This is a genomic window from Prevotella sp. LCP21S3_D2 (assembly GCF_052118345.1).
Taxonomy (GTDB): domain Bacteria; phylum Bacteroidota; class Bacteroidia; order Bacteroidales; family Bacteroidaceae; genus Prevotella.
Genome location: NZ_JBQKHJ010000014.1, coordinates 1 through 57671, shown reverse-complemented (window position 1 = coordinate 57671; position 57671 = coordinate 1). Strand labels below are relative to the sequence as shown.

The 57671-nt window shown below is 46.5% G+C and carries 46 protein-coding genes (1 of these 46 running past the window's edge); 28 read left to right on the top strand and 18 right to left on the bottom strand.

The window, feature by feature from the left end:
- From ACTQ16_RS10185 to pyrH, 3 genes are all read left to right on the top strand, one after another.
- Window positions 1-264, top strand: the 3' portion of a protein-coding gene (locus tag ACTQ16_RS10185; RefSeq protein WP_295346761.1) for a YraN family protein. 114 nt of this gene lie to the left of the window's left edge; 264 of the gene's 378 nt are visible here — the last part of the coding sequence; the start codon falls outside the window, past its left edge; it ends in the stop codon at window positions 262-264.
- A 71-nt stretch (window positions 265-335) separates the two neighbouring features.
- Window positions 336-1073 (top strand): biotin--[acetyl-CoA-carboxylase] ligase, encoded by a 738-nt coding sequence (locus ACTQ16_RS10180; protein ID WP_441937303.1) that lies wholly within the window; start codon window positions 336-338, stop codon window positions 1071-1073.
- Window positions 1074-1117: 44 nt separating this feature from the next.
- Window positions 1118-1828, top strand: a complete 711-nt coding sequence (pyrH, locus tag ACTQ16_RS10175; RefSeq protein ID WP_153124519.1) for a UMP kinase — start codon at window positions 1118-1120, stop codon at window positions 1826-1828.
- Between the two features lie 79 nt (window positions 1829-1907).
- Here the strand turns inward: pyrH and pssA are convergent, their stop codons facing one another.
- A complete protein-coding gene (gene pssA, locus ACTQ16_RS10170) occupies window positions 1908-2636 on the bottom strand; it encodes a CDP-diacylglycerol--serine O-phosphatidyltransferase (protein WP_295346763.1) in 729 nt (242 codons plus the stop codon).
- A gap of 3 nt (window positions 2637-2639) precedes the next feature.
- Window positions 2640-3332 (bottom strand): phosphatidylserine decarboxylase family protein, encoded by a 693-nt coding sequence (locus tag ACTQ16_RS10165; protein ID WP_153124515.1) that lies wholly within the window; start codon window positions 3330-3332, stop codon window positions 2640-2642.
- Window positions 3333-3497: 165 nt separating this feature from the next.
- On the opposite strand from ACTQ16_RS10165, the gene dnaE reads away from it, so the two are divergent.
- Window positions 3498-7208, top strand: coding sequence for a DNA polymerase III subunit alpha (gene dnaE / locus ACTQ16_RS10160; protein ID WP_295346764.1), 3711 nt, complete (start codon window positions 3498-3500; stop codon window positions 7206-7208).
- A gap of 50 nt (window positions 7209-7258) precedes the next feature.
- Entirely contained in the window at window positions 7259-7573 is a 315-nt protein-coding gene (gene trxA, locus ACTQ16_RS10155; protein ID WP_294967877.1) for a thioredoxin, read from the top strand.
- A 271-nt stretch (window positions 7574-7844) separates the two neighbouring features.
- Here trxA and tsaE read toward each other — a convergent pair whose 3' ends face one another.
- Together tsaE and ACTQ16_RS10145 are read right to left on the bottom strand one after the other, a co-directional pair.
- Entirely contained in the window at window positions 7845-8255 is a 411-nt protein-coding gene (gene tsaE / locus ACTQ16_RS10150) for a tRNA (adenosine(37)-N6)-threonylcarbamoyltransferase complex ATPase subunit type 1 TsaE (RefSeq protein ID WP_293629680.1), read from the bottom strand.
- Window positions 8256-8324: 69 nt separating this feature from the next.
- Window positions 8325-9893, bottom strand: coding sequence for a PglZ domain-containing protein (locus ACTQ16_RS10145; protein WP_218417755.1), 1569 nt, complete (start codon window positions 9891-9893; stop codon window positions 8325-8327).
- A 189-nt stretch (window positions 9894-10082) separates the two neighbouring features.
- On the opposite strand from ACTQ16_RS10145, the gene ACTQ16_RS10140 reads away from it, so the two are divergent.
- Both ACTQ16_RS10140 and ACTQ16_RS10135 read left to right on the top strand, forming a co-directional pair.
- A complete protein-coding gene (locus ACTQ16_RS10140; protein WP_217760773.1) occupies window positions 10083-10358 on the top strand; it encodes a LysO family transporter in 276 nt (91 codons plus the stop codon).
- Entirely contained in the window at window positions 10355-10957 is a 603-nt protein-coding gene (locus ACTQ16_RS10135) for a lysine exporter LysO family protein (RefSeq protein ID WP_294967874.1), read from the top strand. Before ACTQ16_RS10140 ends, ACTQ16_RS10135 begins: the two co-directional genes overlap by 4 nt.
- A 58-nt stretch (window positions 10958-11015) precedes the next feature.
- On the opposite strand, the gene porW is transcribed toward ACTQ16_RS10135, so the two are convergent.
- The 5 genes from porW to ACTQ16_RS10110 all read right to left on the bottom strand — a co-directional run bounded on the left by porW (window position 11016) and on the right by ACTQ16_RS10110 (window position 18050).
- The gene (gene porW / locus ACTQ16_RS10130) at window positions 11016-14195 is read right to left on the bottom strand and encodes a type IX secretion system periplasmic lipoprotein PorW/SprE (protein ID WP_441937301.1); all 3180 of its coding nucleotides are present in this window, start codon (window positions 14193-14195) and stop codon (window positions 11016-11018) included.
- A 15-nt stretch (window positions 14196-14210) separates the two neighbouring features.
- Window positions 14211-15014 carry a metal ABC transporter permease gene (locus ACTQ16_RS10125; protein WP_441937299.1) on the bottom strand — a complete coding sequence of 268 codons (804 nt, stop codon included), beginning with the start codon at window positions 15012-15014 and terminating at the stop codon, window positions 14211-14213.
- Window positions 15015-15086: 72 nt separating this feature from the next.
- Window positions 15087-15470 carry a hypothetical protein gene (locus tag ACTQ16_RS10120; protein WP_264950773.1) on the bottom strand — a complete coding sequence of 128 codons (384 nt, stop codon included), beginning with the start codon at window positions 15468-15470 and terminating at the stop codon, window positions 15087-15089.
- 75 nt (window positions 15471-15545) lie between these two features.
- A complete protein-coding gene (locus tag ACTQ16_RS10115) occupies window positions 15546-16787 on the bottom strand; it encodes a 3-phosphoshikimate 1-carboxyvinyltransferase (RefSeq protein WP_441937297.1) in 1242 nt (413 codons plus the stop codon).
- A 36-nt stretch (window positions 16788-16823) separates the two neighbouring features.
- Complete coding sequence (locus tag ACTQ16_RS10110; protein ID WP_294967866.1) at window positions 16824-18050, bottom strand: zinc-dependent metalloproteinase lipoprotein; 1227 nt, start codon at window positions 18048-18050, stop codon at window positions 16824-16826.
- A 395-nt stretch (window positions 18051-18445) separates the two neighbouring features.
- Between ACTQ16_RS10110 and ACTQ16_RS10105 the strand changes: the two genes are divergently transcribed.
- Window positions 18446-18952, top strand: a complete 507-nt coding sequence (locus ACTQ16_RS10105; protein ID WP_441931750.1) for a VCBS domain-containing protein — start codon at window positions 18446-18448, stop codon at window positions 18950-18952.
- A 231-nt stretch (window positions 18953-19183) separates the two neighbouring features.
- Here the strand turns inward: ACTQ16_RS10105 and ACTQ16_RS10100 are convergent, their stop codons facing one another.
- From ACTQ16_RS10100 to ACTQ16_RS10080, 5 genes are all read right to left on the bottom strand, one after another.
- Complete coding sequence (locus ACTQ16_RS10100; RefSeq protein ID WP_295346767.1) at window positions 19184-19939, bottom strand: exodeoxyribonuclease III; 756 nt, start codon at window positions 19937-19939, stop codon at window positions 19184-19186.
- Window positions 19940-20028: 89 nt separating this feature from the next.
- Window positions 20029-20622 carry a GTP cyclohydrolase I FolE gene (gene folE / locus ACTQ16_RS10095; protein ID WP_294967861.1) on the bottom strand — a complete coding sequence of 198 codons (594 nt, stop codon included), beginning with the start codon at window positions 20620-20622 and terminating at the stop codon, window positions 20029-20031.
- Window positions 20623-20710: 88 nt separating this feature from the next.
- Window positions 20711-21385 (bottom strand): SPOR domain-containing protein, encoded by a 675-nt coding sequence (locus tag ACTQ16_RS10090; RefSeq protein ID WP_217761832.1) that lies wholly within the window; start codon window positions 21383-21385, stop codon window positions 20711-20713.
- 104 nt (window positions 21386-21489) lie between these two features.
- Window positions 21490-23580 (bottom strand): BT_3928 family protein, encoded by a 2091-nt coding sequence (locus tag ACTQ16_RS10085; RefSeq protein ID WP_294967858.1) that lies wholly within the window; start codon window positions 23578-23580, stop codon window positions 21490-21492.
- Between the two features lie 19 nt (window positions 23581-23599).
- A complete protein-coding gene (locus ACTQ16_RS10080; protein WP_228117710.1) occupies window positions 23600-24145 on the bottom strand; it encodes a DUF1599 domain-containing protein in 546 nt (181 codons plus the stop codon).
- A 269-nt stretch (window positions 24146-24414) separates the two neighbouring features.
- Here ACTQ16_RS10080 and ACTQ16_RS10075 point away from each other — a divergent pair, with 269 nt between their 5' ends.
- The 12 genes from ACTQ16_RS10075 (at window position 24415) to ACTQ16_RS10020 (ending at window position 38320) form a co-directional block, all read left to right on the top strand.
- The gene (locus ACTQ16_RS10075) at window positions 24415-25857 is read left to right on the top strand and encodes a CCA tRNA nucleotidyltransferase (RefSeq protein WP_441937295.1); all 1443 of its coding nucleotides are present in this window, start codon (window positions 24415-24417) and stop codon (window positions 25855-25857) included.
- A gap of 174 nt (window positions 25858-26031) precedes the next feature.
- The gene (locus ACTQ16_RS10070; protein WP_294971896.1) at window positions 26032-27243 is read left to right on the top strand and encodes an efflux RND transporter periplasmic adaptor subunit; all 1212 of its coding nucleotides are present in this window, start codon (window positions 26032-26034) and stop codon (window positions 27241-27243) included.
- 93 nt (window positions 27244-27336) lie between these two features.
- Window positions 27337-30603: an efflux RND transporter permease subunit gene (locus tag ACTQ16_RS10065; protein WP_441931747.1), complete on the top strand. Its 3267-nt coding sequence runs from the start codon at window positions 27337-27339 to the stop codon at window positions 30601-30603.
- A gap of 27 nt (window positions 30604-30630) precedes the next feature.
- Window positions 30631-32025 carry an efflux transporter outer membrane subunit gene (locus tag ACTQ16_RS10060; protein ID WP_441937293.1) on the top strand — a complete coding sequence of 465 codons (1395 nt, stop codon included), beginning with the start codon at window positions 30631-30633 and terminating at the stop codon, window positions 32023-32025.
- Window positions 32026-32061: 36 nt separating this feature from the next.
- Entirely contained in the window at window positions 32062-32844 is a 783-nt protein-coding gene (gene lpxA, locus ACTQ16_RS10055; RefSeq protein WP_294971904.1) for an acyl-ACP--UDP-N-acetylglucosamine O-acyltransferase, read from the top strand.
- A gap of 260 nt (window positions 32845-33104) precedes the next feature.
- A complete protein-coding gene (locus tag ACTQ16_RS10050; RefSeq protein WP_294971907.1) occupies window positions 33105-33983 on the top strand; it encodes a permease-like cell division protein FtsX in 879 nt (292 codons plus the stop codon).
- Between the two features lie 78 nt (window positions 33984-34061).
- Window positions 34062-34289 (top strand): DUF3098 domain-containing protein, encoded by a 228-nt coding sequence (locus ACTQ16_RS10045; RefSeq protein WP_153124468.1) that lies wholly within the window; start codon window positions 34062-34064, stop codon window positions 34287-34289.
- Window positions 34290-34328: 39 nt separating this feature from the next.
- On the top strand, window positions 34329-35174 hold the full coding sequence (locus ACTQ16_RS10040; RefSeq protein WP_294971909.1) for an undecaprenyl-diphosphate phosphatase: 846 nt from the start codon (window positions 34329-34331) through the stop codon (window positions 35172-35174).
- Between the two features lie 10 nt (window positions 35175-35184).
- Window positions 35185-35901 carry a tRNA pseudouridine(55) synthase TruB gene (gene truB, locus ACTQ16_RS10035; RefSeq protein WP_153124465.1) on the top strand — a complete coding sequence of 239 codons (717 nt, stop codon included), beginning with the start codon at window positions 35185-35187 and terminating at the stop codon, window positions 35899-35901.
- A gap of 66 nt (window positions 35902-35967) precedes the next feature.
- Entirely contained in the window at window positions 35968-37152 is a 1185-nt protein-coding gene (queA, locus tag ACTQ16_RS10030; RefSeq protein ID WP_295346772.1) for a tRNA preQ1(34) S-adenosylmethionine ribosyltransferase-isomerase QueA, read from the top strand.
- A 93-nt stretch (window positions 37153-37245) separates the two neighbouring features.
- Window positions 37246-37653 carry a 2-amino-4-hydroxy-6-hydroxymethyldihydropteridine diphosphokinase gene (gene folK, locus ACTQ16_RS10025; RefSeq protein WP_441937290.1) on the top strand — a complete coding sequence of 136 codons (408 nt, stop codon included), beginning with the start codon at window positions 37246-37248 and terminating at the stop codon, window positions 37651-37653.
- A gap of 19 nt (window positions 37654-37672) precedes the next feature.
- Entirely contained in the window at window positions 37673-38320 is a 648-nt protein-coding gene (locus ACTQ16_RS10020) for a helix-turn-helix domain-containing protein (RefSeq protein ID WP_441199568.1), read from the top strand.
- Here ACTQ16_RS10020 and ACTQ16_RS10015 read toward each other — a convergent pair.
- Together ACTQ16_RS10015 and ACTQ16_RS10010 are read right to left on the bottom strand one after the other, a co-directional pair.
- The gene (locus tag ACTQ16_RS10015; RefSeq protein ID WP_441937287.1) at window positions 38230-39417 is read right to left on the bottom strand and encodes a helix-turn-helix domain-containing protein; all 1188 of its coding nucleotides are present in this window, start codon (window positions 39415-39417) and stop codon (window positions 38230-38232) included. The two genes, ACTQ16_RS10020 and ACTQ16_RS10015, sit on opposite strands and share 91 nt — an antisense overlap.
- Before the next feature lie 93 nt (window positions 39418-39510).
- Window positions 39511-39651 (bottom strand): hypothetical protein, encoded by a 141-nt coding sequence (locus ACTQ16_RS10010; protein ID WP_441937285.1) that lies wholly within the window; start codon window positions 39649-39651, stop codon window positions 39511-39513.
- A gap of 222 nt (window positions 39652-39873) precedes the next feature.
- Between ACTQ16_RS10010 and ACTQ16_RS10005 the strand changes: the two genes are divergently transcribed.
- From ACTQ16_RS10005 to ACTQ16_RS09980, 6 genes are all read left to right on the top strand, one after another.
- Window positions 39874-41361, top strand: coding sequence for a DUF3575 domain-containing protein (locus tag ACTQ16_RS10005; protein ID WP_441937283.1), 1488 nt, complete (start codon window positions 39874-39876; stop codon window positions 41359-41361).
- A gap of 118 nt (window positions 41362-41479) precedes the next feature.
- Window positions 41480-43273, top strand: a complete 1794-nt coding sequence (locus ACTQ16_RS10000; protein ID WP_441937281.1) for an Mfa1 family fimbria major subunit — start codon at window positions 41480-41482, stop codon at window positions 43271-43273.
- 69 nt (window positions 43274-43342) lie between these two features.
- Window positions 43343-44392, top strand: coding sequence for a FimB/Mfa2 family fimbrial subunit (locus tag ACTQ16_RS09995; RefSeq protein WP_441937279.1), 1050 nt, complete (start codon window positions 43343-43345; stop codon window positions 44390-44392).
- A gap of 34 nt (window positions 44393-44426) precedes the next feature.
- Window positions 44427-45557, top strand: coding sequence for a FimB/Mfa2 family fimbrial subunit (locus ACTQ16_RS09990; protein ID WP_441937277.1), 1131 nt, complete (start codon window positions 44427-44429; stop codon window positions 45555-45557).
- A 64-nt stretch (window positions 45558-45621) separates the two neighbouring features.
- Complete coding sequence (locus ACTQ16_RS09985; protein ID WP_441937276.1) at window positions 45622-47136, top strand: hypothetical protein; 1515 nt, start codon at window positions 45622-45624, stop codon at window positions 47134-47136.
- Window positions 47123-52459 (top strand): T9SS type A sorting domain-containing protein, encoded by a 5337-nt coding sequence (locus tag ACTQ16_RS09980; RefSeq protein ID WP_441937274.1) that lies wholly within the window; start codon window positions 47123-47125, stop codon window positions 52457-52459. Before ACTQ16_RS09985 ends, ACTQ16_RS09980 begins: the two co-directional genes overlap by 14 nt.
- A gap of 104 nt (window positions 52460-52563) precedes the next feature.
- Here the strand turns inward: ACTQ16_RS09980 and rpsO are convergent, their stop codons facing one another.
- The gene (gene rpsO, locus ACTQ16_RS09975; protein WP_022122065.1) at window positions 52564-52833 is read right to left on the bottom strand and encodes a 30S ribosomal protein S15; all 270 of its coding nucleotides are present in this window, start codon (window positions 52831-52833) and stop codon (window positions 52564-52566) included.
- 180 nt (window positions 52834-53013) lie between these two features.
- Between rpsO and typA the strand changes: the two genes are divergently transcribed.
- Window positions 53014-54816, top strand: a complete 1803-nt coding sequence (gene typA, locus ACTQ16_RS09970) for a translational GTPase TypA (protein ID WP_294970838.1) — start codon at window positions 53014-53016, stop codon at window positions 54814-54816.
- 96 nt (window positions 54817-54912) lie between these two features.
- Complete coding sequence (locus ACTQ16_RS09965) at window positions 54913-55875, top strand: bile acid:sodium symporter (RefSeq protein ID WP_441937273.1); 963 nt, start codon at window positions 54913-54915, stop codon at window positions 55873-55875.
- 764 nt (window positions 55876-56639) lie between these two features.
- Here ACTQ16_RS09965 and ACTQ16_RS09960 read toward each other — a convergent pair.
- The gene (locus tag ACTQ16_RS09960; RefSeq protein WP_441937272.1) at window positions 56640-57548 is read right to left on the bottom strand and encodes a hypothetical protein; all 909 of its coding nucleotides are present in this window, start codon (window positions 57546-57548) and stop codon (window positions 56640-56642) included.
- Between the last annotated feature and the right edge of the window lie 123 nt (window positions 57549-57671).

Genomic DNA, 57671 nt, shown 5'->3' with positions numbered 1-57671 from the left:
GATATCCTGGCTCTTTCGCCAGATGGAAAGACCTTGGTGGTGGTAGAGGTGAAGACCCGTTCCGGTGATGATTACCAGCGGCCGGAGGAAGCCGTTGATGGCAGAAAGATGCGCAATCTGGCGATAGCTGCCAATGCTTATGTCAAGGAGCATCAGGTGGAGAAGGAACTGCGCTTCGATATCATCTCTGTGGTAGGTGTAGGCCATCAGGTGAAGTGCCTCGAACATCTCAAGGATGCCTTCAATCCGATGCTGATACTGTAATCATGTCATGAGGGGTGTACCTATGTATATAAGTACGGTCTATACATTATCTATATTAGGAAAAAGATAAAATGGAAAAGAAGATAATAAGATTGAAGGAAGTGGATTCTACCAATCACTTCCTGAAGGAATTAAGTTCATACGATGAGACTGCACTCACCATTGCCGTGGCTGATTTCCAGACAGCCGGCAGGGGACAGGGCACGCATACCTGGGAGAGCGAGGAGGGCAAGAACCTCCTGTTCAGTATGTTGGCTTGCCCTGTGTGGGTGCCGGTTCGTCAGCAGTTCCTGCTTTCCGAGGTGGGAGCCCTTGCCATCAAGGATGCTCTGGATTCCTATGCTGACGGGTTTACGCTGAAATGGCCTAACGATGTGTATTGGAACGACAGGAAAATCAGTGGTACGCTGATAGAGACGTCTATCGATTCCAGGGGCATCAAGCGCTGCATCTTCGGCATCGGCATCAATATCAATCAGATGGAGTTCAGGAGCGACGCGCCTAACCCTGTATCTCTGGCTCAGATCCTGGGGCATGAGGTGGATAGGGAAGAGGTGCTGCAGAAGGTGATTGAGGCTTTCTGCAGATACTACGAACCCCTGCGCCGTGCCGACTATATGGATGTGTCGGGCATCTACCATCTTTCGCTCTACCGTCGCAAGGGCTATCATTGGTATGAGGACAAGGATGGCAAGTTCGAGGGAGCCTTCGTTGAGGTTGAGGACGATGGTCATCTTATCCTTCACGACAAGAAGGGAGTGATCCGTTCGTATGCATTCGGCGAAATCAAGTTTCTGATAAATTCTTAATCCCTGAAGTAAACATTAAACAATAAACATTTAACAAAATATTTATGGCAAAGTTTAAAAGAATTCTTTTGAAGTTGAGCGGTGAGAGCCTGATGGGCAAACAGAGCTTCGGTATCGACCCTGAGCGCTTGAGTGATTATGCTAAGCAGATCAAGGAAGTTCACGAGATGGGTGTGCAGATTGGCATCGTTATCGGCGGTGGCAATATCTTCCGTGGATTGAGTGGCAGCCAGAAGGGATTCGACCGTGTGAAGGGCGACCAGATGGGCATGTGTGCTACAGTTATCAATTCTCTTGCTTTGAGTAGTGCGCTCGGAGCTTTGGGCGTCAAGAATAAGGTGCTCACAGCCATCCGCATGGAACCAATCGGTGAGTTCTATACCAAGTGGAAGGCTATCGAGGCAATGGAGGATGGCTATATCTGCATCTTCTCTGCCGGTACAGGCAGTCCTTACTTCACTACTGATACCGGCTCTTCTCTCCGTGGTATCGAGATTGAGGCTGATGTCATGTTGAAGGGTACCCGTGTGGACGGTATCTATACTGCCGACCCGGAGAAGGATCCTACCGCAACCAAGTTTAGCGACATTACATACGATGAGATTTATACAAAGGGCTTGAAGGTTATGGACCTGACAGCTACTACCATGTGTAAGGAGAACAACCTTCCTATCTACGTATTCAATATGGATGTTGTAGGTAACCTGAAGAAGGTGATGGACGGTGAGGAGATTGGTACACTTGTGCACAATTAATCTGCCAGTCCCGGCAAACGATAAAAGGCTTACTTCCTTGTCTGGGGAGTAAGCCTTTTGTTTTATCTGATTAAATCCTTTATTTCTTTCTCATGAATAGGATGGCAGAGAGGAGAACATACATCAGGATGATGATCCACCAGCCCTGCAGGAATCCTCTTGCGCCCTCGTCTGCTACCGAGAGGGCAAGAATTGCCACGGCAAAGCCTGAGAAACCATATTTCACCTCATTGCCCTTGAACGACCACTGCTTGAATTTCAGGGCAAACAATGGCATCTCGCATACCAGCAGGTAGCTGGTGATGAGGATGAGAGCCAGGACGAGATATACCGACCAGCTCAGGTTTGTAAGCCAGGCAGGATTGAATACTACCAGCGACCCCCAGAACAGGGCGTTGGCTGGAGTAGGAATCCCGATGAAAGAGGTGGTCTGGCGCTCATCAAGATTGAACTTTGCCAGTCGCAATGCCGAGAAGGCTGCGATGATGAAGGCTGCATAAGGCAGCCATGGGCGCATCGGCTCCAGAAACTCAGGGTATTCCATCACCTGTAGATGAGAGAATACGATGGTGGCAGGCGCCACGCCGAAGGTTACGTCGTCAGCCAGCGAATCCAGCTCCTTGCCGATAGGTGATGAAACGTGCAGCAGGCGTGCGCTCATACCGTCGAAGAAGTCGAAGGTGGCTCCAATGATTATCCACAACAAAGCCATCTCTGGATTTCCACCGAAGGCAAACGATGTAGCAATGCAGCCTGATATCAGGTTGCAGCATGTTATCGTGTTAGGGATATGTTTCTTCATGCTCATTTATTATTTCAATTTTGCAATGATGGTTTGGTCACCCGTGGTAGACTGTCCCATCTTCACACATACTTCTGTTCCGAGAGGCAAGTAAACATCCACACGTGAACCTAGTTTGATAAAGCCAAGGTGCTCGTCGATATAGCACTCTTCGCCTTCCTTTGCATAAGTTACGATACGGCGCGCTACGGCACCGGCAATCTGACGGCACAATACATCTACGCCCTCAGGGGTAGTGATCATGACGTCTGCATGCTCGTTTTCCTCGCTTGCCTTAGGCAGCCAAGCCTTGTGGTAGTTGCCATCCACATGCTTTACGAATTTCACCTTTCCGTCTACCGGGAACCAGTTGGCATGTACGTTCCAAAGGCTCATGAAGATGGAAATCATCAATCGCTTGTCATTAAAATATGGCGCATTATCTACTTCTTCTATTACCACAATCTTGCCATCGGCAGGAGCTACGACGAGCTTCTCTGTATCCTCTACGTTCAGGTAGCGGATAGGGCAGCGATAGAAATTGAGCACGATGCAGTAAACCACACCGAAGACAACCAAGAAAATCCAGAATGGAATTTTGGTGTCAAAAGCTCCCCATAATATCGCCGCAATGGCTACTAACGCTATCGCTCCGCCCACCAGCTGATCAGTGCCTTCGCGATGCAGTCTTATCTTTTTCAGTTTCTTTATTTTTTGTCCCATAAGGTAGGATTAAGTTTTTATTGGTGCAAAGGTACTGTATTTTTGTCGTTTTAGCAAATTTTTTGGGCGTTTCTTTTATGTTTTTCAATTTTTTCTCTTTTTTCTTTTGGAATATCAACTTTTAGCCGTAACTTTGGACTCAAATTTTGAAATTTAGAACGTATAATGGAAGATTTTGTTCATTTACATGTGCATACGCAGTATTCCATCCTCGACGGTCAGTCTAAGATTCCGCATCTCGTTGACAAGGCCATCAAGGACGGCATGAAGGGTATGGCTGTTACCGACCATGGTGTGATGTTCGGTATTAAGGAACTCACGGATTATTGCGCCAAGGTGAACAAGGATCGCAAGAAAGAGGGACTGGAGCCCTTCAAGCCTATCATTGGCTGTGAGATGTACGTGGCCCGCCGAAGAAAGGAAGACCGTGAGAAGGACAAGGGCGATATGAGTGGTTACCACCTCATCGTGCTTGCCAAAAACTATAATGGATACAAGAACCTCATCCAGCTGGTCAGTAATGCCTGGGTGGATGGATACTATATGCGTCCGCGAACCGACCGTGCCGACCTGGAGAAATACCACGAGGATCTGATAGTCTGTTCGGCATGTATTGCCGGTGAGGTTCCGTCTAAGATATTGCATGGCGACATCGAGGGAGCCCGCGAGGCTTGCGAGTGGTATCATAATCTCTTTGGCGACGACTACTATCTGGAGCTTCAGCGCCACGAGGTGAAGGAACCGCTTCCTTTCCTGGCCAACCGCGAGGCTTTCCAGCTGCAGCAGAAGGCCAACAAGGTGCTTATAGAGATGGCTAGGGAATACGGCATCAAGCTCGTATGCACCAACGACTGCCACTTCGAGGACAAGGAGACGGCTGAGGCCCACGACCACCTGCTCTGTATAGCTACCGGCAAGGACCTGGACGATCCTAACCGTATGCGATATTCCAAGCAGGAGTGGTTCAAGACCCGTCAGGAGATGAATGATGTCTTCTCGGATATTCCCGAGGCACTGTCTAACACGCTGGAGGTGCTTGACAAGGTGGAAATCTATAGCATCGACCACGGACCAATCATGCCTTTCTTCCCCATTCCGGAGAGTTTCGGTACCGAGGAGCAACTGCGCCAGAAGGTATCAGAGGAAGACCTCTACAAGGAATTCACCAGCGATGAGAACGGCGAGAATCAGCTGCCGCCGGAGGAAGGACAGAAGGTGATCGACCGTCTGGGCGGCTACGACAAGATATACCGCATCAAGTTTGAGGCCGAGTATCTGCGCCATCTTGCCTACGAGGGAGCCAGGCAGCTCTATGGAGATCCGCTGCCGGCGAACGTGGACGAGCATGTGAACTTCGAGCTCCACGTGATGAAGACCATGGGTTTCCCTGGCTACTTCCTCATCGTGAGCGACTTCATCAGGGCGGCTCGCGAGGAGCTGGGCGTGATGGTGGGTCCGGGCCGTGGTTCTGCGGCTGGTTCCGTGGTGGCCTATTGCCTGGGCATTACCAAGATTGACCCTTTGAAGTACGACCTCCTGTTTGAGCGTTTCCTGAACCCTGACCGTGTCAACCTGCCTGATATCGATACCGACTTTGATGATGATGGACGAGGCAAGGTCTTGCGCTGGGTAATGGATAAGTACGGTCATGAGAACTGTGCCCACATTATTACATACGGTTCGATGGCAACGAAGAACTCCATCAAGGACGTGGCCCGAGTAGAGAAGCTGCCGCTCGACAAGGCGAATGCGCTCTGCAAGGCGATTCCAGACCGACTGCCTGACGGCGCGAAGATGAATCTTCCCAATGCCATCAAGTATACGCCGGAGCTGAGAGAGGCAGAATACTCCACCGACCCCCGCGAGAGCAATACCATCAAATATGCCAAGATGCTGGAGGGCACCATCCGTGGCACGGGTATCCATGCCTGCGGATTCATCATCTGCCGAGACCCTATCAGCAACTGGGTGCCTGTATCTACTGCCGATGACCCTGATTTTCCGGGACTGAAGACGGCAGTAACCCAATACGACGGTCACGTCATCGAGACCACCGGACTCATCAAGATGGACTTCCTGGGCTTGAAGACCCTCTCCGAGATGAAGGAGGCATGCAAGGTCATCAAGCAGACCACGGGCGACGTGGTAGACCTCGATGCCATCCCTATCGATGATGAGCTGACCTATCAGCTCTACCAGCGCGGACAGACCATCGGAACCTTCCAGTTTGAGTCGCCTGGCATGCAGAAGTATCTCCGCGAGCTGAAGCCTACGGTGTTTGAGGACCTCATCGCCATGAATGCCCTCTACCGTCCGGGTCCTATGGACTATATCCCTGACTTCATCGCCCGCAAAAACGGTAAGCAGGCGATTACCTACGATATCCCGTGCATGGAGAAGTATCTGAAGGATACCTACGGCATCACGGTCTATCAGGAGCAGGTGATGCTCCTTTCCCGTCAGCTTGCCAGCTTCACCCGAGGTGAGTCTGATGCCCTCCGTAAGGCGATGGGTAAGAAGAAGAAGGCAATCGTAGATGCAATGAAGCCTAAATTCATCAAGCAGGGACAGGAGAACGGACACGATCCGAAGGTGTTGGAGAAGATATGGAGCGACTGGGAGAAGTTTGCTTCCTACGCCTTCAACAAGTCGCATGCCACCTGCTATTCGTGGGTAGCCTATCAGACGGCTTATCTCAAGGCTCACTATCCTGCCGAATACATGGCAGCGCTGATGACCCGCCGCTTTGCCCAGATTACCGAAATCACCAAGCTGATGGAGGAGTGCCAGTCGATGGATATCAAGACGCTGGGACCTGACGTGAACGAGAGTTACCGTGCCTTCGGTGTGAACGAACATGGCGAAATCCGATTCGGTCTTTCTGCTATCAAGGGTATGGGAGCTCCGGCTGCCGATGCCATCGTGGCAGAAAGGGAGAAGAACGGTCCCTATAAGACCATCTTCGATTTTGCAGAACGTGTAGACTTCTCCTGCGTTAACCGCAAGGCTTTCGAGACCCTGGCGCTGAGTGGCGGTTTCGACAGCTTCGGCATCCGCCGTGAGCAGTTCTTCGGCAAGAACAGCAAGGGTGAGACCTTCCTCGATACCTTGGTGCGCTATGGCCAGCTCTATCAGCGCGAGCAGCAGGAGGCGGCTACATCGCTCTTCGGAGGAACCGAAGCAGTAGAGATAGCCACTCCGCCTATTCCTGAGGTGGAAGGCTGGAGCACCATCGAGCGACTGAACAGGGAGCGCGAGCTGGTGGGCATCTATCTCTCGGCTCATCCGCTGGATGATTATGAGATTATCCTCAAGAACCTCTGCAATACCCATTGTGCGGAGCTGGGCGACAAGGTTGCGCTTGCCAAGAAGGAAGACATCGTCTTCGGCGGCATCATCACCGAGGTGAAATCCAAGTTTACCAAGACCGGAAAGCCTTGTGGATTCGTTACCCTCGAAGACTTTGAGGGGTCGGGCGAACTGGCACTTTTCGGTGAGGACTGGGGCACCTGGCGAGGCGTCATGGTGGAGGGAAGTACCATCTTTGTTACGGCAAAGTGCGTAGCCCGCTATGGCAACAGCAACTATCTCGACTTCAAGATCAGTACGGTGGAATATCTGCAGACCGTGAAGGAGAACAGATTGGAGAAGTTTACGATTTCCATCGACAGCTCTATCGTTGATGATACGCTGGTGAACGACCTCAAGACGCTGGTTGAGAACGATGAGGGCCATGCGCAGCTCTTCATACAGATTCATGACTCTGAGACCAACACCAACTTTACGATGCGTGCACAGGACAGGGCGATAGGAGTGAGCCGGGAACTGATTCAGTTCGTGAACGACAACCCGAAGATGTCTTATCAGATTAACTAGTTAATATACTCAGATAATATTAATCATAAATAAAATAAAAAGTACAGAAAATGGAAGTAACAATTACAACAGAGAATTTCGAGAGTTACAAGAATGGCGAGTTGCCATTGGTAGTAGATTTGTGGGCTACATGGTGTGGTCCTTGCCGTCAGATTGCTCCTATCGTGTCAGAATTGGCTGAGGAGTTTGATGGTAAAATCGTTGTTGGCAAGTGTGATGTAGAGGAGAATGACGACATCGCTATGGAGTTTGGTGTTCGCAACATCCCTACTATCCTCTTCTTCAAGGGTGGTCAGCTGGTAGACAAGTTCGTAGGTGCTACATCAAAGGCAACCCTGACTGAGAAGTTCCAGGCTCTCTTGTAAAATCCTGAAAGCAAAATGGTTAAAGGCATCTGGCTGGAGATTTTCCGTCTCTGGTCAGGTGCTTTTTTGTTGGCAGAAGGTGACGAGTGACTTTGTCACTTTTTGCATGCCCGCTGGGTAGTGTTACGAGGGGGCTGTAGCTGCACGGCGAGGGGCGGGCAACTGCATCACGAGGGGTATGAAAATACGTCCCGACGCAGACCGTGCTACGTCGGGACGTACTGAGAACTGCGTCGGGACGTAGTAAAGTCTGCGTCGGGACGTATTTTTCTTACCATTCTACGCTTCTGCTGCCATCCTCCTCGGCGGTGATAGTCACCTTGGTGCAGTCTTCTGGCAGGAGGTCTTCTATCAGCTCCGGCCACTCCAGGAAGCAGAGGTTTCCGCTGTAGAAATAGTCCTCATAGCCCATATCGTATACCTCGTCCAGCTTCTTGATGCGATAGAAATCGAAGTGATAGACAGGGTCGCCATTACCAGCGGTATATTCGTTGACGATGGCAAAGGTAGGAGAGGTGATGACGTCATCTACTCCCAACTCTTCGCAGATAGCTTTGACAAATGTTGTTTTTCCGGCACCCATCTTGCCATAGAAGGCAAAGACCTTGCCGTCGCCCATGTTATCCAGAAATTCTCTGGCAGCTACATGGATGTTGTCTAATGAATCAATCTTAATCTTCATATATTTACTTTGAACTTTGAATTTTGAACATTGAACTTTATGATTAGCTAAGGCTGCTGGAGTCTTTGCTTATCTCTTTCTCGGTGTCAGCGTGATGAGTGGAATGAGCATTTCCTCCATCGAGATGCCACCATGCTGGAAGGTGTCCTTGTAGTAAGACACATAATAATTATAGTTGTTCGGATAGGCGAAGAAGGCATCCCCGTAGGCGAAGACATACGCAGTGCTCAGATTAGGAGCAGGCAGCTGTGCCTTGTGGGGCTCCTTGATGGTGAATACTTCCTTGGCATTATACGCCAGGTTCTTGCCCAGCTTGTAGCGCAGGTTGGTGTTCGTATTGCGGTCGCCTACAATCTTGATGGGCTTCGATGCGCGGATACTGCCATGGTCGGTGGTGATGATTACCTTGAAATCGCTCTGGGCAAGCCGCTTGAACAGCTCTGCCAGTACCGAGTGGCGCAGCCAGCTCCGGGTGATGCTGCGGTAGGCTGATTCCGTATTCGCCAGCTCCCTTACCATCTTGGATTCGGTTCGTGCATGCGAGAGCATGTCGATGAAGTTGATGACGAGCACATTCAGGTCGTTGCCCTTGCATTCATTGTAATGCTCCAGGAACTTGTCGGCTCCAGCCGAATCGTTCACCTTGTGATAGCTGAAGCTGTAGTGCTTGCGATATCTGTCCAGCTGCGTCTGGATGAGCGGCTTCTCGTTGAGGTTCTTGCCTTCCTCTTCGTCTTCGTCCACCCACAGTTCCGGAAACATTTCGGCTATCTTGTTGGGCATCAGTCCGCTGAAGATGGCATTCCGGGCATACTGGGTGGCTGTGGGCAGGATGCTCATATACATGTCTTCCTCGATGTCGTACATGTCGCCGATGTCTTTCGCCAGCATCTTCCACTGGTCGTAGCGGAAGTTGTCTATCACGATGAGGAACACCTTTTCGTCCTTGTCGAGCATCGGGAAGAGCTTGGTCTTGAAGATGTCCGGACTCATCACGGGTCTGCCTTCCACCACCTTGCCCAGATTCTTCGGGTCTACCCAGTCCATATAGTTCCTGGCGATGTATTTGGCAAAGCCGATGTTCGCCTCCTCCTTCTGCATGGAGAGCATCTCGGTCATCGAACTGTCGGTATCGCTCAGTTCCAGCTCCCATTTCACCAGCCGGCGGTATACTTCCATCCAGTCTTGAAAGTTGCGGCAGTCCATCATCTGCATGGCTATCTGCTGGTAGTCCTGCTGGTATCCGCTCTGCGTTACCTCCGTCACGATGTCCTTCCGGTGTATATTCTTCTTGAGCGACAGGAGAATCTGGTTCGGGTTTACGGGCTTGATGAGATAGTCGGCTATCTTGGAACCGATAGCCTGGTCCATGATGTTTTCTTCTTCACTTTTTGTACACATCACAACGGGTGTGGCTGGCTGGATGTCCTTGATATGCTGCAAGGTCTCCAGTCCGCTCAGTCCCGGCATCATCTCGTCGAGGAGGATGAGGTCGAAGGTCTGCTGCCTGCATTGGTCGATGGCATCGGCCCCGTTGCTCACCGTCACCACCTCGTATCCTTTCTTTTCCAGAAAGATGATATGGGCTTTGAGAAGCTCTATCTCGTCGTCTACCCAAAGTAATAATCCGTTGCTCATAAATGTATCTTTTTTTAAGATGCTAAAGTACAAAGAATTCTTGAATGGAGAACGATTCTTGCTATTAAAGTATGTTAATAGGGCTGAAAGTGTTGTATTCTTGGGTTAGGATATAATATAAAGACCGGGAATCCGTTATTATTATTTAGTAATGAATAAACGAAAAATAAACGAAGAAAGAAGAAAACAATGCTCAAGATTGTAATGATTATGTTGTGCGGAATAGGTACGGGATATCTGCTTCGCAACAGGAAAATGAGTTTTATTGGCCGGGTTATCACGGCGCTGATATGGGTGCTGCTGTTCCTGCTCGGTATCGAGGTGGGGGCTAACCCGCATATCGTCAATGGTCTGCAGACTCTGGGTCTTGAGGCCATCGTGCTGACGATAGCCGGAAGTCTGGGTAGTGCAATCTTTGCCTGGGCATTGTGGAGATACGTCTGCAGAAAGGAGGCTGGGAAATGAAAGGTAGTCTGATTATCGTGGGTTTCTTCGTGCTGGGCATCATCGTGGGCTTGTGTGATGTGATTCCGTCCAGCTTCCCGGCGAGCGACGTGAGCTATTATGCGCTCTGCTGCCTGATGTTCTGCGTAGGTATCAGCATCGGTTGCGATACCTCTATATTGAAGAGTTTCAGAAAGGTGAATCCCCGGCTGATGATGCTGCCGGTGATGACCATTCTGGGAACTTTTGCCGGATGTGCTGCTGCCTCCCTGGTATTGGGGCATCGCCAGCTCAGCGACTGTCTTGCCATCGGTTCGGGCTTCGGATACTACTCGCTGTCGAGTATCTTCATCACCCAGTATCGTGGTGCAGAACTGGGTACCATCGCCCTTCTAGCCAACATCTGCCGCGAGATTCTCACCCTGCTGTGTGCTCCGCTGCTGGCTAGGTATTTCGGCAAACTGGCACCTATCAGCGTAGGTGGCGCCACCACGATGGATACCACGTTGCCCATCATCACCCGCAGTTCGGGCGAGAGCTTCATCGTCGTTTCCATCTTCCATGGTTTCTGTGTGGATTTCTCCGTACCGTTCCTGGTGACATTCTTCTGTTCTCTGTAAACGAAACTTGCCCATAGCGCTGTGCATTGGTTATGCATCAGGCGCTATGGGCAATTCATTAGAACCCTTCCAGTTCGAAATATTCATCTTCCAGTTCGATGCTTTCTGAAGAGTTGCTGTCATCAAAATAGATGCCGGTATCTTCTTCCTTCTTCTCTTTCTTCTGGTTTGGAATCACGAGGGTTCCGTCGTCTTTCTTTTCCTTCTGGTTTGGAATCACGAGGATTCCGTCGTCTTTCTTTTCCGGAATCTCTTCCTTCTTGCCTTCTACTTCGAGTTCTCCGCTGCTTAGCGGTTCGTCCTGTGGGGTTATTGGAACTGTCAGCGTGTTATCTTCTTGTGATTGTTCCGCTTTGGGCGATTCTTCAGAAGTAGCCTCTTCTGAAGAAGGCTCTTCTTCTGCTGCTGGAGCTGTTTCGGCAGGTTCGAGAAGCAATGGAAGCTTGCTGACAGGGAGAGGGGCGAAATGCTTGCTGTAGAACTTCTCATACTCCTCGTAGGTATGGCTGGTACCCAGGAGCTTCAGGTTCGGCTCGCTGATGACGTAGGCACGTACATTGCCCAGCAGACGCTTGATGGCGGGCTGCTGGTATACGGCGTTGGCGTACTGGCGGGCTTCGTCATAACTGTTGAAACCACTAATCTGCATGCGATGCAGTCCCTCCAAGTCCTCGATATTAATATCGAAATAGCGTGCCATGTAGGAGGTAAAGTTGTACTTCGCCATCTCGAAGAGCAGCTGGTTCTCGTTGGTCTTGTCCGGATCGTAGGCAAGGAGGAACACGAAGCTGGCATTGCGTTCCGGGCTATATCCCTTCTGCCTGGTGGAATCCCGGTCGTTGAGCTCTATGCTTCTGCGGGTCCATACGTCGTTGAGGTCGAATTTGCCCCCATAGAGTCGTCTGCCGGCATCCACGCCGTTGATGATCATACCTGCCATCTCGCTCAGACGGCTGTCGGGATACTTGCTGACCACTTCCTTGAGGTCTGCCAGGCAGCTCTTGATATCGCCGTCGTTCAGCTTGCTGAGGCCGCCGATGAAGAGGAATTTATCACGGTTTGCCCCATCAGGGAAGCGGTTCCGTGATATCTGGGCGTTCCTTTCCACCTTTTCATATTCCCCGTCCCTGAAAGCCTGATAGGTGAGCGTGTAGAGAGAATCTTCTATCTGCACCCCCCGCTTGGCATTCTCTGCATAGTATGGGTCGGAAAGGAGGGTAGTCCACTGGCTTTCCGGGTATTCTGCCTTCAGTTTCTGCAGATAGGTCTGTGCCATCTCTGGTTTCCGTTCTCTGGAATAGAGCAGATATAGATGGTAGTAGGCGTCATCCAGATGTGCATAGTCTGGATGGTTGTTGACCAGTCTCAGCAGGGATTTCCGGCTCAGTGGCAGGTTGTTGAGCTTGTCCTTGAAGATGACTCCGGCATGATACAGACCGTCTTCCAGCAGCTTGTTGCTCTCAGCCAATTGTTCTGGGGTGAACGGAATCTGTGCCAGGTAATACTCGCGTCTGTGCGGATCGTTGACGGCACTGTCTGAAGTCTGCTTGAGTAATTCTTCCTGTTCGGCAGCCTGTGCCAGCGAGTCTCTCTGTTCATCTGTTATCTCTTCAGCTCCGGCAGCGTTGGCAACAACGGTCTTGTTGATGCGTTGCCAGTTGTCCACGTTATCTCGCTTGCCCCAGAGTTTCTGGAATTGCGCCTTTCCCTGGCTTACGGTCAGCGGAGAGTAGAAATACCATTGCCCGTTGGCAGGGGTGTTGGCGCTATTCTCATTGTTTTTCTGCGGGCTGTTGCTGGAGGCAAAGTTGTTGTTGTTGGCAAGGTTGCCGCCGTCCTGCCGGAGGGTTGATTCCGCTTCTTCCTCCGCCTTTCTGTTTCTTTCTTCCTTTTCCTTCTTTTTCAGGGCGTCAATAACCCTGTCGATGGCAGCATTGCGTTCTTTCTCGCTCATCCTGGCAAGTTGCTGCAATGAGTCTTGCAACTGCACGGCATCGGTATAGGGCACCAGTTCATCGAGCACCTTGGATCGGTTGGCGAGTTGCTGGTAGTCCTTTCTGTCCTTATCCAGCAGTCCGATGGCTTCTCCGTAGCATCTGCGTGCATCGGAGAATTTCTCCTTGGTCCAGTACAAATCGCCCAGATGCAGCAGCAAGACGCCTTTTTCTATGCCGTTGCGGGTAGATTTCTGATTGCCTTTCTCGTATGCCGTTATGGCTTGCAGGGTATCTTTCCTGCTGAGGTGTATATTGCCGATGGCATAGTATATCTGGTCCTGATATTCTTTGTTGTTGTCGGAGGCAGCCATTCGTTTCAGCCTGCTGATCATCTTGCCGGCATTGTCTTTCGCCATCACTTCGGTCATGGCAATGCGGGCGTTGAAGGCGAGTTCGTAAGGTGGATTCTGGCGAATCACGTGCCTGAAGGCTTTATAGGCTTCTTTCTTGTTGCCGATGGATGCCTGAAGCTGTCCCATCAGATACCATTCGCGTGCTTTCTGCTTGCGGCGCATCTCGTGGCTGATTACTTTCCTGAGGTAAGGAATGGCCTGCTCGGCATTGCCGGTGTGGATATAGTAATCGGCAAAGGTATAATCCCATTCTTTCTGGGCACGCCAGTGGATGGAATCGCGAAGTATGTTGCGAATCACGTCTTCGGCATCGTAATTCCAGTTCTGCTCGATATAGCATTTGGCGAGCCAGGCCCGGGCTTTGCCGTAGATGGCGGGCTGGGTGGCGTAGAGGCGACTCATATAGGAAAAGGTGGCGGCTGCCGACTCGAAATCTCCCTGATAGAACTGCGAACGGCCCATCAGCATCCATGCCTTCCAGAGGAACGGGTTGTATTCCCGGCGACTCAGCCATTCGATGTCTTTGGCTGTCTTGCGGCGGTTTTTGGTCCATTCCGGTCTTCGCTTGATGCTGTGCTGATGGATGGCCTTCTCGCATTTCTCGATGGCGCGGTCGAAGTTGGCCTTGCCGATTTCCCGGCTGTTCTTGTTGCTCACGGTATAGAGCGGAATCTGCTCGGTATAGTTGTCCTTGTTTCCCGTCTCTTTCTCCAGCGAACCATCGATATAGGCGAGTGTACCATTATAATAGGTGTTGTACTTTGCATTAAAGGCGTGCCACCATCTGCTCTGCGCTGTATTCTTCTGCGTAGAGCATCCGGTAAGAATCAGGGCTGTCGTCAGGAAGACAAAGCCTAGGGCGTAATGAAAAGTATTCTGTTGTTTCACCTTATTATATTATCTTTATGAATGTCGGAGCATCTTATATCCCTTGGCGAGGGCAAAGAGGATGATGCTGACGAATATGATGGTGGCGCCTGAAGGCACGTTGAGCAGATAGCTGGCATATAATCCCACCAGGCAGTCTATCCATCCCAGCAGGATGCTGACGGCAATCATGTTCCTGTAATTGTTGGTAAAGAGATTGGCGCTCATCTGCGGAATGGTAAGCAGGCTGATGGCGAGTACGATGCCCACCATCTTCAGCGTGGCTACAATGGTCATGGCGATGAGCGTCATCATCAAATATTCTATGGCTGTGACGGGCAGGTGCTGCGACCTGGCAAACGTGCAGTCGAAAGCAATGTTCTGAATGGGGCGCAGCAGGAATGTGAAGAGCAGCGCAACGATGAGGGTGAGACCGCCCAGCAGCCACAAGTCAGCACTATCGATGGCTAGGATGCTGCCAAAGAGGAAGGAGGGAAGATCGGGCATGAATCCGGGTGTAAGGAAACAGCAGATGATGCCCACGCTCATTCCCAGTGTCCAGAACATGGCGATGGCAGAGTCTTTGCGCACGTCTTTCTTCCTTGAAATCCATTGTACGCCAAAAGCACTCAGTATGGCAAAAGCCATGGCTGAGAAAATGGGGTTGAGCCCCGCATATACACCGATTCCGATGCCACCGAAAGAGGCATGGGTGATGCCGCCGCTGATGAAAACCAGTCGGCGTGTAACTATATAGGTTCCGATGAATCCGCATAGGATGCTGGATAGGAAAGCTCCTATGAGCGCATTCTGGAAAAATGTATACTGCAGTATATCCATTACTTTGAACTTTGAGCTTTGAACTTTATAATTAGCGGAGCTGCTGAATATTTAAGTTTGAACTGTAAAATTCTAGCTTAAAAAGTTGATGACTTCATCTTTCAGCTGGTTAGGAAGGTTGATGCCCCGCAGAATGAGGCTTCTGTTCCAGCCGGCTACTTCTTCTGGTTGCATCGTATAGAGCACCTCTGAGAATTCCTCCACCTCTTCGTCGGTATAGGAATCGGCTTCGCGACCAGCAAACCGGTCGAGGTCTTCGTCATCGTAATATTCTATTTCCTTGATGGCTGCTTCCATCATGCAGTCCTGTTCGCATTTAGAGTTTTCCCCATTGCAGGTGTTGCACGATACTCCTTCCTGCAAAGGTTCCTCTTCCTCTCCCTTGCGATGAGAGAAGATACCGAACAGGGCGCTTATCAGGCCTAATACCACCAAGGCTAAAACTAAATATAGCATTTACTTTGAACTTTGAACTTTGAGCTTTGAACTTTATGATTAGCAAAGGCTGTAGAATTCTTCACTTTTTATTCTTCACTCTTCACTTATTTCAAACCCTACTTTCTTGAGGTCCTCCCAGTATTGTGGGTAAGACTTGCTCACAACTTCCGGGTTGTTGATTTCTATCTGTGGAAACTTGAATGCGAGAGGAGCGAAAGCCATAGCCATGCGATGGTCTTCGTAGGTGTCGATAGGAGCGAACGTAGGCTCGCAGGTTTCACCATCCCAGATGAGCGTATTGTCATTCTCATCGCGAATCACATAACCCACCTTCTTCAGTTCCGTCTTCAATGCTTCGATACGGTCGGTTTCCTTGATCTTCAAACTGGCAAGACCGGTAAACTTGAACTTGACACCAAGGGCGCAGCAGGCTACGACGATGGTCTGAGCCAAATCTGGTGAGCCCGTGAAATCATATTCGAATTTCGGCAACAGGCAGCGATTCGCCTTCAAGGTAACAGTGCTCAGGGTGTCGCGACTTTCGAATTCGCTCTTTACACCCAGCAGACTGAAGATGTATTTCACAACCGAATCGCCCTGCTTGGAGCTGTCCATTAGACCTTCGAGCTTGATGAGGGAATTGGAATTGCTGTTGAGGGCCATCATCTCATACCAGTAAGAAGAGGCGCTCCAGTCGTTTTCTATCTGATAAGGAGTGCTTTTATATGGCTGCGGTTTGACGGTGATGGTATCCATATCAGTCCATTCTGCTTCAGCACCATATTCCCTCATCGTCCAGAGCGTCAGGTCGATGTATGGTCGGGATGCAATTTCGCCTGTCAGTTTCAGTTCCAATCCGTTCTTGAGGATAGGACCAATCATGAGGAGGGCTGAGATGTATTGCGAACTGATGTTGCCCACAATTTCCAGATGGCCTCCTTCCAGCGGCTTGCCCTTGATATGGAGTGGGGGATAGCCTTCCTTCTTTTCATAGGTGATGTCTGCGCCCAGATAGCGAAGGGCATCTACCAGAATGCCTATAGGGCGGTTCTGCATGCGCTCGGTACCCGTGATGGTGTGTTCACCTTCTGTAGAAGCCAGGTAAGCAGTCATGAATCGCATGGCAGTACCTGCAGCTTTGATGTTGATGACCTCTGGCATATCCTTGAGGGCTACAATAATCACCTCTGTATCATCACAGTCGCTCAGGTTGTCGGGCTGGATGTTGCTTCCTGCCATCGCACTGATGACGAGCGCTCTGTTGCTGATACTTTTGGATGCAGGCAAGTTGATGCTTGCGTTGAGTTGGCTTGGAGCCTTGATTGTATATTTCATATTCTATATTCTGCTGTTTGATGATATTGAATCTGTTTATTTGTCATGGAAGGTGCGGGTCTGAATGTCTTTCAGCCTGATGGTTCTTCCCTTGGCCAAGACATTCGGAAGGTCGAATTCTTCTTCTGGCATCTCATTCCATGCTCTTGTGGTGGTTCTTGCCTTCTTCGGACCCGGAATGAGCGGCGAATAGTACAATACCTGTCTTATTCGATAGGCTTGATCTGGAGTGAACCGCATGCTGTAGCAGATGCTGTAATCCATCAGATTGTCTGCCTGCCATTCTTTTCCCTGATTGTTGGAGCGTTTGGCAAGTTGTTTCACCGTGAATGTCGTATCTGGCTTGATCTTTTTGGCTTCTGCCATGTAGCTGACGAGCCATTTGTTATACGCTATTCTGTTGTAGCTAGGTGTATCTTGACAATAGTCTGAATCATCATCGTCATCAGCCGGCTCTGATTTGTCTTTCTTGTCTGGCTTTTCGGAGAATGTGTGGAAAAGTCCCAGATAATGCCCCAGTTCGTGGGCCAGCGTGGCATTCGGATCTGCTGTATTATACTGATAATTCTTCTGCTTCTTGTCGGTCGTATATCGGGTACCCTCGTATTTCTTATCCACATAGATGGCATTGAGGGATACGCAGTATGGGAAACTGTTTGGCTTGCTGAGCGGATAATTCTTGCCGTTGGTCAAGCCTTCCAAATCAGGATAACCGGCTACCTTGTAGGGTACATTGCTGATGCCAAGAGTTGTCGACGTTGCATCGGTATTCTTGAAGGTATAGACCATCACATTGATGTAGTCGTTTTGGTTCCAGGAGTATTTGGCGTTCGACTTGCTGCGCATGAACTCTTCACAGTCTAGGGAGTCTTCTGCTATCTTGATGTATTCTACGCCTGGCGTCTTCAGTTTCTTTCCATTGAGGTCGTATTCGGCAAGTTCGAACTGTATATGGAGGTTCTCACTCTCGATGGTGTCGAGACTGATATTATATACATTGCCTTGATATAGCTCGTTGACATTGTCTAGCAGCTCCTTGAGTCGGGCATTGGATATATACTGTTTCGGGTTTTTGCTGTCTTTGTAGAATACATGGAATATGACGGGGAGATGGTAGATGTAGTCATCTCCCGTAATGATGTCACTATCCCTATCCTGTCCGTTGGCAGTGATGGGTGAATCTCCGATGGTTCCCTCTGAGTCTTTGCAAGACCAAAGCCCAAGTGTGGCCAATATGATGATGAAAATTGTAAAATGTTTCATGCGTATACCTTTTATATGATATAATTTATGATATATTTTCTGCAAAAGTACAAAATAAAATGAACATAAGCTAGCAAACGGGCGAAAAAGTTTATGTTTCTGATGAAAAAAAGTTTCTTTTATACGACATGAAATGATAAATGAGTTTACAATATGTAAAGAGATGATAGGTAAAATAGGGTATTATTTCTTGTAGCTACTTTCAAAGTGCGTAATTGGAGGTGCAAAAATAACAAATTGTAATTCTGTGTACGTTTTCACGGAAAAAGTAAAACTGGGGCAAAAAATAAAATAAAATTGCGTTAAGAGAATATACAACATTGAGAATTTCATTGTATCTTTGCACCAGAAAAAAGAAATAAACAACAACAAATTCAATCTAAAAAATTAAGAATATGAAACGAGTTATATTATTCTCATTGATGGCTTTTATGACTGTAGCAGCTTTCGGTCGTAAGCACGTAGAGAATGCAACAGTAGTAGCTGACACTATTTTCTATGCAGAAAATATGAGTAACGTAGCAAGTGCAGAGCAGGCTAGTTATTACAGACTGCTGATGACTACTGGCACAGGCGTCAATAAGAAGGATGTGTTCCAAGACTTCTATATGAATGGTAATCTCCGTGCTGAGGGTGGCTACAGCTTTGTAGATCTCGGTAACGATCGCAATACTATCTTCAATGGTGAGGTTACTACCTACTATAAGAATGGTAAGGAGAAGTGGCATGGCAAGTATGTCAATGGCAAGCGTGAGGGTTACTTCACTCTCCAGCTCCGTGAAGGCGGTGCGGCTGTCGTTCAGTTCAAGAATGGTAAGTCTGTTCACGATTACTTCATGGTAACTTACAAGGATGGTACTACAGAGAAGAGAAATCTCTCTGAAATCCAGCAGTTCATGTAAGATTTAAAACCTTGGAAACGGTTTCTTCATTGGAATTAAAGAAAATCTCTCTTATATAAATTAAAATTTTATGTTGATATGACCAATATGGGGATGGCTTCCGTGAGGAAGGTACATCCCCATTTTTTTTCTGATATGTGCGTAACTGAAAAGGGCTGGCGAAATCTCGCCAGCCCTTCTTTTGCCTTTGTATTTGATATCTGAATCTTTTGTCTCTCTAGGGATATCTGATTAGATGTCTAAATCAACTTCTACAGGACAGTGGTCGCTGCCCATGATTTCTGTATGAATCCTGGCTTCTGTTATCCTGTCTTTGATGCTGTCGGATACCAGGAAGTAGTCGATACGCCAACCTGCGTTCTTCTCACGGGCCTTGAAGCGGTAAGACCACCACGAATAGGTTACTTCTTCCGGATGAAGATAACGGAAACTGTCGGTAAAGCCGTCGCTGAGGAGGATGGTCATCTTTTCTCGTTCCTCGTCGGTGAAACCTGCATTGCGACGGTTGGTCTTCGGATTCTTGATATCGATTTCTTCGTGAGCTACATTCAGGTCACCACAGATTACAACAGGCTTCTTGGCGTCAAGAGCCTTCAGAAACTTGTGAAAATCGTCTTCCCAAGTCATTCGATAATCCAGACGCTTTAATTCTGTCTGAGAGTTGGGGGTATAGCATGTAACTAGATAGAACTGCTCATATTCCAGAGTGATGATGCGGCCTTCGTGGTCGTGTTCTTCCACACCCATACCGTAGCTTACGCTCAAAGGCTTGTGCTTGGTATAGATGGCCGTACCTGAGTATCCTTTCTTTTCTGCATAGTTCCAATAACTCTCGTAGCCTTCAAAGGTCAGATCGAGCTGTCCTTCCTGCATTTTTGTTTCCTGCAGGCAGAAAAAATCTGCATCGAGCGCCTTAAACTGGTTCTCGAAGTCCTTGCCAACGCAAGCGCGAAGGCCATTTACATTCCAGGATATAAACCTTAACATCGTGTTTATTGATTATTTTATAGTGATTAGTGATTACTAATAGACTCTCATGCCAATCAATAATCACTAATAACTAATGATTATAATAATTAGATTCTCTTTGTTTCTCCTCTCAACAGGTTCATGAACTCCTGACGGGTATTCAGGGAATTGAATACGCCACTATAATCACTTGTTGTTGTAATGGAATTCTGCTTCTCCACACCTCTCATCTGCATGCACATGTGCTTGGCTTCAATCACAACCATCACTCCCTGTGGATTCAAAGTCTCTTGGATGCAGTCCTTAATCTGTTGTGTAAGGCGTTCCTGCACCTGCAGACGATGGCTGTAGATATCTACCACACGTGCTATCTTGCTGAGGCCGGTAATCTTTCCGTTTGGGATATAGGCTACATGAACCTTTCCGTAGAAAGGCAAGATGTGGTGCTCGCACATCGAGAAGAAGTCGATGTCCTTTACAATTACCATCTGGTTGTACTTTTCATCAAACAAGGCATCTGTCAATACCTTATGAGCATCCTGGGTGTAGCCGCGGGTCAATATCTGCATAGCCTTAGCCACACGCATGGGAGTATTTGCAAGACCTTCACGCTCAGGATCTTCACCCAAGAGTTTCAATACTTCTTTATAGTGGCCTGCGAGTTCGTCTAATCCCTCGCGAAATTCTGTTTCTGGATTCATATCTTATTTACTTTGAACTTTGAGCTTTGAACATTGAACTTTATTATTAGTAAAGCTGTTGAATTCTTCATTCTTCACTCTTCACTTTTTAATACTGCACTGTAATCTGTCCCTTTACGAGGCAGGCTTGCTTGTATCCAAGTGCTTTTACCTTAATCAATACCTTCCGGGCATCGTTAAGGTTGCGGAAGTTGCCCATGCGGCAAATCCATCTTGGTGAGTAGAAATGAACATATACTGGCTGTTCCGGGAATTTCATCTTGAGTGTATTGCCAGTCTGTTCTGCTTTCAGACGGTCGTTGCGTGAATTGCCTCCGGCATAAACCTGTACTCTATATCCTGTAACCTTATAGCTCTTGCGCATCACTTTCTTGCGCATGTCTACAACAGTGTTGTCTGTTTCGTCTTTTGGGGTTTCTGATTTTTGCGCGTTACTTGTATGGACACCTTCTTTGGCTGTCTCATGGCGCTGAGGTTCAGTCTTCTTTAATGAGTCTGGACCCTGTTTGTGCTGAGTAGTAGGAGTTACTCCCTTCTGCTGAGTATCTGTTCCGTTCTTTTGTGGTTGTGGTGTAGTCTTGGTCTTGTCGTCTTGGGGCGTAATCTTCTTTCCGTTAACCAATTCATCTATTGCCTTGCTTTGGTGAACGGTCACAACACCCTGTCCCTGATTCTTCTCTTTCAGATGATCCAGGTAAGTTTGAGCATGAGCGGTCATGCTAGTACTGAGGATGATAATCAATAATGTGACGAATTGTTTCATGACTATTCCTTTTATTATTAATATCGTAGTTTTGATGAAGAAGGGATGCTTCTTCACTTAGAAAACATCCCTTCAATTTTTTATTAAGTCTGTAGACTTATTAATTACTTCTTCCAAGCGTCGATGATACCCTTGAAATCAGCAGCCTTCAAAGAAGCACCACCAATCAAGCCACCGTCGATGTTTGGCTTAGCGAAGAGCTCAGGTGCGTTGCTAGCCTTGCAGCTACCACCGTAGAGGATAGATGTCTCCTCAGCAGCCTCGTTGCCATACTTCTCAGCTACGATAGAGCGGATGTATGCCAACATCTCCTCAGCCTGGTCAGAAGTAGCAGTCTTACCTGTACCGATAGCCCAGATTGGCTCGTAAGCAAGGATGATGTTCTTCCAAGCCTCAGCGCTCAAGTGGAATACTGAACCCTCCAACTCTGCCTTAACAACCTCGTTCTGCTTCTCTGCCTCACGCTCCTCGAGAGTCTCACCGCAGCAGAAGATGACCTTCAAACCGTTAGCCAAAGCCAACTCTACCTTCTCCTTCAAGATCTCTGCTGTCTCGCCATAATACTGACGACGCTCTGAGTGGCCGAGGATAACGTACTGAGCACCTGTGCTCTTTACCATCTCAGCTGAAACTTCACCTGTGAAAGCACCCTTAGCCTTGTCTGCGCAGTTCTCTGCACCGAGACCTACAATCTCTGAATCCAAAACCTGAGCTACAGAAGCCAAGTGGATGAATGGAGTACAGATTACTACGTCGCAGTTTGGTTTGTCTGCTACCAATGCCTCGTTGATCTCCTTAGCGAGAGCAACACCGTCCTGCAGGTTCATGTTCATTTTCCAGTTACCTGCTACAATTTTCTTTCTCATTTTTCTTTTCTTTTTAAAAGTTGATAATATTCTGTTTGAATTCTCTTTCTTTCTAATCCATGCGCCCCATGCCCAGAGCCTGTCGGCGATGGTGAGTAATACCAATGGTATGACGAACCATGAAACCATGCCTGCTATCTTCTTGGCTGCACTTACTTCCGGCATCTTACCTATCTCTGTCTGCTCCAGCGGCTTGCCTGCTATCTCCGTCATGTTTGGGAGATCATTGTGGCTCCATTTCTGGATAATGGTTCCGTCTTTCAGCAAGAGCAGACCCGGATTGCTGCGGATCACAGTCTTCAGCGTGGTCTCGTCAGTGAGATAGAACGGATACTCTGCGCCTGTGATGTCTTGCCAGTGCTTGATCCCTTTTTCGGTACTTGCCGTAAGGCAGATGAACTTGTAGCCATGATCATTGGCGTATTCATAGATCTCATCGATGTTCCCAAAATTGGCATCATCGGCAAATTCCAGATGGGGCGAAACCAAGATGAAGGTGTATCCCTTACGATGGATCACCTCTTGGGTGATGTCTAGCCCCGTCTGAGTGTCTTCGATACTGAAATCGTGGATAGGAGGCACATATCCCTCTTCTGTCTGTACCGTCTTACTGTCGATGAATGTCCAGGTAGAGTCTGGGTAGTTGTCTATCGTGAACTCCTTTCGCTCTCCGTTCTTTTCCAGAATGAAGGTCGTATCAAACTTAGGCTGTTTGGCTCCCTTTGGTATTTCCATCCCTTTAGCGATGTTGGCACCGATATGATATGGGCGGAAGTCGAATTGTGGAAGTGTCCACAGACTCCATAAGCTTACGCAGATAGAGAAGATGAACGTATAATTGATTACGATCCATTGAGTCGGCTTGGATATCAGTCGTTTCATTTCGAACGGCTTTCTCCACAATAAGAGAGCTATCGCTAGGAGGATGATGTTCTTGATGAAAGTCTCTGTATTCGATAGGATAATGGCATCACCGAAGCATCCGCAGTCTTTTACAGGGTCTGCGATGACTATCCATAAAGTAATCAGCGTCATCACGCTCATGATGAATAGAGTAATCCGGCTTACCTGCCTCCTATGGATGGCAAACAGCAGGAAAATACCGATGGCAAACTCTATCATTCCTAGCAGAACCGACATGCCAAGTGTACTCCATGAGGGGAATATCCAGTCAATATGCAGTGCTTCCAGATAGTCGGTTATCTTGTATTGCGTACCCAATGGATCCATTCCCTTCACGAATCCTGAGAATATGAAGGTTGTCGCCATGAGCAATCGCCCGATATTCACCGCAATCTTGGTTAAGATATGAGTAGCCTTATTCTCCATTTGAATTATTCATTTACCCTTATTCGCTCATCTTGATGGCTCCAAACACGGCATAGTTGATGATGTCCATATAGTTGGCATCAATGCCTTCTGACACGAGCGTGGCACCAGCGATATCTTCTATTTCCTTTACGCGCTGAATCTTGGTAAGGATGAAATCAGTATAGCTGCTGACTCTCATCGAACGCCAAGCCTCGTCATAGTCATGGTTCTTCCTGAGCATCAGTTCCAGTGCTTCCTGTGCATGGAGGTCATATAACTTCATTGCCTCTTCTGGCGTCATGTCTACTTCATCCACGAATGGCTTTTCCAGCTGGATGAGTCCCACAATACCATAATTAATAAGGGCGATGAATTCCGGACGTATGCCTTCGCCAACCAAAGATTCTTTCTTGATTTCGAGCGAGCGGATACGCTTAGCCTTGATATAGAGCTGGTCTGTCAGAGAAGAAGGGCGCAAGATTCTCCAAGAGGCTCCATAATCATGAAGTTTCTTCTCAAATAATGCCCTGCATTCACCCATGACAGCCTTAAACTGCTGTTCTGTTTTTAATAAATCTGCCATAATAATTTCGAAATTCGGTGCAAATTTACGCATTTATTATGAAATAGCCAAATAATTATTTTGTATTTTACATAATTTGCAGTAACTTTGGATAAGTTACGCTGCATTCGGAAGAAAAAATAAATCGCAATTTATTTTGTTTTTCGCTCATTTTGCAGTAACTTTTGATAAGTTACGCTGCATCTCAACAATAAAAACAAAAAAAATCTTTTTTTATTTTGTATTGTCTTCGATTTGCAGTAACTTTGCACCCCGAAAGAAAAAAGAGTATGAGAAATTTGACCAATGCCGAACTGGCACAAATACTGGATAAGGATATATTTCATAAGATTTCAGAGGTAGCGGATTCGTTGGCTGTGGAATGTTATGTGGTTGGTGGATATGTGCGTGATCTTTTCTTGGAGCGACCTTCCAATGATATAGATGTCGTTGTGGTGGGTAGTGGTATTGAGGTAGCTTCTGCCTTGAAAACATTGCTCGGAAAGAATGCATATCTCTCTGTGTTCCGGAATTTCGGAACTGCTCAGGTGAAGTATCATGATATGGAAGTGGAGTTTGTGGGAGCCCGTAAGGAGAGCTATAACCATGATTCCAGAAAGCCTATTGTAGAAGATGGAACTCTGGAGGATGATCAGAACCGCCGGGATTTCACTATCAATGCAATGGCTATCTGCTTGAATAAAAAGCGATTCGGCGAACTTGTAGATCCGTTCGATGGCGTTTATGATATGGAAGATGGTATTATTGCCACTCCTCTCGACCCAGATATTACCTTCTCTGATGACCCGCTCCGTATGATGCGTTGTGTGCGTTTTGCCACTCAGCTCAATTTCCAGATAGAAGATGAGACCTATGATGCTCTCTCCCGTAATGCCGAGCGCCTGAAGATCATCAGTGCCGAGCGCATCTGTGACGAGATGAACAAGATTATGCTCTCTAAGCATCCTAGCAGTGGATTTTATTATTTGAAGGATACAGGTCTGCTTGACCTTATCCTGCCGGAACTGGTAGTGATGGATAAGGTGGAAACACGGAACGGCAGAGCGCATAAGAACAATTATGACCATACGATGGAGGTGCTTGAGAATGTATGCAAGCATTCTGATAATCTCTGGCTTCGTTGGGCGGCACTCTTCCATGATATCGGCAAACCGAAAAGCAAGCGATGGGATAACAGCATCGGTTGGACCTTCCATAGCCATAATATCATAGGCTCCAAGATGATTCCGAACATCTTCCGCCGTATGAAACTGCCGATGGATGCAAAGATGAAGTATGTACAGAAGCTGGTGGAACTCCACATGCGTCCGATTGTGATTGCTGATGAAGAGGTAACGGATAGTGCCGTTCGCCGTCTGTTGAATGATGCAGGCGATGATATCAACGATCTGATGACCCTCTGCGAAGCAGATATAACCAGCAAGAACCAGGTTCGCAAGCAGCGTTTCCTGGATAATTTCAAGATGGTGCGTGAGAAACTTGTTGATTTGCAGGAACGTGATTACAAACGTCTGCTCCAGCCATGTATCGATGGCAATGAGATTATGGAGATGTTCCACCTTACTCCATGTCGCGAGGTTGGTACCTTGAAGCAGTATCTTAAGGATGCTGTACTGGACAATAAAGTGGCTAACGAGCGGGAACCATTGATGGAGCTTTTGATGAAGAAGGCACAGGAGATGGGACTTGTAAATGCAGAAAACTTAAAATAGAGAATAATTTTTGTTAAATAACGGCTCCATGCGAGCCGTTATTCGTTTATTATTAGTAATTTTGCAGCGCCTTTAAAACTTAGAGGTGTTTCTTAGTTTTCGCCGGAGGGCGGAAAAGCGTTGTAACTTAAGGAAGTAAAAAGATTAAATAATAAATTATAATATAAAATAGGTATGAAAATTAAAAGCGTTTTGTTTGTTGCAGCAGTTTGTGTTCTTGCTGCGTTGACATCATGTGGTGGAAGTAAGAAGGGCGGTCTGCCTGACTTCAGCGACGATGAGTTCGCTGTGGCTACTATCGGTACTTCCAGCGCCGCATTGCAGACTACCTATCCTGCTACCATCAAGGGTATCCAGGATGTAGAGGTACGTCCTAAGGTTTCTGGTTTTATCACTAAGGTTTTTGTACACGAGGGACAGACTGTATCAGCAGGTCAGGCTTTATTCTCTATTGATAGCGAGACCTATCAGGCTGCTGTCCGTTCTGCTGCTGCCGCTGTAAATACAGCTAAGGCACAGGCAAATACAGCTAAGTTGACTTATCAGAATAACAAGAAGTTGTATGATAGCAAGATTATCGGTGAATATGAACTTTCTACAGCAGCTAACAGCTATGCAACAGCTAAGGCTCAGGTAGCTCAGGCAGAGGCTGCTCTGGCTTCAGCCCGCGAGCAGTTGTCTTGGTGTACCGTTACCAGCCCTTCTGCAGGTGTTGTAGGTAGCCTTCCTTTCAAGGTTGGTGCTTTGGTAAGCGCTTCTGGTCAGGCTCTGACAACTGTTTCTAACATCAGCACCATGGAGGTATTCTTCTCACTCTCTGAGTCTCAGATTCTGAACATGTCTAAGACCAATGGTAGCGTTCAGGCAGCCATCGCAGCGTTCCCAGCTGTTAAGCTGCAGTTGGCTGATGGTACTATCTATAATCATCCGGGTAAGGTGGTTAAGATGAGTGGTGTCATCGATGCTACTTCCGGTTCTATCTCTCTCATCGCTCACTTCGCTAACCCAGAGAAGTTGCTGAAGAGTGGTGGTGCAGGTTCTATCGTGGTTCCTAATGATCATAACAGGGCTATCGTCATCCCTCAGGAGGCTTGCTCTCAGGTGCAGGATAAGATTTTCGTTTACGTAGTAACCAAGGATAACAAGGTGAAGTATTCTGAAATCAAGGTAAATCCACAGGATGATGGCAAGAACTATATCGTAACTTCTGGTCTCCATGTAGGTGACCGCATCGTATTGAAGGGTATCACCAAGTTGACCGATGGTCAGCAGATCAAGCCTATCACTCTGGAGCGTTACAATCAGAAGATTGCTGAGGCTGCCAAGTTGGCTGAGTCTCAGGATAACGCTCATGCCTTCGCTACTGCTATGGGCGGAAAGAAGTAATATAATGTATAATTAATAATGTATAATGAATAATTAATAGACCTTGGGGCAATTATTAATTGTTAATTATTAATTCTTAATTAAAATAAGATTATGTCATTTACAAACTTTATAAAGCGCCCGGTACTTTCGACGGTGGTTTCCATCTTCTTCGTCTTGCTGGGTATTATCGGCTTGGTATCGCTGCCTATCGAGCAGTATCCGAATATCGCGCCGCCTACCATCACGGTAACTGCTACCTATACGGGTGCAGATGCCCAGACGGTGTTGAACTCAGTCGTTGCTCCGCTGGAGGAGAGTATCAACGGTGTGGAGAACATGACTTATATGACCTCTTCTGCGTCTAACTCTGGTTTTGCTCAGATCACCGTTTACTTCAAGCAGGGTTCTGACCCTGATATGGCTGCGGTCAACGTACAGAACCGTGTGTCTCAGGCGCAGTCTCTGTTGCCTGCCGAGGTTACTAGGGTGGGTGTCACCGTAACCAAGCGACAGAGTTCCAACGTCATCATGTTTGCTCTGACTACAGACGATGGACGTTACGACGACCAGTTTGTTACCAACTACGCCTTGATCAACGTCATTCCTCAGTTGAAGCGTATCAATGGTGTGGGTGATGTGCAGAGCCCTTCTACCCGTAACTACTCTATGCGTATCTGGTTGAAACCAGAGAAGATGAAGGAGTTCGGACTGGTTCCTTCTGATATTTCTCAGGCTTTGGCAGAGCAGAATATCGAGGCTGCCCCTGGTAGCTTTGGTGAGAGCTCTGATATGCAGTATGAATATACCTTGCGTTACAAGGGTCGTTTGAAGACTCCATTGGAGTATGAGAATATCCTCATCAAGAGCAATACTTCAGGTCAGACGCTCCGTCTGGGCGAAGTTGCCAAGATTGAGTTGGGTGGTTTGCAGTATAATGTAAACCTGCTCAATGATGGTCAGCCTGCCGTGATGGGTATGGTTCAGCAGATTGCCGGTTCCAACGCTACCCAGATTGCAAACGACGTAAAGAAAACGCTTGATGAACTGGAGAAGAGTTATCCTCCTGGGTTGAAGAATGTCATCCTGATGGATGTTACCGAGTTCTTGTTCGCATCTATCGAGGAGGTTATCTTCACCTTGATCATCACTCTGGTACTGGTGTTCATCGTAGTGTATATCTTCTTGCAGGACTTCCGTTCTACGTTGATTCCTATGATTGCCGTACCTGTGGCTTTGATTGGTACCTTCCTCTTCCTCTGGATCTTCGGATTCTCCATCAACCTGCTTACGCTGTCAGCACTGCTGCTGGCTATTGCGATTGTGGTCGATGATGCCATTGTGGTGGTCGAGGCGGTTCACGCCAAGCTCGACCAGGGTTACAAGAGTGCCCTTACTGCATCTATCGATGCGATGAACGAAATCTCCAGCGCCATCATCTCTATTACATTGGTGATGTCTGCCGTGTTCGTTCCTGTATCATTCATCGGTGGTACTTCCGGTTACTTCTACCGTGAGTTCGGTGTAACCATGGCTGTATCTATCGTTATTTCGGCTATCAATGCGTTGACGCTGTCTCCTGCACTCTGTGCCGTGTTGCTGAAGCCACACGAGGAGGGTCACGAGAAGAAGATGTCTTTCGTAGACCGTTTCCACGCAGGATTCAACTATCAGTTTGAGAAGATTACCAATAAGTATAAGGGTGGTGTCAAGTGGGTTATCAATCATGGCATCATCGCTGGTAGCCTCGTGGCAGTCAGTATCGTAGGTCTGGTTGCCCTGATGGGTACTACCAAGACGGGTCTGGTGCCTGATGAGGATACCGGTACTATCTTCGCTTGTATCTCTACAGCTCCTGGTACTTCTCAGGAACGTACAGCAGAGGTGGTTAAGCAGGTAGATAAGATGCTGGCTAACAACCCAGCCATCGCAACCCGTAACGCCATCATGGGTTATAGCTTTATCGGCGGTGCCGGTTCTAACCAGGGTACCATCATCGTGAAGTTGAAGCCATTCGAGGAGCGTCCGGGTGGATTCTTCCACCGTATCAAGGAGGCTTGTACGGGTGGCGGTATTGAGGCGTTGTTTGTCAACCCAATGGAATATACTTCTGTGTTGGGTATGATCTACAAGCAGACTGCTGCCATCAAGGATGCACAGGTTCTTGCCTTCGCTCCACCTATGATTTCCGGTTTCTCTGTACAGAATGGTATCACCATGACCATGCAGGATAAGACCGGTGGTGACTTGAACAAGTTCTATGACAATGTGAAGAAGTTCCTGGCTGAGTTGAACAAGCGTCCTGAAATTCAGACCGCCCAGACTCAGTACAACCCTAACTACCCACAGTATATGGTAGATGTAGATGTTGCCAAGACCAAGCAGGCTGGTATCTCTCCATCTTCAGTATTGTCTGTAATGCAGGGTTACCTCGGTGGTCTCTACGCATCTAACTTTAATGCCTACGGTAAGCTCTACCGTGTCATGATTCAGGCTGGTCCTGAGAGTCGTATGCGTCCAGACGATCTGAGCAAGATTTACGTTCGTTGTGCTGATGGCACCATGTCTCCTGTAAGCGAGTTCGTGAACTTGAAGAAGATTTATGGTCCATCTAACATCACACGATTCAACCTGTTTACCTCTATGGATGTATCTGTAACTCCTAACAGCGGTTACTCTACCGGTGATGGTATGAAGGCGATTGCTGAGGTTGCCAAGCAGACATTGCCAGAAGGCTATGGTTATGAGTACTCTGGTTTGACCCGTTCTGAAGCTGAATCCAGCAACTCTACAGGTTTGATCTTCGCACTCTGTATCGTATTCGTTTACCTGATCTTGAGTGCCCAGTACGAGAGTTACATCTTGCCATTGTCTGTAGTATTGTCTATCCCATTCGGTTTGGCAGGTTCGTTCATCTTCACCAACCTCTTCGGTCACTCTAACGATATTTACATGCAGATTTCGTTGATTATGTTGATCGGTCTGTTAGCTAAGAATGCCATCCTTATCGTACAGTTCGCCCTCGAGCGTCGTCGTACGGGTATGGCTATCAAGTACTCAGCTATCTTGGGTGCCGGTGCCCGTCTCCGTCCAATTCTGATGACCTCTCTGGCGATGGTTATCGGTCTGCTGCCTCTGATGTTCGCATCTGGTGTAGGTAAGAATGGTAACCAGACTTTGGGTGCTGCCGCCGTAGGTGGTATGTTGATTGGTACTATCTGTCAGATCTTCGTGGTTCCTGCTCTCTTCGCAGTCTTCCAGTGGTTGCAGGAGAAGTTGACCCCAATGAAGTTCGAGGATGAGTTGAACGAGGAGGTAGCTGCCGAGTTGGAGCAGTATGCCAACGCAGCTCATCAGAAGAAGGGTATCGAGAAGAAGTAATAACGCAATGTAACTTCAAAGGAAACAATGAAAAAGAATTTAAATATCATCATATTGGGTCTCGCAGCGCTCTCTCTGAGCAGCTGCAAGACTCTCTACGGAAAATATGAGCGTCCGGATGTGAAGACCAGCGGTATCGTTCGCGATGTAGCTTCTGATACAGATACTTTGGCTGTAAAGGATACTACTACCTTCGCCAATATCCCTTGGCGCAGTGTCTTTACCGACCCTCAGCTTCAGTCGCTCATCGAGAAGGGATTGAACAACAATGTCAACCTCCTCAATGCGGCTTTGAACGTGAAGATGGCAGAAGAGCAGCTGAAGTGTGCTAAGTTGGCATTCGTGCCAGCCTTGTCTTTCACTCCTCAGGGAACCATCGCTTCCTGGGATGGTCAGGCTGCCACCAAGACTTACACGATGCCTGTTACTGCCAGCTGGATGGTAGACCTCTTCGGCAATCTGCTCTCTCAGAAGCGCAGTGCCCAGATGGCTCTGCTCCAGTTGCAGGACTATCAGGTATCTGTAAAGACCAACCTCATCGCCAACATCGCCAACATGTATTATACCTTGTTGATGCTCGATAAGCAGGTGGAGCTGGTTAACAATATGGAAGGTTTGACCAAGAATACCTGGGAGACCATGAAGGTGCTGAAGGATACCAAGATTGGTTATCGCGGAACTTCTGTTCAGGCTGCCGAGAGCAACTACTATGCAGTGTTGACTCAGAAGACTGACCTGATGCGTCAGATTCGTGAGACAGAGAACTCCCTGAGTCTTCTCATCGGTGACCAGGCTCATTCTATTGCCCGTGGCAAGTTGGAGAATCAGAGTCTTCCTGCAACATTCTCTACCGGTGTAGGCATCCAGTTGCTCAACAACCGTGCCGATGTTCATGCAGCCGAGATGAATCTGGCTCAGTGCTTCTATGGCATTGAGACTGCCCGCAGCAAGTTCTATCCATCTATCACCATTTCTGGTACAGGTGCATTCACCAATTCTGCTGGTGCAGGCATCGTGAATCCAGGCAAGTGGTTGCTTTCTGCTGTTGGTTCATTGGTTCAGCCAATCTTCCAGAATGGTAGAATCATTGCCGGCTTGAAGGTGGCTAAGATACAGTACGAGCAGGCTTACAATACTTGGCAGGATGCCGTGTTGAAGGCAGGTAGCGAGGTGAGCAATGCCCTCGTGCTCTACAACTATTCTGACGAGAAGGGTAAGGTGGAGGCTAAGCGCATCGCCGTACTCGAGAAGAATGTGGAGGATACACGTAAGTTGATGTCAGAGGCTGGCGGTTCTTATCTGGAAGTAATCCAGGCACAGTCTTCACTGCTCAACGTACAACTCTCAAAGGTAGCTGATGACTTCTACAAGATGCAGGCAGTGGTAAACCTCTACTATGCATTGGGTGGAGGAGCTAAGTAATGATAATTAATAATTAATAATTGATAATTAATAATTATGGCTAGTATAATAAGTCCAAAGGCAGAGGTTTCTCCAAAAGCTAAGATTGGAGACAACTGCAAGATCTATCCATTCGCCTATATCGAGGACGATGTGGTCATCGGCGACAACTGTACCATCTATCCCTTTGCGAGCATCATGAACGGTACTCGCATGGGTAATAATAATAAGGTGTTCCAGGCAGCCGTTATTGCTGCCCTCCCACAGGATTTCAACTTTACCGGTGAGGAGAGTGAGGTAGTGATTGGCGACAACAATACCATCCGTGAGAACGTGGTTATCAACCGTGGTACTCACAAGGGTGGCAAGACCGTTCTGGGCAACAACAACTTCTTGATGGAAGGTGCCCATATCTCTCACGATACTGTAATCGGCAACGGTTGCGTATTCGGTTATGGTACCAAGATTGCGGGCGACTGCGTGATTGGTAACGGTGTCATCTACTCAACATCTGTAGTAGAGAACGCCAAGACTAGAGTAGGCGACCTGGCGATGATTCAGGCAGGTACTACCTTCTCTAAGGATATTCCTCCTTATATCATTGCCGGTGGAAAGCCTGTGAAGTATGCAGGTCCTAACACCATCATCATGGAAGCAGCCGAGCTTACCGAGAAGGTTCGCAAGCATATTGCTAATGCCTACCGATTGGTATTCCATGGCCAGACATCCCTCTTCGATGCCATTAACCAGATCAAGGATCAGGTGCCAGATGGACCGGAGATTCAGAACATCATCCAGTTCCTGGAGAGTTCAGAGAAGGGTGTCATCACCAAGTTGTAAGATTTGTTAGGGATTAGCAAGTCCCATAAAAGCAAATAGATTAAATTAAGTAAAAGTTCAAGTCATACCTATTTGAATTTTACTCTGTATAGGAAGGGCTGGCCGTGAGGTCGGCCCTTTTTCTCGTTTCTGTTATTCTTATTTTTCCGAATAAATGTAAATAAATGCAATTTTATTTTGTTATCTCTTCGTTTATATGTACCTTTGCAGACAATTTGGGTAATTACGCTCTTTTCAGTCAGAAATAAATAGAATTGATAATGAGAAAGAAACAATATAAACCTCGCAATCATCGTGGATTGCAGGTTGTTACGTTATGCATCAGCACCGCTATGGTGCTTGTATTGTTGGGTTTGGTCATCTTCTCTGTCCTCATGGGGCGGAACCTCTCGTCGTATGTGAAGGAGAACCTGGTGGTACAGGTGATGCTGGAGCAGGATATGACCAATCCGGAAGGTTTGCAGATGTGTAAACGCTTGAATGCCCGTCCTTACGTAAAGGATTTGACTTATATTACGAAAGAACAGGCGTTGAAGGAAGCTACCAAGGAATTGGGTACCAATCCTAGTGAGTTTGCCGGTGTAAACCCATTCCAGCCTTCTATTGAAATTACGACTCAGGCAGATTATGCCAATAATGATTCCCTGACATGGATTGCCAAGGAATTGAAGGCTTATCCGCGTGTAACTGAGGTCAGTTATCAGCATGATTTGATAGAGCAGGTCAACAATACGCTCGCTAAGATTAGTATTGGTTTGTTGATTGTGGCAGTCTTGCTTACTTTCATATCCTTCTCGCTTATCAACAATACGGTACGCTTAGGTATTTATGCCCGTCGATTCTCTATTCATACGATGAAACTGGTAGGAGCTTCATGGGGCTTTATCCGTAAGCCATTCCTGAAAAAAGCGATGGTGATAGGCGTGGTGGCAGCTTTGCTGGCAGATGGATTCCTGGGTGGCTGTCTTTATGCCTGGTCGTTGCATGAGCCTGAGTTGCTCAATGTGTTGGGTTGGCAGGAACTGGCTATTACCGGCGGATCGGTGTTCCTCTTCGGTATCATCATCACGGCTTTGTGCGCAAGCATCTCTGTAAATAAGTTCCTGAAGATGAAGGCAGGCGACCTGTATAAAATATAAGGGAAGAGTGAAGAACGAAGAGTGAAGAATTCTCTTGCTTTATTAAACATTGAACATTACACATTAAACATTAAAATAATGGATAAGAAGAATTTAGCATTTGACAAGATGAACTTCATCTTGTTGGCAATTGGCATGGCAATTGTCATCATCGGTTTCCTCTTGATGAGCGGAGCTGGCTCTAATGAGCATACTTTCGATACTGATATTTTCAGTACTCGTCGTATCGTTGTGGCACCAACCGTTACATTGATTGGTTTCCTCTCTATCATCTATGCTGTAATACGCAAGCCGAAAGACAATTAATAATTTATAATTTATAATTAATATACATATTATTATTAGATGGATTTTATTCAGACAATCATTATCGCTATTGTAGAGGGATTGACCGAGTTCTTGCCTGTGTCAAGTACAGGTCACATGATTATCACCGAAAACTTGTTGGGCGTAGATATTCAGGATCAGTTTGTTAACGCTTTTACTGTCATCATTCAGTTTGGTGCTATTCTCTCTGTTATCTGTTTGTATTGGAAGAGATTTTTCTATCCGGATTCTGTGAAAACAGGCGAGAAGACCTATTGGAAGGCAATGTTCGATTTCTATGCACGGTTGGTAGTGGGTACTGTACCTGCGGTGGTGTTGGGTCTTGCCTTTAATGATTTTATTGAGTCTAACCTTGGCAATGTGCAGTTGGTAGGTTGGATGCTTGTCATTGGTGGTGTCTTCATGCTCTTCTGCGATAAGATATTCAATAAGGGTAGTGAGCAGACTAAGTTTACTTACAAGCGCGCCTTGACCATCGGTTTTATCCAGTGTATTGCGATGATTCCTGGTGTGTCTCGTTCTATGTCAACCATCGTGGGTGGTATGTCTCAGCGTCTTACTCGTAAGGCTGCTGCAGAGTTCTCATTCTTCTTGGCGGTTCCAACTATGTTTGGTGCCACTTGTCTGGAGGTTTATAAGCTCATCAGCCATGGTGGCGGTTCGTTGCTCACCCAGGGTAATAATCTGGTAACATTGATTTTAGGTTCAGTGGTAGCATTCGTCGTTGCCATCCTCGCCATCAAGTTTTTCATCAATTATGTCACCAAGTACGGTTTCGCAGCCTTCGGCTGGTATCGTATCGTTGTAGGACTCATCATCATCATCTGCGGCCTTTGTGGTGTAGACATGCAGATGGTGGATTAAATATTTCATAATGGATTTCAGAAAAGGAGAAATTATTGCCATCGACAAGCCTTATCGCATGTCGAGTTTCGGAGCCTTGGCGCATGTTCGCTATCTGCTCAGCAAGAAGCTCGGCTTTAAGGTGAAGATAGGACATGCCGGTACGCTCGATCCCCTTGCCACTGGCGTGTTGGTGCTCTGTACAGGAAAATGTACCAAGCAGATAGAAGAGTTGCAGACGCATACCAAGGAGTATACGGCCACTCTACAGCTGGGTGCTACTACGGCTAGCTATGATAAGGAGCACAGTGTGAATCATACTTTTCCTACCAAGCACATCACCCGTGAACTGGTAGAGGAAACACTCAAGCAGTTTGTGGGCGAAATCCAGCAGGTTCCACCTACCTACAGTGCCGTGAAGGTGAATGGTGATCGCTCTTATGCACTTCGTCGTGCGGGAGAAGACGTGCAGTTGAAGCCAAAGACCGTACGTGTGGACGAGATTGAACTCACCGACTACAACGACGAGGAGAAGACGGCAAGCATTCGTGTAGTTTGCGGTAAGGGAACCTACATCCGTTCTCTGGCACGTGACATCGGTCGTGCTCTGGATAGTGGAGCATTCCTTACAGCCCTTCGCCGTACCAAGGCAGGAAGTTTTGCGGTTGAGAACTGTATCGACTTCGATCATTTCCAGGAATGGTTGGATGCTCAGACATTGGAAGACAGCACCCAGGCCGCAAAGTAAGTGTTGTCTTTTGAGAATAATAAAATAGAAATTAGTAATCATTTAGAAAGGAGAAAAATATATAACATGAAACTATCACAATTCAATTTCAAGTTGCCAAAAGAGCAGGTGGCACTTTATCCACATAAAGCAAGACGTGTGGTTAAGACAGCAAGTGGAGAACGTGTATTCGAGGTGACTCGCCGTGACGAGTCTCGTCTCATGGTGCTCCATAAGAAGTCTGAAACCATTGAGATGTATAAGAAGGATGAGGAAGGCAAGGATATGGTGGATGCCGACGGCAATCCTGTATACTTGCAGTTCAAGGATATTGTCAACTACTTTACCGAGGGTGATACCTTTGTATTCAATGACACCAAGGTTTTCCCAGCCCGTCTTTATGGTACCAAGGAGAAGACTGATGCCAAGATTGAAGTGTTCCTGCTCCGTGAATTGAATCCGGAGATGCGTCTTTGGGATGTACTCGTAGAGCCTGCCCGCAAGATTCGTATTGGCAACAAGTTGTTCTTTGACGATGTGAACGAGATGGTAGCTGAGGTTATCGATAATACCACCAGCCGTGGTCGTACCCTTCGTTTCCTCTATGATGAAGAAGGTAAGCATGATGTCTTCAAGAAGTCTCTCTTTGCATTGGGTGAGGCTCCATTGCCTCGTTATGTGATTGATAACCGTGAGGTGCATCACGCTACAGAGGATGATATGGACGACTTCCAGTGCGTATTTGCAGAGAAGGAAGGTGCTGTAACAGCTCCTGCTACTGGTCTCCACTTCTCCAGAGAGTTGATGAAGCGTATGGAGATTGATGGCATTAACAAGGCTTTCATTACTTTGCATTGCGGACTTGGCAACTTCCACGAGATTGAGGTGGAGGATCTTACCAAGCACAAGATGGATTCAGAGCAGATGATTATCACCAAGGATGCATGTGAATTGGTGAATAACACCAAGTTGTCGGGTCATCATGTCTGTGCCATTGGAACAAGTGTGCTCAAGGCTACAGAGACAGCTGTGGGTACAGATGGTATGATGAAGGCATTTGATGGCTGGACCAACAAGTTTATCTTCCCTCCATACGATTTCGGATTGGCAGACTCTATGGTAGCCAATTTCTATCAGCCTGAGTCTACACTCCTGATGAATACTGCTGCCTTTGGCGGTTACGACATGGTTATGGAGTGCTATAAGAAGGCAGTGAAGAATGGTTATATGTTCGGTTGTTACGGCGATTCATTGTTGATACTTCCTGATTAATTGCGAAACAAACGCTTTTTGTGTATAATTAAGTCGTTGATATACAGGTCTTAGACTGAGTTATCCGCAGTTTTCGCAAAAGTGTGAATAAGTATGTATAAAGTATATTTAGGTCTCGGAACGAATTTGGGCAATAGAAAGCGCAATATTCGTGAGGCAATAGATAAAATAGGAGAGCAGATTGGCGTGGTTAAGCGCCAGTCTGCTCTTTACGAAACAGAGCCTTGGGGCTATTCGTCGCCTAATCATTACATCAATTCCTGTGTGTTGGTGCTGACCGAGATGGCTCCTCGCCAGGTATTGGAAGCCACTCAGAAGATAGAGCGAGAGATGGGGCGTACGATGAAGTCGGTGGATGGAGAGTATTTCGACCGTATCATCGATATCGACATCCTGCTCATTGATGATTTGAAAATCGATGAGCCTGATTTCAAGGTTCCTCATCCGTTGATGGAGGAGCGTGATTTCGTGATGAAACCCTTGAAGGAGATACTAAAATAGAGATTTAAAAAAAGAAATTATGCAGTTGTTCGAAAGTTATGAGTTCATTTCCAGGGCGGTTGTGGCATTGGTCCTACTAGCCCTTTTGATATTTTATATAATTAGCTTGCGCTTAACTGTGAAGAGACAGGTTCGTATCATCAAGTCTCTGCGTCAGCAATTGCAGAATCTTTTAGATCCTTCGGCTTCGGTTGAAGCCGTTCGTACAGATCATCTCTTTTCCGAAGTACAGGGTAAGAATTTGGGCGATGAGGCACTTGAGGCATTGAGTACGGAGCAGGAATTATTTGTCAAGGCAACATTATATATGAAGGAGAAAACTCCTTTTACCAATCCTGATTTTCGTATAGATGATTTGGCAAAGGCTTTGTGTTCTAATCGTACTACCTTGGCAAATTGCATCAGGAAATATACTTTCGGTGATATGACCTTATTGCAGTTTATCAATCGTTATCGTCTGAATTATGCCGTTCAGTTATTGTCTTCTCCAGATAATAAGCTAAACATTTCTCAGATTGCAGAAGCTGCGGGCTTTCGTTCTCGCAGCGTCTTCAATCGGCAGTTTTTCTTGCGGTTTCATTGTTCACCTTCTGAATTTCGAGAGAATCCTCTTAGCCAGGCAGAGGGTGAGATGCCTTCTGACTTGGCAAATACACTTGAAAAATAGGCCAGTGAAGAGAATCCTGAATTGTAAGCTACGTCAATGAGCTTTTGTTGGGGATCATTTGCCATGATTCTCTTGGCTTCTTCTATTCGCAGGCTCGAAATCCAGGAACTGAAACTCATGCCATATTCTTCCTTGATAAAGGTTGATAGATATGTTTTGTTGGTGTATAGTCGGGTTGCCAGTTCTTCTATGGTGAATTGTTCTTGCGTATAAGCCTTTCCTTTCAACCACAATGCCAATCTTGGGCGCAATATATTCCTGAAGTCTTCTTTCCTTTTGTTTTTATGGCTGTTGCCGGCAGCTATGGCGTTTTCTTCCTTTTTTGTATCAAGAGCACTTGGACACTTGTTTTCATCTGTATGGATGCCCCGCTCGCTAGCCAATTGTAGGTTTCCGTATTCTCTGGCATGGTTTATAAAGTTGATGGTGATATAGAGATTCACTGCTACAATATAAAACTGCAAGAGCCAGTTGAGGATTGCTCCTGATGTGGTGGAAATAACTGCAAAGGCAAAAAGGATATAGAGCAGCCAATGAGTGATGTTCAGCCATTTCAGGAAATGGCTTTGGTCGCTGGAGAAATAGTTGGCCAGTTCTATTTTGTACTGAAGATAGGTTCTATGGAAATAGAACACATGTTGGAGGCATAGTTCCACAAAGCCTAACAGGGCGATGCTCTCCAGTATGGATCTGTACTCTTGTAATGCGTCGAGCATAGCAAAAAGGGCAAAGCAAGATGTTGCGCCAAACTTGATTGCTGTGATTTTGCAGCGTCGCTTGGAAATGTATTGATGGTTTATCAGATTACTGAAGGAAAAGGAGAAGCAGATGCCGACGAGATAGAATTGGATGGTATCTAAACTCACCTCCCAATCGTATGTGTATGTCCACACTCCGTTGAAGCTGGCAAGCCAGATCCACATATTTATACTCATTATGAACATGCCTGTAGCCAGTAATCTCTTTGACTTTCGATAGGGCGCATAGATGCTGGTTTGGGGTGTGTTGAAGAATATAAGGACAAATCCCAGCATGCAATAAATGATGCTGGTCATCATTGCTAAATACGAAAAGTTTTCTTCTAAGAACTCATTCATAATCTTTTTCTTTCAAGTAAATTCTATATATTTAGTTGACTGATAACTACTGATAGGCGCAATGAAAAAATGTTTTGTTTGTGTCTCATACAGTTATACTGCTGCAAAGTTACAAATTATTTTCCTAAAAATGAAATTTTTATGTTCTAAAAATGCAATTCTTTGATATTTAGTTGGTTCTACGCACAAATTTTCCCCCCCCCCATTATGTTCTTTTTTCTCTTTTTCTATCATCTTTTCCTTGTCTTTTTTTTCTTTTTTCTAAAATTGCAAATCGTTTTTTGCTGTTTTTGAAAACGCATTTAGCCCGTCCGTTTTAATTTTGCAGTTGAAATGAATACATTATAAGAAATATTAATTTAAGATAACAGTAGAAATAGTAATCTAAGATAATAATAAATGAAAGTTAGTAGATTTATATCAGTTGCTATATTGGTGTGTTTTTGCATCCTATCTATGCAAGCCCACCAAGCCGAGCAAACCAAACAGGTTCAGCAGACTTGTCAGGCTAAGCAGGTTGGCTTGAAGACCAATATGCTTTATTGGGCTACTGCTACCCCTAACTTGGGATTAGAGATGGCTGTAGGCAAAAAGCATACAGCTCAGGTTTTCTTCGGCTTGAATCCTTGGAGGCAAAGTGGCGGCGACCATTCCAGTCTTCGTCATTGGATGGTGATGCCTGAGTATCGCTACTGGTTCAATCAGAACTTCGATGGTTGGTTCCTCGGTGCTCATGCTTTAGGAGGACAGTATAATGTAGGTGGCGTGAAGTTTCCTTTCGGGTTATTGAAAGGACTGCGCAACCATCGCTATGAAGGTTGGTATGCAGGAGGTGGCATCACCGCTGGAAAGCAATGGAATCTTTCTAAGCACTGGAATCTGGAGGCTTCTATCGGATTGGGCTATATCCATACCAAATACGATAAATTCGAATGTGGTACCTGTGGTGAAAAACTCAAATCTGCCCATAAAAATTATGTGGGACCCACCAAGGTGGCTCTTTCCCTGATTTATCTGATTCCAGGCAAGACAGAAGAAAAGCGTGAAATCGCTGCGCCTCTGATTATCGAGACTATTCAGCAGCCTAAGCAGAATGTACTGAAGCCGGTGCTCCAGTTGCAGGCTGTTATTGCTAAAGCTCCTAAGATTCGTCATCTGGATAAGCGTGCTTATATCGATTTCCCAGTGAACAAGATAGAGTTGCGTACCGATTATCGCCGTAATCCGGCACAGTTGGATAGCATCATCACCACCATCAATGCCTTGAAGGCGGATAAGAACCTGCAGGTGATGGGCATCAATATCCATGGTTTTGCTTCGCCGGAAGGTTCGTATAAGCATAATGAGTATCTGGCAAAGAATCGTGCCATCACCCTGACAGAGTATGTTCGCAAGATGGTGGATTTGCCTGACAGCATCTTCATCGTATCCTCTACAGCCGAAGACTGGGATGGACTGTGTGAATATATCAAATCAAGCAACTTGGAGAAAAAGGAGCAGCTTCTTGCGATAGCCCAGGATGAAAAGCTGGCTCCAGATGCTCGTGATGCGAAGCTGAAGCAGCAATATCCTACACAGTATCGCACCCTGCTCACCCTCTACTATCCAGCTCTTCGCCATAGCGACTACCACATTACTTATAAGATTAAGCCATTTGATGTGGAGGAGGCAAAGGAGATTATGAAGACCAAGCCTCAGCAGTTGTCGCTCAACGAGTTGTTCATGGTGGCGCAGACCTACGAGGTAGGTTCCAAGGAGTTCAATGAGGTGATGGAGCTGGCAGTCCGCATGTATCCAACGGATGAAACCGCCAACCTGAATGCTGCCATTATCCGTCTGAACAACGGAGATGCCGATGCTGCCAAGCCATATTTGGATAGAGCCGGCGATTCAAAGGAAGCCGATGCAGCAAGAAAGGCGTATGAAATGATGAAGATTCAATAGAACGGAGCTGTAGTGATAATTAAAAATAGATGTAAAAGATAAACAATTATTACGATTAAGTAATCAATATAGATTAATAGGTAAAGATAATTATAAGTAAAATTAAAACTATAGGATTATGAAGAAATTTACGATGTTTTCATCAGTGCTGGCTTCTGCACTGATGCTGGTGGTTGCATCCTGCTCTAGCAGTGATGACATAACCGGAGGTAATGGTAATGCAGAAGGCTCAACTTCTTATCTTGTTATCAACTTGAATAGTGTGGGTAATGCTCCTGCTAGTCGTGCATATGAACAAGGTGGTGGTTTGTATGATAATGGAGAAACTTTAGAGAACCAAATCAAAAAGGTTCGTTTCTATTTTTATAATGCAGATGGTACTGCCTATAAGTTGCAGAATACTGGAACAAATGGTGGTGATCAGAACTGGATAGACCAGACTATTACATCAACCGAAACTGGAGATCAGTCTGTTACAGTTTCAGGTAAGACTCAGGCCGTTTTGGTATTGAGTGGTGAGAGTAATGTGTCACCTGCTTCAATGTTGGCTGTTGTTAACCCTGATGTTGGAAGTTCTCAACTTAATGGAACTATGGTTAGCCGTTGGTCGAAAATGCGTACGGAATTGACAGGAAAAACTTTCCATGACGAAAGCGGTTTTGTCATGACTAATTCTACTTATGAAGATGGTGGTAAAGATTTGTGTACAACTCTGTTGTCAGGTAGAACATATTCTACTAGAGATAAAGCGCTCGCTAATCCTGTTGATGTATATGTGGAGCGCATTAATGCAAAAGTCAAGGCTTTTATTGATCTAGATAATGCAAACTTTGTGAAAGTTACTACTGATGAGACAGTGGATGGTGTCAACTTTAATGGAAAATATAAAACAAAGGAAAAAGTTGGAGACCTTACTGTCACAAAGCCAAATGGTTCTCCCCAGGATATTCCAGTTTTTGCATATATTGAGGCGTGGGGAGTTGCCGATGAGAATGATCAGTCAACTTATTATAAGCAGATTGATGTTCAGAATTGGACAGATGCGACACTTGGCTTTGATGGTACTGGTACCCCTTGGTCTTCGCGAGATTACCATCGCTGCTTCTGGTCAAAGGGTGTTGCTTTTGGTGGAACAGATCCTGTACATAATCCTACAAATCATCCTTTCAGTGAATACAAGGCAAACTTAGGAGATGCATTATATACATTGCCTAATACGCCAACAAATTATTTAGGAACAACTGGTAAAGCTTATGATGATCCGATGAAGAGTGAACTTACAAAGTTCTTGGTGACAGCACGTTTGGCTTATGATGATGGTTCTGGCAATATTTTGCCAGCAGAAATCTGTACTTACAAGGGACAGAAGTTCTTGGGACAGGAAAATGTTAAAAAGGTTATTGCTGACGAATTCGGTACTTATTATAAGATGAAAACTTCAGATCCAGTTCCAACTTATGAGAAGATTGAACCAACTGATATTGAATTTTCAACTACTACTGATGGAGGTTCTCTCAAATTGCAGGACTATCAGGTTGTTGCTAAATTGAAGAACATAACAGACCTCTATCGTATGTCGGGCGGTTCTTATGTACCTGTAAATATGGCTGACGTAAAGAACGAATTACAGGCTGTTCCTGTAGAGATTCATAACGGAGGTAGAACATATTATTATACTCCAATCAAACACTTGGGTAAACCAAAAAGTATTGCAGAATATGGTATAGTTCGTAACCACTCTTATCAGGTAGAACTCGCTTCTATCAAGGGCTTTGGTACTCCTGTTTATGATCCAGATAAGAAAATTGTTCCGGTTGTTCCAAGTGACGATTTGACGTATCTTGCTGCACGTATCAATGTACTTTCTTGGCGCGTTGTTCCATCTAAGGTAAATCTGGATGCAACAGAGTAAGTAATTTTACAGTTGCAGTATCATTTCTATCTATGATAGAAGAGTTAGAATATTAATAACAAAATAATAATGAAGAAGATTATAAATGATATCAAAGAGAAGGGAAGGCTGATGATGCTCTCTTGCTGCACCATCCTCGGTTTGCTGCTCGCATCCTGTGATTATTGGCACGATAGCTACGAGGGATGTGAGGAACTGCTGAAGACTCATCGGAGGGTGCAGTTCATCTACGATATGAACATGAAGTTTGCCGACGCTTTCCCTCATGAGGTAAAGAACGTCACACTTTATGCTTTCGACCAGCAGGGAAAATTGGCTTATGTCAAGACCGAGGCTGCCGAGAAGATTATCGCCGAAGAGGGTATGAACATCGACGACCTGACTCCTGGCGTCTATGATCTTCTTGTTTGGGCACAGGGCGAAGAGCGTTATGCTGGCTCCTATACTTTTGGGCAGGCAAGCATAGGCTCTTCAGCCTGTGATGTGCTCAAGGCTACGGTGAATCGTGCCGATAAGGGAATCATCGACCATGATTTGACTCCTCTCTTCCATGGACAGTTGGCTAAAGCCAATCTCACTAAGATGGAGAAGGGGGGAACGAGAACCGTCAAGGTTTCGCTTACCAAGAACACCAATCATTTCAAGGTGGTTTTGCAAAACCTGTCGGGAGTGAATCTCAGTGCCGATGACTTCATCTTCCAGATTACCGATAACAATGGTAAGATGGATTACGACAACAGTCTGATGGAGGATGAAATGCTTACCTACAACGCCTGGTCTGCTTACTCCGCTTCTGCCGGTGTCAGTTCAGGTAGCAGCGAGCAGACATCAGTGGCATGTGCCATCGCCGAGTTGACCACCAACCGGCTGGTGAAAGGCCACGATATGCGACTGCGCGTATACAATAAGTCAACGGGTGCAAGCATCATCAATATTCCATTGATAGATTATGCCCTGATGGTAAAAGGTAATTATAACAAGAGTATGAGCGATCAGGAATATCTGGATAGACAGGATTCCTACGACCTTGTATTCTTCATTGACGAAAACCACAAATGGCAGGCTGCTTCAGTCATCATCAATTCATGGAGAGTGGTACTGAGCAAGACAGATATGTAATCTATAATTATTGTATTTAATCATGATGTATGAGATGAAAGGAATAAGATATGCTGGTGGACTGCTTAGGTTCTTCGTATCAATAGCGATGGCTTGGCTAGGCTGTATTGCTTTGGTCTCATGCGACCAAGGAGATACAAATGCAGGGGAAGCGGAAGCAAATATCACGCTTACCCTTTGCTTGAAAGGAGCTGATAAAAATAGTAATACAAGAATGGGGCAACCTTTTGTAAAGCCACTGGCTTCGAGAGGTGATGGAGATGAGACTGAAGATCCGGGAACGGAGATGGAAAACAGTATCGACTTTAGCAGATTCCACGTCGTTTTCTATGATGCAAATCATCGTATGGCTGGAATCCTGCAAAACATGGTGCTCATTCATGTGGGCGGTAATATCTACCGGTTGACAGGCTCTTTGCCTGTGAGCAACAAGGTGCTTGTTGGTAATCATTTTGAAGGAAAAATGGTGGTTTATGCCAATTTCGATATGAGTGAGGATGACTTGCAGAAAGGGTATAATGATGAAATTATTGCCCAGAAGTCGTTTGATTACGAAGCAAATCCTAAGTATCTGCCCATGTGGGGCGTCAAGAAAGTTGCCTTTACACTTGCTGCCGGCAAGCGTAAGGATTTCTCGGATATCGACTTGCTGAGGGCGGTAGCCAAGGTGAAGGTGAATCTGAGCAGCGAAATGAAGAAAAACGGATGGAGCATACATAGTATGAAACTTATCAACTATAATGATAAGGGCTATTGTATGCCCATTAAGTATACAGAATGCGAACAGACGGCATCGCTTACTCACGTGGAGTTTGAGCACTTTTTCGATTCCAGACAAACCAGTGGTATCACGATGACAGATGATGTTCCTATCTATCTGCCTGAATATCAGAATAATGGTCAGGTAGATGCGGATAAATGTGTCATCAAGTTGAAACTGGCTAGAAATGGAACCGTTGAACAGGATGCATCAGGCAAAGATAAGGAATATACCCTGCGTTTCATTGATTATACAGACACTGGAGCGGAAGGTACAACCACCAATGATATCGTACGCGACCATTATTATACCTTCGAGGTATATAAGGGCAGCAATGGTCAGAATCTCGTGAAACTGACGGTGAGGAAATGGAATGTACATGATCACGAAGAGATTGTGATGTAATTGTGAATTATAAAACGAGAAAATTATAAATAGGAATAGCCTATGGGCTGTTCATAATATAGACATGGCAAAGAAGATATACTATTATATATGTATTTGGGCAGTATGCTTGTTGGCGGCTTGTTCTGCCGGTGATGATGCAACTTCCTTTCCCGGTCAGGCTGATGCCGAGAACCGGGTAGGGGTGACGTTGCAGCTGTCTGCCTTATTTTCCCAGACGTCGCAGTCTTCCCGGTCTTCTCTGACCAGGGCGGCTTGGGAGACGGATACCGAAGCTTTGCCTGGTGAAATGATGAAAAGCTGGTTTGTGGTGGTGGTACAGAATGGAAAGATAGAGAAGATTATCACTTCCGATTTGAAATCTCTGGGTGTTACGGAGGTGGAGAAAGACCAGGTCTTTGTGGAGCTGAATAAGGGCGAGACAACCTTCTATTCTTTTGCCAATATCAAGCCTGAAGAGATCGGGTTGGATGCCAGCACATCTGTTGGGCAACAGCTGCCTGCTGGTTTTGATGAAAAGACTTATCAGATGAATGGCAACAGTCAACTCTTCCATCAGTTGATGACACCTGAATTTCAGAACGGTTATCCGATGAGTAATAAGCAGATGGTGAATATAACTGATAATCAGCAAGTCATCAATCTGGAGGTTATCCGTATGATGGCTAAGGTACAGCTTTCTATTACCAATGCCACCGATCATGACATTGTCTTGAAGACCATCACCCTTTCGGATGTTACCCAGAATGGTAATCAGAATATCAAGCTTTTACCAAATGTGGATTCGAATAATCAATTGCAAGTGAATCTGGCAAATTCGGCAAAGAAAGGAACTATCACGCTGACGGCTGCCGAAAACAATGGTATAACCATAAAGGAAAGAGCTATGCAAACGGCTTGTTTCTATATGAACGAGAGTTTGGTAGATAAGGGCGAAGATGGTGGCAACCGGTATTTTATCCTTTCGCTTACTACGGTAGATGAGGCTACGGGCACTACCAGTAACCATCGTTATGCCATGCTATCATGGAATGAAATCCGGCGCAATGATTATCTGAAGATTCCTATCAAGCTGGAGGATTATCAGATTAGGTGGAAGGTAGAGGCATTCTCGCCAATCGGGGTGTTGCCGAAGGTAAAGGATGATGGCGAAAACCTTTCGCTTGACTTCGGTTATTATGGAGAATTTCATATCAAGCCCGAGGTCATCAAGTTGAGCCGTACTGGTTCTCAGACCCTGCCAGTGAGTGAATGGCAAATGGGAACGGATGCGGCAGGTTCAGATGGCTGGACCTTGAAGGAACAGTATCCGGAGGGAGCTGATGGCGTAAACATCTTCGATGCTTCGCCTTCTTGGATACCAGTCACCTATCGTCTGGAAGGTGAGATGGGCAACCGTACAGGTTCTGCCATCTATACCATGAAGATTCTAGTCTGGCAGAAGAATGGATTGGGATTGAATCCTGTCATCTCCCGCAAGGTTCGCTTTACAATGAAGCAAATAGACTTGACACGGGCAGGAAAGAATACAGAAAAAATAGTATTAAATACAAAGACTTTTGGCTATGAAAGTAAATAGTTTATTTTCTAAATACATCTTGTTTATCCTGGGCATCATCTGCTTGATGCCTGGGATGGCTTATTCCCTGACCTTTAAGCATTATGAAGGTATCGCCAATAAAACCGGCGATTACGAGGTGATAGATGCCGCCTATGACTGTCTCCGACAGAAAACGCATGTGGTTCATTATTATATCGCCCTGCCTAGCGGCGGTAGTAAGGAATTGTCGTTGCCATTTTCCGGCTATTCGGACAATGGTACAAATTTGGAACCTAGAGGATATTTCAGATGGTATAATTACGATACTGATAAGGCTTCTGATCAGTTGGAGAAATATTCTGCCGACGGCAGGTTGCAGCGCATGAATGATGCTCATGGGATAAATAAAGGTTTGATAGCCTATGGGCTTTCATCCGGGCCAAATCGTAATTTGGTGGGTGTAAGATATACCCGTCCATCTGATGCTTCCTGGACCGGTGAAACCATTGCCTGCGATGTGAGCCGATACATGGACGGCTGCAATGGAACCTTCGATCATGAGCCAACCCTTTCTATCCGATACATCTTCCATATTATGCCGGCAGAAAAGATGGCGAATGATATCAAGCAGAAACTCCTGGAAACGGGAAAAAACAGAGATTATTCTTATGAAGATGGAAAGGGTGTTTCGGCAGGATTGAAGGATGCCTCTGCCTCTATGACACTCCGCCTCAACCAGAGCGATGTGACCAACTATTATTTCCATCCAATGAATAATATCAATAATCATCATGTCTTCGCAGAGGATGAGGCGCATAAGATAAAGGAGTCGGATTTCTTTTCAGAGGTTGTTCAGGCAACTAAAGTGCAATGGCGTGTCTATAATTCCGATAAAACCCAGTTTGTCTGGTGGACATATACAGGTAGTTCTTCATCCCGTTTCTTTGATTTGAGTCTGGATTTGCTGAATAATAGAGCGGCCACTAGCGCATGGCGAAATCTGGATGGTAAAGGAGTCAGCAGCAAGCAGACCTTTAAGTATGGCGACCGTATCTATGTGGTGGCGCTAGCCGCTTCCAGCAGCGGACAGATGTGTCCTATCGCCAATTTCACCTGTCAGCTATTCAACCAGTATCCGATGACTGCGGACGAACTGAAGACGGCAGGTCAGAATACCCGATTGAATTCCTATCTAGACGATCATTATCGCTCTGTCAATACCGTCTCTTTTGATAATGATAATGAAGAACAGACCCTTCTGGCTCCTACAAGCCCGGATGATAACCAAGACCGCTTGCCTTCTAAATGGAGCAGGCGAAGCTATGGCTTTGTCTATCGTGATTTGATCGGTAATAATTTTCGACATTCGCCTATTCATGGAGAATACGGACTCTATAAGTCGGCAAATATAAAGGGAAAGTCTGGAGATGGGCAAGGTGGAACTGATGGTTACCAGTGGTGGACTAAAGCCCAGCTCTACGACCGTACCTACGAAAATACGAATGGCACCCAATATGGACATTTCCTCTATATAGATGCTTCCGATGAAAGCCGACAGATTGCCGAAGCTGATTTCAAGGCCGACCTCTGTGTGGGTTCGCAGGTTATCTTCAGCGCAGCCATTGCAGATATGACCATCGCTTCGAAAGCAGAGCGTCCGCAGCTGATGTTCAAGCTCTATGGCGTGAATTACGATGGGAACAATCAGGAGACGGAGCGCAGGTTGCTCCACTCGTTCTCATCCGGTAATTTCTCAGGAAACCGTGTGGGGTCGGACGATGGTGCTAATGTTGGTAAATGGTATCAGACTTATGGAAAGATGGTACTGCAGAAGGAGAGCGGAGTGAATAATTTCACCGACTTCAAACTCGTAGTAGATAATATGTGTAAATCTACTCAAGGTGCCGACTATGCTTTCGATGATCTTCGCATCTATACCAAGGCTTCCAAGGTGGATGTTATCCAGAGCTCGCCTATCTGTCCTGATAAGAACACAGCTAAAGATTCTTCTGTTTCTACCACCATCCTCCTTAAATTGAGGGCTTTGCAGGAAACTATGGCGGCGCTTGCCGACAATACAGAAAAGAAACTCTACTTCCGCTTTGTTGATGCAGATGGTAGTCCGGTGACGAATGTAAACTATGGAACGGCAGAAAGCCCGAACTACAATTGGGGAACCACCACTATCTATAATTATGTGGATGAGAACCGAAAGGTGGATGAAAAGCCGATGTATGAGAAAATCAACGATGAATGGAACGTGGTGCTTGCCAACAGATACTTCAATCTGCAGTCGAACCAGACTTACTATGTAAGTTTCGCCTTCGAGGATGAGGCGAAAGAGAATAAGAACCAGCTTTCGTGGGGAAAGCCTTCGGATGTGTGCTCGCTCTATAGCGCCAACTTCCAGATGGTGCAGCAGAAGGTGCTGGTTACCGATGCCAACGGTAGCATCACCACCACCGTCACCATTCCTTGCGATGACAATGGTAAGCCTGAATATCATATCAAGGCACAGTTGCAGACCGTTGACCAGAACAATGGCGGCAGCATCCAGCTGAATGGCGTGCTTTATGATTGGTATGTGGATGATGCCAAGACTCCGATATTGGAAAACAGCGCCGAGTTCAGTAACATTCCTCTGAGTGTGGGCGATCATACCATCCGTGTGTTTCCTACCAAAACATCTGGCACTATTACCCAGGGCGGCGTGGATTATCAGATTTGTCTCGTTGAGATGTCGTTCAAGCTTCGTGTCGTGAAGAACGGACCGCAGTTGGATCTGGGAGTTTCCGGCGTGGTATATCCTAACAATTATGTTCGCACGGTTCGCATCGGTTTGCCGCAGGTAGCCCATCTGGCTCAGCAGGAAGCCAAGAAGGGCAAGGGTGGATACTTCTGTATTCCGGTTAGCGGCAAGAATTTTGTGGCGGATAATTCCAATCGCCTCTACTTTGTTGTGGCTGGCGGAAAAGATCAGCTGGATCCTTCGCAGTATACCAACGTGATGTATCTTTCGGATACCAACGACCCTGCCTATAAGAACAGGATAGGGGAGAGCCTGACGCTGGCTACGCTTCAGGATCATTACATCGAGCGTAATACCAGCCAGCTGAAGCTGAAGTTTACGCCGCAGTCGGGGGATGCATCTTCTGCGTCAAAGAATGTGCAGTTGCGCGAGGGATACTGGTATGAAGGTGTATTGATATTCCGTGAAGATGGCCAGAAGGGAACCACGGTGCTCTGTTCGGGTGAAACCTATATCCGCTTTGCGGTGGTGCCGGAATACGCTACCTGGAATCCTACTGCCAACAGCAGGATGAGTGCGGCATGGAACAATGATGAAAACTGGCGCCGCTCTGACCATGGCGAGCTCTATAAGGGGGCTGATAAATATACGGATTACAGCAGCGGTGGATACGTGCCGATGAAGTTTACCAAGGTAACGATACCAGATTTGAGCGGTCTGTATTTTCCGTCTCTGGGCTATATCGCCTATCAGAAATCCACGCGCATCGCTACCAAACTGAGCAATGCCAAGGGCGATGCGGCTACCACGAACATCCAGTATGATATGCTTGCCCAATGGGATGCCAATACCGAAAGCCACGGGTTGAATGCCGACGGCAATCTGGAGTTTGAACCCTTCTATGGCAATACATGCGACCAGATTTACTTCAAGCCGGGAGGCGAACTGCTCAACCAGTGTTATCTGATATACAACAAGGCGTGGGTGGAGAAGCAAATGAAGCCAAACATCTGGTATGCCCTCACTTCGCCTTTGCAGGATACCTATGCGGGTGACATTTATGTGCCGGCTGCATCGGGCAGACAGGAGACGGAGGCGTTCGAGCCAATCTCGTTCTCACCTTCGGTAAACAATCGTGTAACCAGTCCTGTATATCAGCGAAGCTGGGATGATGCTTCTGCCCAGGAAGTAACCTTGGGCGGCAACTATAGCGCTTACGATTATTCGGGCACCGACATCTCGTTCGATAGCCAGAGCCTCAGTGCGCTTTCAGCTCACTGGAGCCACGTATATAATAAGGTGGATAGGAAGTATCTTCCATTAGAGGGTGTAGCCATCAGGATGGGAGATAAATATACGGTGGGTACATCGGGCAGTGCATCCGGCAATGCATCGGGTTCTGAATCCGAAGTATTGCTCCGTTTGCCGAAGGCAGATACGCAATATACTTATGTATCAGCTTCGCAGCAGCAGAGTTCTCTATCCGCATCTGTGGATAAGACGGATGCCTATCGCCTGGTGGTGAATGCCGATGCCCAGGAGAATGCCTTGGGCAAGATGAACTATAAGCTGGTGCAGTTGCAGGATGGCAACAATTACTATCTGGTGGGTAATCCTTATATGGCGACGCTCAGCATGTATAAGTTCCTGAAGGCAAATCCGTCGCTACAGTCCAGCTTCTATGTTTATGAGGATGGAGCCTTGAAGCTCTATAATAAGCTGGATATGTCAACCACCACGTATGAGTCGAAGAACGATGTGAAGATTTCGCCGATGCAGTCGTTCTTTGTCCGCCTGAATGATGGACAGAGTGCATCGCAGCTTAATTTTACGTCAGCGATGACGGTAGATAGAGAAGTGTTTGGCGGAGTGAAGACGGCTTCGGATGAGGGGCAGGATCAGGTATCCTTAACCCTTACAGCTGCATCAGCTTCGGGTTATAGCAGTCGTTCGAAGGTAGTGCTTGATGCCAATGCTTCTGAGGATTACGATGAGGCTGAGGATGCCCAGTTGCTTTATGATGCCCAGCTGAAGGAAGTTCCGGTGGTTTATACGGTGGCAGGCGATGAGGCTGTGGCGCTGAACTCCTTGCCAAATATCGATTGGATGCCATTAGGAGTGGTTGGTGCTTCTTCTGATGTAGAATCTGGAGATGTAGGAAGTTCCGCCAATTCAGCTTCTGTCTTGCTGGCAATTGATGGCATCTCTCGCCTCTCTTCTCCTCTTTACCTCTATGATGCTGCCACCCGGAAGTATCAGGAGATAAAGGATGGCGAGGAAATCAAGGTGCAGGCAAACGAGCACGGTAGATACTTCCTTACCCAGACTCGCAGTACTACAGGTATTGAAAATGCCGAGATGGGTGAGAGTGACGTGAAGATCTATTCTCCTGGCAGAGGCTTGATCGTCGTGTCCAAGGTGAGTGCTCCTCTATTAAATAAGGTGGAGGTTTATACCCTTGATGGAAGACTGGTGGCATCGAGAAAGGCTGAAGGTGCAGTATCGGTCAGCATTCCTGTAGTCTCCACGGCTTCTCCTCAGGAAGTATATATTATTAAGGTATCTATGCAGGATACCCAAGCTACAATAACCAGAAAGCTTTCTCTCCGTTGAGAGAAAGCTTTCTGGTGTTAAACTGAGAAAAAAAGAAAAATCCCATCGTTCTTGTGAGCGATGGGATTTTTAATTCTGTTAAGCAATGTGTCTGCTTTCGCTGATTACTTACGAAGACCGAGGGCCTTGATGATAGCACGATAGCGATTGATGTCGCGATCATACAAGTAATCGAGCAATGCACGACGCTTTCCTACAAGCTGTGTCAACGCACGTGTTGTAGTATAATCTTTACGGTTCTTCTTAACGTGCTCCGTCAAATGAGCAATACGGTATGAGAACAATGCTATCTGGCTCTCAGCTGAACCAGTATCAGAGTTAGACTTTCCGTACTTGCTAAAGATCTCTTCTTTTTTTGCTTTGTCTAAATACATAGCTGTGATACTTAAAATTTAATTATTATGAATGAATGTTATGCATCTTTTGGACCTTCCTCACGGTGGTTTCCGTTAAAATGCGGTGCAAAGGTACAACTTTTCAGTGAATTATGCAAATTTTTCGGGAATTTTTTGTAATTTTGCACCCAAATTCATAAAGTATTTAAGGTAAAGGAAATGCAAGACATTAGAAACATTGCAGTTATTGCACACGTTGACCATGGTAAGACTACCTTGGTTGACAAGATGATGCTCGCTGGTAAGCTGTTCCGTGACGGCCAGGATAACAGCGGCGAGGTGCTCGATTCCAACGATTTGGAGCGCGAGCGTGGTATAACCATTCTCTCAAAGAATGTGTCTATCAATTGGAAAGGTACTAAGATTAATATTCTCGATACTCCAGGACACTCTGACTTCGGTGGTGAGGTTGAGCGCGTGCTCAACATGGCAGACGGTTGCCTCCTCCTCGTCGATGCTTTCGAGGGTCCTATGCCTCAGACCCGTTTCGTGCTGCAGAAGGCTTTGCAGCTCGGACTGAAGCCTATCGTTGTCGTTAATAAGGTAGATAAGCCTAACTGTCGCCCTGAAGAGGTGTACGAGATGGTGTTCGACCTGATGTGCGACCTCGATGCTACTGAGGATCAGCTTGACTTTACTGTAGTTTACGGTTCTGCCAAGAATGGCTGGATGAGCGATGACTACAACAAGCCAACAGACAACATCGATTATCTGCTCGACAAGATTGTGGAGATTATCCCTGCTCCTAAGCAGCTGGAGGGTACTCCTCAGCTCTTGATCACATCTCTTGACTATAGCTCTTACACCGGTCGTATCGCCGTAGGTCGTGTACACCGTGGTACTTTGAAGGATGGCATGAACATCACTATCTGCCATCGTGACGGTACCCAGGAGAAGACTAAGATCAAGGAACTCCATACCTTCGAGGGTATGGGTCATAAGAAGACAGACCATGTGGATTCTGGCGACATCTGTGCCGTTGTCGGTTTGGAGAAGTTCGAGATTGGTGATACCATCTGCGACTTCGAGAACCCAGAACCACTTCCTCCAATCGCTGTTGATGAGCCTACCATGAGTATGCTCTTCACCATCAACGATTCTCCTTTCTTCGGTAAGGAGGGTAAGTTCTGTACATCTCGTCATATCCAGGAGCGCTTGAACAAGGAGTTGGAGAAGAACCTCGCTCTTCGTGTTCAGCCTTACGAGGATACCACTGATAAGTGGATTGTTTCGGGCCGTGGTGTGCTCCATCTCTCTGTGCTCATCGAGACCATGCGTCGTGAGGGCTATGAACTTCAGGTAGGCCAGCCACAGGTTATCTACAAGGAGATTGACGGTGTGAAGTGTGAGCCTATCGAGGAGTTGACCATCAACGTACCAGAGGAGTTCGCTTCTAAGATGATTGATATGGTTACCCGTCGTAAGGGTGATATGACCTCTATGTTGAACATGGGCGACCGTGTGGATATCGAGTTCGATATTCCTTCACGTGGTATCATCGGTCTTCGTACCAATGTGCTCACTGCTTCTCAGGGTGAGGCTATCATGGCCCACCGTTTCAAGGAGTATCAGCCATACAAGGGCGAGATTACCCGCCGTTCTAACGGTAGCATGATTGCGCTGGAGACAGGTACTGCCTATGCTTACGCCATCGATAAGCTGCAGGATCGCGGTAAGTTCTTCATCGACCCAGGTGAGGAGGTTTACGGCGGCGAGGTTGTTGGTGAGCATGTTCACGACAACGACCTGGTGGTTAACGTAACCAAGGCAAAGCAGCTGACCAACGTGCGTGCTTCCGGTTCTGATGATAAGGCTCGCGTGATTCCAAAGACCGTGATGAGCCTTGAGGAGTGTCTGGAGTACATCCGCGAGGATGAGTACGTAGAGGTAACTCCTAAGAGTATGCGTATGCGCAAGGTGATTCTCGATCACTTGGAGCGCAAGCGTAGTAATAAGGATTAAGCTATAGCTTATATATAAATGGATCCGTGAGAATTCCCCTCTTGCCGATTGCCCTGGGCAGTCTGCTTGCAGGGGATTCTTTTTTAATGTATGCGTATGTGGTTGTGGAAATTCTTTAGAAAGTTTTCTTTGCCCTGTTCCCTGGTATTGGGAGCCGTGGGCTATCTGATTTTCGCCAATGTTCCTTTTCTGGAACCTTTGGGCGATGCGGTGGGACCGAAGCTGGTGGATATGATGCCGGTGGTGCTCTTTGCCTTGCTCTATGTTACCTTCTGTAAGATTGAGATCAAGGAGATGAAACCGAAGGCTTGGCATTTTATCCTGCAGCTCATCCGAACCAGTCTGGCACTGATGATGGTGGTGCTTATCTTCGAATTCGGAGATAATTATGAAACCAAGCTGGTGCTCGAAGGTGCTTTCATCTGTTTTATCTGTCCTACGGCGGCTGCCGTGGCTGTGGTGACGGAGAAGTTGGGTGGAAGCATCGGCTCGTTGACAACTTATACGGTGATAGCCAATGTCTTTACGATGGTTATCATTCCTAGTCTTTTCCCGATGGTGGAGAAGGGGGCAGATGTTTCCTTTCTTTTTATGAGTGCGATGGTGTTCCGAAACGTAACCACGGTACTGGTGGTTCCTTTGCTTCTGGCTTTGCTGAGCCGCAAGTTTCTGCCTAAATGGGTGGATAAGGTGAAGAGCGTGAAGGATCTGGGCTTCTATATGTGGTGCTTCAACCTTACTATCCTGATGGGCGAGACGGTTCGCAATATCCTCCATGCCGAGGTTTCGGGATGGATTCTTGCCTTGCTGCTCATTGTTCCGCTCTTTGTTTGTATTGTCCAGTTCGCCATCGGTAAGGCGGTGGGCAGACATTATGATGCGAGCATCAGTGCCGGTCAGGCTCTGGGACAGAAGAATACCATTGTGGGTATCTGGCTAACCCTTACTTTTCTGAATCCGCTTGCTGCCGTAGCACCGGGTGCTTATGTGGTTTGGCAGAACCTGGTGAATGGCTGGCAACTGTGGTATAAGGAGAAATACGGAAAACTGAAATGGTAGGACGCTAAGTTATAATGATGCGGTAATACTGTGAATTATAGAAATCGGACTGAGTAATATTATATTCGTACTGGGTAATATTATATTCTGCCCGTACTTTGGCAGAATATAATACGATGTTTCTGAATGTGCCTCGGCATGGCAATTTATTGCCCCCTTCTAGGGCAATAAATTGCCGTACCGAGATAATTTTTTATATCTCGGGATGAAAAAAAAAGAGTAGGGCGTGGTATACTGAAAAGCAGTATATCGGGTGTTTAAGAGCCAGTTTCGATTTTACTCTTCACTCTTCACGTTTTATAGGTAACCTGCTGTGCTACTGTGGGTTGAGTGGGTGAAGAGTTGATGGACACTCTTCACCACTCTTCACTACTCTTCACTTTAGTGGGAAAATGGCTTCTATTGAGGCTTGTCTTTGCCATCTATTGAGGCTTGCTTCAGCCATCTATTAAGGCTCGCTTTAAGTCTCATTTGCTTCTGGAATAAGCCTTTTTCCAATTTGATTTAAGCCTTCTTTGAATTTGGTTTAAGCCTTAGATAAAGTTTACGTGGGGCTTTGTTAAAGTTTACTTGAGTCTTATTCCGATTCCAGGAGACTCTGGAAGCCCTTTCTGAGCTGCTCAAAATCACTTGATGTGAAGAGTGGTGAAGAGTTGTGAAGAGATAAAACAACTCTTCACCCTTCCAACTTACAGTAACACAGAAGGTTATCTGTAAAATGTGAAGAGTGAAGAGTGAAAGCGAAACTGGGTTGTATTCCTTGTTTATTTGCTTGTAGAGATAAATATGCACTCGATGGTTACGTTGCCATCCATCCATTTGGCTGGAATGGTGTAGGTGCCATCCTTGGCGATATCTGTCTTCTTGAGCGATTCTATCTGGTCACCATGGGTAATGGTGAAGTCACCGTAGGTGAATCCTGGAGCTGGAACCATCTTCACCTTGAATGGCTTGCCGTATGCCACCTTGTGGTTGTTGAGGGTGGTTCCGTCTGCTGCGGTCACCATACCGTTGCGGTTAGCCTCGGTTACAGAAACAAACTCGCTGTGAGCCTTCTTCTTTGCAGCACCTTCGGTCTTCAGCAAGGTGATGCGGGGAGCGTTGGTCAGGTGGATATTGATGTCGTCAATATATACTACTTCATCCTGCTTCATCTCGTGAGGTGACTCAGCATGAGGAACCACAACCAGGCTATAGATGTCTACACCTTCTGCACTCTTGATTGGGAAAACGGCATCAGCCCACTGTCCTGCAGGAACAGGAGTGGTTGACTTGATCCAGAACTGCTCCACTTCGTTAGACTGTCCGGCTCTGTCTCTACGCTTTCCAAGTCCTACCAGTATCACTCTGCCTTCCATCGGACGGTTGATAAGTACATGAACTACTTTTCCTGAAGGCCCCAGTGCAATCGGTTTCTTCAGATCTATTCTTGCACCGAAGATGTTGGATGCCAGGCGTGAACGCTGGAAGGCAAGCACCTTCTTGTTGGGATTGTTGGTGAGGTCAGGATTATCCACAACCTCGCAGTTGCCCGCCAGTTCTCCTGTGCGGAATGGGGAATGCTCCCATCTGTCGTAAACTCCCACGGATTTGTAATCCTGGGTGTCGAACTTAATTTCTTGTCCCATTGCAGCCAATGGTAACAAACACAATGCTATGAGTAATTTCTTCATATTCTTAGTGTACCTTAATTCCGCAACACTTTGATTTAACTTTATTTATAAGTTCCTGAGCAACAAAAAGTTGCTCAGGATTTTGCCATGTCAGATTTTTCACCTATCTTAGTGTTGCAATTT

Coding starts and splice junctions, on each gene's coding strand:
- ACTQ16_RS10010 (WP_441937285.1), bottom strand. CDS start 39,651: ATGATAGAAAAAGAGAAAAAAGAACATAATGGGGGGGGGGAAAATTTG.
- ACTQ16_RS10040 (WP_294971909.1), top strand. CDS start 34,329: ATGGATTTTATTCAGACAATCATTATCGCTATTGTAGAGGGATTGACC.
- ACTQ16_RS09990 (WP_441937277.1), top strand. CDS start 44,427: ATGAAAGGAATAAGATATGCTGGTGGACTGCTTAGGTTCTTCGTATCA.
- ACTQ16_RS10080 (WP_228117710.1), bottom strand. CDS start 24,145: ATGGCAGATTTATTAAAAACAGAACAGCAGTTTAAGGCTGTCATGGGT.
- ACTQ16_RS10125 (WP_441937299.1), bottom strand. CDS start 15,014: ATGGATATACTGCAGTATACATTTTTCCAGAATGCGCTCATAGGAGCT.
- ACTQ16_RS10090 (WP_217761832.1), bottom strand. CDS start 21,385: ATGAAACAATTCGTCACATTATTGATTATCATCCTCAGTACTAGCATG.
- ACTQ16_RS10045 (WP_153124468.1), top strand. CDS start 34,062: ATGGATAAGAAGAATTTAGCATTTGACAAGATGAACTTCATCTTGTTG.
- ACTQ16_RS10180 (WP_441937303.1), top strand. CDS start 336: ATGGAAAAGAAGATAATAAGATTGAAGGAAGTGGATTCTACCAATCAC.
- pyrH (WP_153124519.1), top strand. CDS start 1,118: ATGGCAAAGTTTAAAAGAATTCTTTTGAAGTTGAGCGGTGAGAGCCTG.
- ACTQ16_RS09965 (WP_441937273.1), top strand. CDS start 54,913: ATGTGGTTGTGGAAATTCTTTAGAAAGTTTTCTTTGCCCTGTTCCCTG.
- ACTQ16_RS10145 (WP_218417755.1), bottom strand. CDS start 9,893: ATGAGCAACGGATTATTACTTTGGGTAGACGACGAGATAGAGCTTCTC.
- ACTQ16_RS10060 (WP_441937293.1), top strand. CDS start 30,631: ATGAAAAAGAATTTAAATATCATCATATTGGGTCTCGCAGCGCTCTCT.
- trxA (WP_294967877.1), top strand. CDS start 7,259: ATGGAAGTAACAATTACAACAGAGAATTTCGAGAGTTACAAGAATGGC.
- ACTQ16_RS10140 (WP_217760773.1), top strand. CDS start 10,083: ATGCTCAAGATTGTAATGATTATGTTGTGCGGAATAGGTACGGGATAT.
- ACTQ16_RS10100 (WP_295346767.1), bottom strand. CDS start 19,939: ATGTTAAGGTTTATATCCTGGAATGTAAATGGCCTTCGCGCTTGCGTT.
- ACTQ16_RS10075 (WP_441937295.1), top strand. CDS start 24,415: ATGAGAAATTTGACCAATGCCGAACTGGCACAAATACTGGATAAGGAT.
- ACTQ16_RS10165 (WP_153124515.1), bottom strand. CDS start 3,332: ATGGGACAAAAAATAAAGAAACTGAAAAAGATAAGACTGCATCGCGAA.
- truB (WP_153124465.1), top strand. CDS start 35,185: ATGGATTTCAGAAAAGGAGAAATTATTGCCATCGACAAGCCTTATCGC.
- ACTQ16_RS09985 (WP_441937276.1), top strand. CDS start 45,622: ATGGCAAAGAAGATATACTATTATATATGTATTTGGGCAGTATGCTTG.
- ACTQ16_RS10050 (WP_294971907.1), top strand. CDS start 33,105: ATGAGAAAGAAACAATATAAACCTCGCAATCATCGTGGATTGCAGGTT.
- ACTQ16_RS10070 (WP_294971896.1), top strand. CDS start 26,032: ATGAAAATTAAAAGCGTTTTGTTTGTTGCAGCAGTTTGTGTTCTTGCT.
- typA (WP_294970838.1), top strand. CDS start 53,014: ATGCAAGACATTAGAAACATTGCAGTTATTGCACACGTTGACCATGGT.
- ACTQ16_RS10135 (WP_294967874.1), top strand. CDS start 10,355: ATGAAAGGTAGTCTGATTATCGTGGGTTTCTTCGTGCTGGGCATCATC.
- ACTQ16_RS09995 (WP_441937279.1), top strand. CDS start 43,343: ATGAAGAAGATTATAAATGATATCAAAGAGAAGGGAAGGCTGATGATG.
- ACTQ16_RS10015 (WP_441937287.1), bottom strand. CDS start 39,417: ATGAATGAGTTCTTAGAAGAAAACTTTTCGTATTTAGCAATGATGACC.
- ACTQ16_RS10115 (WP_441937297.1), bottom strand. CDS start 16,787: ATGAAATATACAATCAAGGCTCCAAGCCAACTCAACGCAAGCATCAAC.
- folE (WP_294967861.1), bottom strand. CDS start 20,622: ATGAATCCAGAAACAGAATTTCGCGAGGGATTAGACGAACTCGCAGGC.
- lpxA (WP_294971904.1), top strand. CDS start 32,062: ATGGCTAGTATAATAAGTCCAAAGGCAGAGGTTTCTCCAAAAGCTAAG.
- ACTQ16_RS09960 (WP_441937272.1), bottom strand. CDS start 57,548: ATGAAGAAATTACTCATAGCATTGTGTTTGTTACCATTGGCTGCAATG.
- queA (WP_295346772.1), top strand. CDS start 35,968: ATGAAACTATCACAATTCAATTTCAAGTTGCCAAAAGAGCAGGTGGCA.
- ACTQ16_RS10110 (WP_294967866.1), bottom strand. CDS start 18,050: ATGAAACATTTTACAATTTTCATCATCATATTGGCCACACTTGGGCTT.
- ACTQ16_RS10005 (WP_441937283.1), top strand. CDS start 39,874: ATGCAAGCCCACCAAGCCGAGCAAACCAAACAGGTTCAGCAGACTTGT.
- dnaE (WP_295346764.1), top strand. CDS start 3,498: ATGGAAGATTTTGTTCATTTACATGTGCATACGCAGTATTCCATCCTC.
- ACTQ16_RS10120 (WP_264950773.1), bottom strand. CDS start 15,470: ATGCTATATTTAGTTTTAGCCTTGGTGGTATTAGGCCTGATAAGCGCC.
- rpsO (WP_022122065.1), bottom strand. CDS start 52,833: ATGTATTTAGACAAAGCAAAAAAAGAAGAGATCTTTAGCAAGTACGGA.
- ACTQ16_RS10105 (WP_441931750.1), top strand. CDS start 18,446: ATGAAACGAGTTATATTATTCTCATTGATGGCTTTTATGACTGTAGCA.
- ACTQ16_RS10020 (WP_441199568.1), top strand. CDS start 37,673: ATGCAGTTGTTCGAAAGTTATGAGTTCATTTCCAGGGCGGTTGTGGCA.
- tsaE (WP_293629680.1), bottom strand. CDS start 8,255: ATGAAGATTAAGATTGATTCATTAGACAACATCCATGTAGCTGCCAGA.
- ACTQ16_RS09980 (WP_441937274.1), top strand. CDS start 47,123: ATGAAAGTAAATAGTTTATTTTCTAAATACATCTTGTTTATCCTGGGC.
- pssA (WP_295346763.1), bottom strand. CDS start 2,636: ATGAGCATGAAGAAACATATCCCTAACACGATAACATGCTGCAACCTG.
- folK (WP_441937290.1), top strand. CDS start 37,246: ATGTATAAAGTATATTTAGGTCTCGGAACGAATTTGGGCAATAGAAAG.
- ACTQ16_RS10000 (WP_441937281.1), top strand. CDS start 41,480: ATGAAGAAATTTACGATGTTTTCATCAGTGCTGGCTTCTGCACTGATG.
- ACTQ16_RS10085 (WP_294967858.1), bottom strand. CDS start 23,580: ATGGAGAATAAGGCTACTCATATCTTAACCAAGATTGCGGTGAATATC.
- ACTQ16_RS10065 (WP_441931747.1), top strand. CDS start 27,337: ATGTCATTTACAAACTTTATAAAGCGCCCGGTACTTTCGACGGTGGTT.